Origin of the sequence: Nonomuraea sp. NPDC001636, from assembly GCF_040298265.1 — a bacterium.
Lineage (GTDB): Bacteria > Actinomycetota > Actinomycetes > Streptosporangiales > Streptosporangiaceae > Nonomuraea.
Genome location: NZ_JBEOZT010000041.1, coordinates 1 through 56,508, shown reverse-complemented (window position 1 = coordinate 56,508; position 56,508 = coordinate 1). Strand labels below are relative to the sequence as shown.

53 protein-coding genes (1 of these 53 only partly in view) are annotated in these 56,508 nt (G+C 72.3%); 25 read left to right on the top strand and 28 right to left on the bottom strand.

Annotated features, from left to right (window positions below):
* The 3 genes in view from ABT158_RS46180 to ABT158_RS46170 are tightly spaced (at most 10 nt apart) and all read right to left on the bottom strand, a layout consistent with a single transcriptional unit that may run on beyond the window.
* Positions 1–346 carry the 5' portion of a bifunctional aldolase/short-chain dehydrogenase gene (locus tag ABT158_RS46180; RefSeq protein ID WP_352364958.1) on the bottom strand. It extends 1,694 nt beyond the left edge of the window, so only the first 346 of its 2,040 coding nucleotides appear in the window; the start codon lies at positions 344–346; the stop codon falls past the left edge of the window.
* Between the two features lie 5 nt (positions 347–351).
* Complete coding sequence (gene rhaI / locus ABT158_RS46175; protein ID WP_352364956.1) at positions 352–1,506, bottom strand: L-rhamnose isomerase; 1,155 nt, start codon at positions 1,504–1,506, stop codon at positions 352–354.
* Between the two features lie 10 nt (positions 1,507–1,516).
* Entirely contained in the window at positions 1,517–1,834 is a 318-nt protein-coding gene (locus tag ABT158_RS46170) for an L-rhamnose mutarotase (protein ID WP_352364954.1), read from the bottom strand.
* Positions 1,835–1,966: 132 nt separating this feature from the next.
* On the opposite strand from ABT158_RS46170, the gene ABT158_RS46165 reads away from it, so the two are divergent.
* The 7 genes from ABT158_RS46165 to ABT158_RS46135 all read left to right on the top strand — a co-directional run bounded on the left by ABT158_RS46165 (position 1,967) and on the right by ABT158_RS46135 (position 10,549).
* Complete coding sequence (locus tag ABT158_RS46165) at positions 1,967–2,968, top strand: LacI family DNA-binding transcriptional regulator (protein ID WP_352364952.1); 1,002 nt, start codon at positions 1,967–1,969, stop codon at positions 2,966–2,968.
* Entirely contained in the window at positions 2,965–4,374 is a 1,410-nt protein-coding gene (locus ABT158_RS46160) for a rhamnulokinase (RefSeq protein ID WP_352364950.1), read from the top strand. The genes ABT158_RS46165 and ABT158_RS46160 overlap by 4 nt, the downstream gene beginning before the upstream one ends.
* A gap of 103 nt (positions 4,375–4,477) precedes the next feature.
* A complete protein-coding gene (locus ABT158_RS46155) occupies positions 4,478–4,768 on the top strand; it encodes a hypothetical protein (RefSeq protein WP_352364948.1) in 291 nt (96 codons plus the stop codon).
* A 5-nt stretch (positions 4,769–4,773) separates the two neighbouring features.
* Positions 4,774–8,001, top strand: coding sequence for a formate dehydrogenase (gene fdh / locus ABT158_RS46150; protein ID WP_352364984.1), 3,228 nt, complete (start codon positions 4,774–4,776; stop codon positions 7,999–8,001).
* 63 nt (positions 8,002–8,064) lie between these two features.
* Positions 8,065–8,847: a 4Fe-4S dicluster domain-containing protein gene (locus ABT158_RS46145; RefSeq protein ID WP_352364982.1), complete on the top strand. Its 783-nt coding sequence runs from the start codon at positions 8,065–8,067 to the stop codon at positions 8,845–8,847.
* Positions 8,844–9,848, top strand: coding sequence for an NrfD/PsrC family molybdoenzyme membrane anchor subunit (gene nrfD, locus ABT158_RS46140; protein ID WP_352364946.1), 1,005 nt, complete (start codon positions 8,844–8,846; stop codon positions 9,846–9,848). Before ABT158_RS46145 ends, nrfD begins: the two co-directional genes overlap by 4 nt.
* A 164-nt stretch (positions 9,849–10,012) precedes the next feature.
* Positions 10,013–10,549 (top strand): NUDIX hydrolase family protein, encoded by a 537-nt coding sequence (locus tag ABT158_RS46135; protein ID WP_352364944.1) that lies wholly within the window; start codon positions 10,013–10,015, stop codon positions 10,547–10,549.
* Here the strand turns inward: ABT158_RS46135 and ABT158_RS46130 are convergent.
* The 3 genes from ABT158_RS46130 to ABT158_RS46120 all read right to left on the bottom strand — a co-directional run bounded on the left by ABT158_RS46130 (position 10,546) and on the right by ABT158_RS46120 (position 12,832).
* Positions 10,546–11,103, bottom strand: coding sequence for a dihydrofolate reductase family protein (locus ABT158_RS46130; RefSeq protein WP_352364942.1), 558 nt, complete (start codon positions 11,101–11,103; stop codon positions 10,546–10,548). The two genes, ABT158_RS46135 and ABT158_RS46130, sit on opposite strands and share 4 nt — an antisense overlap.
* Before the next feature lie 200 nt (positions 11,104–11,303).
* Complete coding sequence (locus ABT158_RS46125; RefSeq protein WP_352364940.1) at positions 11,304–11,822, bottom strand: peptidoglycan recognition protein family protein; 519 nt, start codon at positions 11,820–11,822, stop codon at positions 11,304–11,306.
* Between the two features lie 125 nt (positions 11,823–11,947).
* A complete protein-coding gene (locus tag ABT158_RS46120) occupies positions 11,948–12,832 on the bottom strand; it encodes a MurR/RpiR family transcriptional regulator (RefSeq protein WP_352364939.1) in 885 nt (294 codons plus the stop codon).
* Positions 12,833–12,918: 86 nt separating this feature from the next.
* On the opposite strand from ABT158_RS46120, the gene ABT158_RS46115 reads away from it, so the two are divergent.
* The 12 genes from ABT158_RS46115 to ABT158_RS46060 all read left to right on the top strand — a co-directional run bounded on the left by ABT158_RS46115 (position 12,919) and on the right by ABT158_RS46060 (position 27,181).
* Complete coding sequence (locus ABT158_RS46115; protein ID WP_352364937.1) at positions 12,919–14,466, top strand: ABC transporter substrate-binding protein; 1,548 nt, start codon at positions 12,919–12,921, stop codon at positions 14,464–14,466.
* Positions 14,466–15,434 carry an ABC transporter permease gene (locus ABT158_RS46110; RefSeq protein ID WP_352364935.1) on the top strand — a complete coding sequence of 323 codons (969 nt, stop codon included), beginning with the start codon at positions 14,466–14,468 and terminating at the stop codon, positions 15,432–15,434. The genes ABT158_RS46115 and ABT158_RS46110 overlap by 1 nt, the downstream gene beginning before the upstream one ends.
* Entirely contained in the window at positions 15,431–16,258 is an 828-nt protein-coding gene (locus tag ABT158_RS46105; RefSeq protein ID WP_352364933.1) for an ABC transporter permease, read from the top strand. The genes ABT158_RS46110 and ABT158_RS46105 overlap by 4 nt, the downstream gene beginning before the upstream one ends.
* Positions 16,255–17,154, top strand: a complete 900-nt coding sequence (gene murQ / locus ABT158_RS46100; protein WP_352364931.1) for an N-acetylmuramic acid 6-phosphate etherase — start codon at positions 16,255–16,257, stop codon at positions 17,152–17,154. Before ABT158_RS46105 ends, murQ begins: the two co-directional genes overlap by 4 nt.
* Entirely contained in the window at positions 17,151–18,356 is a 1,206-nt protein-coding gene (locus ABT158_RS46095) for an anhydro-N-acetylmuramic acid kinase (RefSeq protein ID WP_352364929.1), read from the top strand. The genes murQ and ABT158_RS46095 overlap by 4 nt, the downstream gene beginning before the upstream one ends.
* Positions 18,353–19,459 (top strand): serine hydrolase domain-containing protein, encoded by a 1,107-nt coding sequence (locus tag ABT158_RS46090; RefSeq protein WP_352364927.1) that lies wholly within the window; start codon positions 18,353–18,355, stop codon positions 19,457–19,459. The genes ABT158_RS46095 and ABT158_RS46090 overlap by 4 nt, the downstream gene beginning before the upstream one ends.
* On the top strand, positions 19,456–21,054 hold the full coding sequence (locus ABT158_RS46085; RefSeq protein ID WP_352364925.1) for an ABC transporter ATP-binding protein: 1,599 nt from the start codon (positions 19,456–19,458) through the stop codon (positions 21,052–21,054). The genes ABT158_RS46090 and ABT158_RS46085 overlap by 4 nt, the downstream gene beginning before the upstream one ends.
* Before the next feature lie 40 nt (positions 21,055–21,094).
* The gene (locus ABT158_RS46080) at positions 21,095–21,529 is read left to right on the top strand and encodes a winged helix-turn-helix transcriptional regulator (protein ID WP_352364923.1); all 435 of its coding nucleotides are present in this window, start codon (positions 21,095–21,097) and stop codon (positions 21,527–21,529) included.
* A gap of 125 nt (positions 21,530–21,654) precedes the next feature.
* Positions 21,655–22,314, top strand: a complete 660-nt coding sequence (locus ABT158_RS46075; RefSeq protein ID WP_352364921.1) for a sensor domain-containing protein — start codon at positions 21,655–21,657, stop codon at positions 22,312–22,314.
* A 56-nt stretch (positions 22,315–22,370) separates the two neighbouring features.
* A complete protein-coding gene (locus ABT158_RS46070; RefSeq protein ID WP_352364919.1) occupies positions 22,371–23,402 on the top strand; it encodes a DUF559 domain-containing protein in 1,032 nt (343 codons plus the stop codon).
* Positions 23,403–23,405: 3 nt separating this feature from the next.
* The gene (locus tag ABT158_RS46065) at positions 23,406–24,041 is read left to right on the top strand and encodes a hypothetical protein (RefSeq protein ID WP_352364917.1); all 636 of its coding nucleotides are present in this window, start codon (positions 23,406–23,408) and stop codon (positions 24,039–24,041) included.
* The gene (locus ABT158_RS46060; protein WP_352364915.1) at positions 24,023–27,181 is read left to right on the top strand and encodes a helicase HerA domain-containing protein; all 3,159 of its coding nucleotides are present in this window, start codon (positions 24,023–24,025) and stop codon (positions 27,179–27,181) included. Before ABT158_RS46065 ends, ABT158_RS46060 begins: the two co-directional genes overlap by 19 nt.
* A gap of 60 nt (positions 27,182–27,241) precedes the next feature.
* On the opposite strand, the gene ABT158_RS46055 is transcribed toward ABT158_RS46060, so the two are convergent.
* From ABT158_RS46055 to ABT158_RS46040, 4 genes are all read right to left on the bottom strand, one after another.
* Entirely contained in the window at positions 27,242–28,330 is a 1,089-nt protein-coding gene (locus ABT158_RS46055; RefSeq protein ID WP_352364913.1) for a hypothetical protein, read from the bottom strand.
* Positions 28,327–29,376 (bottom strand): TOMM precursor leader peptide-binding protein, encoded by a 1,050-nt coding sequence (locus ABT158_RS46050; protein ID WP_352364911.1) that lies wholly within the window; start codon positions 29,374–29,376, stop codon positions 28,327–28,329. Before ABT158_RS46050 ends, ABT158_RS46055 begins: the two co-directional genes overlap by 4 nt.
* 228 nt (positions 29,377–29,604) lie before the next feature.
* Positions 29,605–30,174: a dienelactone hydrolase family protein gene (locus ABT158_RS46045; RefSeq protein ID WP_352364909.1), complete on the bottom strand. Its 570-nt coding sequence runs from the start codon at positions 30,172–30,174 to the stop codon at positions 29,605–29,607.
* A 125-nt stretch (positions 30,175–30,299) separates the two neighbouring features.
* Positions 30,300–31,961: an endo-1,4-beta-xylanase gene (locus tag ABT158_RS46040; protein WP_352364907.1), complete on the bottom strand. Its 1,662-nt coding sequence runs from the start codon at positions 31,959–31,961 to the stop codon at positions 30,300–30,302.
* A gap of 262 nt (positions 31,962–32,223) precedes the next feature.
* On the opposite strand from ABT158_RS46040, the gene ABT158_RS46035 reads away from it, so the two are divergent.
* From ABT158_RS46035 to ABT158_RS46020, 4 genes are all read left to right on the top strand, one after another.
* On the top strand, positions 32,224–33,885 hold the full coding sequence (locus ABT158_RS46035) for a class I adenylate-forming enzyme family protein (RefSeq protein WP_352364905.1): 1,662 nt from the start codon (positions 32,224–32,226) through the stop codon (positions 33,883–33,885).
* A gap of 361 nt (positions 33,886–34,246) precedes the next feature.
* Positions 34,247–34,663, top strand: a complete 417-nt coding sequence (locus tag ABT158_RS46030) for a hypothetical protein (RefSeq protein WP_352364903.1) — start codon at positions 34,247–34,249, stop codon at positions 34,661–34,663.
* Positions 34,664–34,716: 53 nt separating this feature from the next.
* Complete coding sequence (locus ABT158_RS46025; protein WP_352364901.1) at positions 34,717–35,076, top strand: nuclear transport factor 2 family protein; 360 nt, start codon at positions 34,717–34,719, stop codon at positions 35,074–35,076.
* Between the two features lie 96 nt (positions 35,077–35,172).
* Positions 35,173–36,480 (top strand): MFS transporter, encoded by a 1,308-nt coding sequence (locus ABT158_RS46020; protein ID WP_352364899.1) that lies wholly within the window; start codon positions 35,173–35,175, stop codon positions 36,478–36,480.
* A 44-nt stretch (positions 36,481–36,524) separates the two neighbouring features.
* On the opposite strand, the gene ABT158_RS46015 is transcribed toward ABT158_RS46020, so the two are convergent.
* Positions 36,525–36,758: a hypothetical protein gene (locus ABT158_RS46015; protein WP_352364897.1), complete on the bottom strand. Its 234-nt coding sequence runs from the start codon at positions 36,756–36,758 to the stop codon at positions 36,525–36,527.
* Positions 36,759–36,838: 80 nt separating this feature from the next.
* Between ABT158_RS46015 and ABT158_RS46010 the strand changes: the two genes are divergently transcribed.
* Positions 36,839–37,417: a Uma2 family endonuclease gene (locus ABT158_RS46010; protein WP_352364895.1), complete on the top strand. Its 579-nt coding sequence runs from the start codon at positions 36,839–36,841 to the stop codon at positions 37,415–37,417.
* 45 nt (positions 37,418–37,462) lie between these two features.
* Here the strand turns inward: ABT158_RS46010 and ABT158_RS46005 are convergent, their stop codons facing one another.
* The 17 genes from ABT158_RS46005 to ABT158_RS45925 form a co-directional block, all read right to left on the bottom strand.
* Positions 37,463–40,018 carry a phenylalanine--tRNA ligase subunit beta gene (locus tag ABT158_RS46005; protein WP_352364894.1) on the bottom strand — a complete coding sequence of 852 codons (2,556 nt, stop codon included), beginning with the start codon at positions 40,016–40,018 and terminating at the stop codon, positions 37,463–37,465.
* Positions 40,018–41,058, bottom strand: a complete 1,041-nt coding sequence (gene pheS / locus ABT158_RS46000) for a phenylalanine--tRNA ligase subunit alpha (RefSeq protein WP_352364980.1) — start codon at positions 41,056–41,058, stop codon at positions 40,018–40,020. Before pheS ends, ABT158_RS46005 begins: the two co-directional genes overlap by 1 nt.
* 150 nt (positions 41,059–41,208) lie before the next feature.
* A complete protein-coding gene (locus ABT158_RS45995; RefSeq protein WP_352364892.1) occupies positions 41,209–42,300 on the bottom strand; it encodes a sensor histidine kinase in 1,092 nt (363 codons plus the stop codon).
* A gap of 50 nt (positions 42,301–42,350) precedes the next feature.
* On the bottom strand, positions 42,351–43,154 hold the full coding sequence (locus tag ABT158_RS45990; RefSeq protein WP_352364890.1) for a TrmH family RNA methyltransferase: 804 nt from the start codon (positions 43,152–43,154) through the stop codon (positions 42,351–42,353).
* Positions 43,155–43,230: 76 nt separating this feature from the next.
* Positions 43,231–43,617 carry a 50S ribosomal protein L20 gene (rplT, locus tag ABT158_RS45985; RefSeq protein WP_352364888.1) on the bottom strand — a complete coding sequence of 129 codons (387 nt, stop codon included), beginning with the start codon at positions 43,615–43,617 and terminating at the stop codon, positions 43,231–43,233.
* A gap of 24 nt (positions 43,618–43,641) precedes the next feature.
* Entirely contained in the window at positions 43,642–43,836 is a 195-nt protein-coding gene (rpmI, locus tag ABT158_RS45980; RefSeq protein ID WP_125635662.1) for a 50S ribosomal protein L35, read from the bottom strand.
* Between the two features lie 124 nt (positions 43,837–43,960).
* Positions 43,961–44,533, bottom strand: coding sequence for a translation initiation factor IF-3 (gene infC / locus ABT158_RS45975; protein ID WP_502911625.1), 573 nt, complete (start codon positions 44,531–44,533; stop codon positions 43,961–43,963).
* Positions 44,534–44,888: 355 nt separating this feature from the next.
* Positions 44,889–45,779: a shikimate dehydrogenase family protein gene (locus ABT158_RS45970; RefSeq protein WP_352364886.1), complete on the bottom strand. Its 891-nt coding sequence runs from the start codon at positions 45,777–45,779 to the stop codon at positions 44,889–44,891.
* Positions 45,780–45,861: 82 nt separating this feature from the next.
* On the bottom strand, positions 45,862–47,019 hold the full coding sequence (gene mltG / locus ABT158_RS45965) for an endolytic transglycosylase MltG (protein ID WP_352364884.1): 1,158 nt from the start codon (positions 47,017–47,019) through the stop codon (positions 45,862–45,864).
* 211 nt (positions 47,020–47,230) lie between these two features.
* Positions 47,231–48,304: an endolytic transglycosylase MltG gene (gene mltG / locus ABT158_RS45960; RefSeq protein WP_352364882.1), complete on the bottom strand. Its 1,074-nt coding sequence runs from the start codon at positions 48,302–48,304 to the stop codon at positions 47,231–47,233.
* 466 nt (positions 48,305–48,770) lie between these two features.
* Positions 48,771–49,253 (bottom strand): Holliday junction resolvase RuvX, encoded by a 483-nt coding sequence (gene ruvX / locus ABT158_RS45955; RefSeq protein ID WP_352327834.1) that lies wholly within the window; start codon positions 49,251–49,253, stop codon positions 48,771–48,773.
* Between the two features lies 1 nt (position 49,254).
* On the bottom strand, positions 49,255–51,927 hold the full coding sequence (alaS, locus tag ABT158_RS45950) for an alanine--tRNA ligase (protein ID WP_352364879.1): 2,673 nt from the start codon (positions 51,925–51,927) through the stop codon (positions 49,255–49,257).
* A gap of 22 nt (positions 51,928–51,949) precedes the next feature.
* On the bottom strand, positions 51,950–52,180 hold the full coding sequence (locus tag ABT158_RS45945) for a hypothetical protein (RefSeq protein ID WP_352327836.1): 231 nt from the start codon (positions 52,178–52,180) through the stop codon (positions 51,950–51,952).
* Positions 52,177–52,551, bottom strand: coding sequence for a DUF948 domain-containing protein (locus ABT158_RS45940; protein ID WP_352364877.1), 375 nt, complete (start codon positions 52,549–52,551; stop codon positions 52,177–52,179). Before ABT158_RS45940 ends, ABT158_RS45945 begins: the two co-directional genes overlap by 4 nt.
* Positions 52,552–52,735: 184 nt before the next feature.
* A complete protein-coding gene (locus ABT158_RS45935; RefSeq protein WP_352364875.1) occupies positions 52,736–53,485 on the bottom strand; it encodes a cyclase family protein in 750 nt (249 codons plus the stop codon).
* 31 nt (positions 53,486–53,516) lie between these two features.
* Entirely contained in the window at positions 53,517–54,758 is a 1,242-nt protein-coding gene (locus tag ABT158_RS45930; RefSeq protein WP_502911626.1) for a replication-associated recombination protein A, read from the bottom strand.
* 69 nt (positions 54,759–54,827) lie between these two features.
* Positions 54,828–55,328 carry a hypothetical protein gene (locus tag ABT158_RS45925; protein ID WP_352364871.1) on the bottom strand — a complete coding sequence of 167 codons (501 nt, stop codon included), beginning with the start codon at positions 55,326–55,328 and terminating at the stop codon, positions 54,828–54,830.
* 170 nt (positions 55,329–55,498) lie between these two features.
* Between ABT158_RS45925 and ABT158_RS45920 the strand changes: the two genes are divergently transcribed.
* The gene (locus tag ABT158_RS45920; RefSeq protein ID WP_352364869.1) at positions 55,499–56,386 is read left to right on the top strand and encodes a peptidylprolyl isomerase; all 888 of its coding nucleotides are present in this window, start codon (positions 55,499–55,501) and stop codon (positions 56,384–56,386) included.
* Positions 56,387–56,508: the final 122 nt, after the last annotated feature.

Sequence of the window (56,508 nt, the reverse complement as noted above, 5' to 3'; positions counted from 1 at the left end):
CGGCCTCGACCAGGCCGTGCATGGCGGTGTCGATCGAGGGGGCGGCGCCGCCCCTGCCGTGCAGGCAGTAGTCGAAGGCGGCGACCATCTCGTCCTCGCGCTCGACGCCGGGATAGACGGCGGCCAGCGCGCGCAGGCGGTCCAGGCGCAGGACGGCCAGGCCCGCCTCCTTGAGCGTGCCGAGGTCGCCGCCGGAGCCCTTGACCCAGAGCAGGTCGACGTCCTGGCCGGTGACCGGGTCGGCGGCGCGGCCCTTGGCGGAGGTGTTGCCGCCGGCGAAGTTGGTGTTGCGCGGGTCGGCGCCCAGGCGGTGGGAGCGGTCCAGGAGCTCGTTGATGACGTCCATGATGGTCAGGCCCCCCAGCCGGCCTGCGTGCCGCCGACGCGCTCGGCAGCGATTTTCTCGAAATATCCGGACTTGGCGTATGCGGCCATCGGGTCGGGCGCGAGGCCCGTCTCCTCGCGCAGTTCGGCGAGCAGCGGCCGCACGTCGGTGTTGTAGGCGTCCATGAGCACGGCGTTCGCGCCCAGCACGTCTCCCCCGGCCTGGGCGGCGGCCAGCGCGTCCCGGTCCACGAGCAGCGCCTTGGCCGTGGCCTCCTGGACGTTCATGACCGAGCGGATCTGACCGGGGATCTTGGGCTCGATGTTGTGGCACTGGTCGAGCATGAACGCCACGCCCGCCGTCAGCCCGCCGCCGCGCACGACCTCGTACATGATGCGGAAGAGCTGGAACGGGTCGGCCGCGCCCACCATGAGGTCGTCGTCGGCGTAGAAGCGGGAGTTGAAGTCGAAGCCGCCGAGCTTCCCCTCGCGCAGCAGGAACGCCACGATGAACTCGATGTTGACGCCCGGCGCGTGGTGGCCGGTGTCCACGACGACCTGCGCCTTGGGGCCGAGCCTGAGGCAGTGGGCGTAGGCGGTGCCCCAGTCGGGCACGTCGGTGGTGTAGAAGGCGGGCTCGAACAGCTTGTACTCCAGCAGGAAGCGCTGTCCCTCGCCGAGCCGGGCGTACACCGCGGACAGGGCCTCGGCCAGGCGGTCCTGGCGGGCGCGGATGTCGTCCTGGCCGGGGTAGTTGGTGCCGTCGGAGAACCAGAGCTTGAGGGTGTCCGAGCCGGTGGCGTCCATGATGTCCACGCACTCCAGCAGGTGCGCCAGCGCCTTGCGGCGGACCGCCGGGTCGGGGTTGGTGACGCTGCCGAGCATGTAGGCGTCGTCCTGGAAGACGTTGGAGTTGATCGCGCCGATGCCGACGCCGAGCTCGCGGGCGTGGGCGGCCAGGTGACCGTAGTCGGCCACCTTGTCCCAGGGGATGTGCAGGGCGACCGTGGGCGCGACGCCGGTGTGGGCGTGCACCTGGGCGGCGTCGGCCAGTTTCTCGTACGGGTCGCGCGGCACGCCCCGCTGCGCGAACACCTTGAACCGGGTGCCGCTGTTGCCGTACGCCCACGACGGCGTCTCGATGTGCAGCGCGCGCAGGGCGGCCTTGATGTCAGTGGTCATGACTTCCCGATCAGTCCAGGTGGAACACTTCGTCCAGCGGCCGCATGCCCTCGTCGGGCCGGCCGTCGAGGTCTTCGAAGAAGGGCGCCATCTCGGCCTGCCAGCGGGCGTTGACCTCGGTGGCCTCCATCGCCTTCCTGGCGGCCTCGAAGTCGGCGGTCTCCAGGTAGCCGACCAGCAGGCCGTCGTCGCGCAGGAAGAGCGAGTAGTTGTGCCAGCCGGCGCGGCGCAGCGCGTCGAGCATGTCCGGCCAGACGTCCCGGTGGCGTTCGCGGTACTCCGCCAGCCGCTCGGGACGGACCTTGAGCAGGAAGCAGACGCGTCGCACGGTCACCCCTCTTCAAAACGTTTTAATCTGTCGCGGAGGAAACTACGAGCACACGGGGGCGCTGTCAATGCGTCGCCCGGTCAGATCGGCGACACTGGCCAACTTCCCGTTGGTACGTTTTAATGTGACGCCATGGCCATGGTCAGCATCAAGGACGTCGCCGCCCGCGCCGGCGTCTCCCCCGGGACGGTCTCCAACGTCCTGAACAGACCGGCGAAGGTCGCCCAGGCGACCCGCGAACGGGTGGAGGCCGCGATCCGGGAGCTCGGCTTCGTCCGGCACGGCTCGGCCTCGACCCTGCGCGCCGGCCACAGCAGGACGATCGGCCTGAGCGTCATCGACATCGGCAACCCGTTCTTCACCGAGGTCGCCGCCGGGGTCGAGGACGTCGCCAGCGAGCTGGGCTACGCGGTGATCCTCGGCAACTCGGCCGGCTCCCCGGACAAGGAGGAGCGCAACCTCGGCGTGCTGGCCGAGCAGCGGGTGCGCGGCGTGCTGATCACCCCGTCCGGCGAGGACCCGGCCCGGCTGGACCGGCTGCGCGAGCGCGGCATCAGCGTCGTGCTCGTCGACCATCCGGCCCACCGGCCCGACCAGTGCGCGGTCGCGGTGGACGACGTCGCGGGCGGCCGGGCCGCGGTGCGGCATCTGCTGGCCAGGGGCGGGAACGGCGTGGCGTACGTGACCGGGCCGCTGACCATCCGGCAGTGCGCCGAGCGGCGGCGGGGCGCGGCGGAGGCGCTGACCGCGGCCGGGCTCGACCCCGCCTCGCTGCGGCTGGTCGGGGCGGCCGCGATGACCGCCCGCGCGGGTGAGCAGGCCGCCGCCGACCTGATGGCGGACGGCCTGCCCGAGGCCGTGTTCTGCGCCAACGACCTGCTCGCGCTGGGCGTGCTGCGGGCCCTGCTGCGCGCCGGGGTGCGGGTGCCCGACGACGTGGCGCTGATGGGCTACGACGACATCGAGTTCGCCGCCGCCTCGGCCGTGTCGCTCAGCTCGATGCGGCAGCCGACGTACCAGCTCGGCCGCATCGCCACCGAGCTGCTGCTGGACGAGTGCGACAACCCGGCCGAGCACGCCCACCAGCACATCATGTTCCAGCCCGAACTGGTCGCGAGGGAGTCCACCCAATGAGCCGATTCGCCGCCGTTGACCTGGGCGCCTCCAGCGGCCGGGTGCTGGTCGCCGACCTGTCGGACGGGCTCGCCACGTCCGTGGTCCACCGCTTCCCCAACGGCCCGGTCCGCCTGGCCGGCCGCCTCCACTGGGACGTCCTCGGCCTCTACCGCGAGATCCTGGCCGGTCTGCGCGCGGCCGGGCCGGTCGCCTCGATCGGGGTCGACTCCTGGGCCGTCGACTACGGCCTGCTGGACGAGACCGGCGCGCTGCTCGGCAACCCGGTCCACTACCGCGACAACCGCACGCGGGGGGCGGCCGAGCGGGTGGCCGAGCTGATCGGGGCCGAGGCGCTGTACGCGGTGTCCGGGCTGCAGGTGCTCCCGTTCAACACGATCTACCAGCTCCTGGCCGACCGGCTGGACGGGGCCGCGACGATGTTGCTCGTCCCCGACCTCATCGGCTACTGGCTGACCGGCGAGATCGGCGCCGAGGTGACCAACGCCTCGACCACCGGCCTGCTCGACGTGCGCACCCGGTCCTGGGCGGTGCCGCTGATCGACCGGCTGGGCCTGCCGGAGGGGATCTTCCCCCGGTTGCGGCAGCCGGGCGAGCCGATCGGCGGGGTGCGCCGCGACGTCGCGGCCGAGATCGGCTTCTCGGCGCCGGTGCGGGCGGTGGCCTCGCACGACACCGCCTCGGCCGTGGCCGCCGTGCCGGCCGCCGGGCCCGCGTTCGCCTACGTCTCGTGCGGCACCTGGTCGCTGGCCGGTGTGGAGCTGCCTGCCCCCGTACTCACCGAGGCGGGCCGGGCGGCCAACTTCACCAACGAGGCCGGGATCGACGGCACGGTCCGCTACCTGCGCAACGTCATGGGGCTGTGGCTGTTGCAGGAGTGCCTGCGGGCCTGGCCCGGCTCCTCGCTGGAGGACCTGCTGGCGGCGGCGGCGCGCGAGCGTCCGTTCGCCGCCGTGGTGGACCCCGACCTGCCGGTGTTCCTGCCGCCGGGCGACATGCCCGCGCGGATCGCCGCCGAGTGCCGCCGTACCGGGCAGCGGCCCCCCTCGACGCCGGCGGGCATCGTCCGCTGCGTGCTGGAGAGCCTGGCGCTCGGGCACCGCAACGCGATCCGGCAGGCGATGGAGCTGTCCGGCCGCGAGGTGGAGGTCGTGCACCTGGTGGGCGGCGGGTCGCGCAACGAGCTGCTGTGCCGGTTCACCGCCGACGCCTGCGGGCTGCCGGTCGTGGCCGGGCCGGCCGAGGCGACCGCGCTCGGCAACGTCCTGGTGCAGGCGCGCACGGCCGGGCTGGTCGCCGACCTGGCCGGGATGCGCGCGCTGGTGGCCGCCACGCAGGAGTTGCGCCGGTACGAGCCCTCCGGCGACGCCGCCGCCTGGGCGGAGGCCGCCGCCCGCCTGGCCTGACGCCAACTGTCCCCCAATTACGCCTTTGACCTGGGACTTCGGGTTTCCTCCTGCCTGCGAAGGGGAGGACCGGAACCGGGGGGCACGGGCGCCGGGGGGAACGATGCCGAGCAAGGAGCGGGTGCTGCGGCTGCTGTCGCAGGGGCTGGACTACGCCGAGATCGCCAGGTTGCTGGGCGTGCCCGCGGGGCGCGCGTACCTGATCGCCACGGGCGTGCCGGCCGACGGGAGCGACGCGGTGGCACGCCGGCGCGGACGGCCCGGCCTGCTCGCCGGGCGCACCCAGCACCTGGTCAACCCGCGCGAGGTCGGGCCGGTCGAGCGCGGCGACGTGCGCGCCTGGATGCGTGAGCGGGCCTGGAGCGACCGGCGCATGCGCCAGACGGGGGCGTGAGCGGCATGGGGTTCTCCTGGCCGTTGCTGCGGCAGCTCACCGGCAAGGACAAGCTCGGCCGGGCGGCCGCGGTGAAGTCGCCGCGCACGGGCGCGCAGCCGGCCCGGACGGCCGCCGCCGACCGCGTGGTGAAGTCGGTGTGCCCGTACTGCGCGGTGGGCTGCGCCCAGAACGTCTACGTCCGCGATGAGAAGGTCGTGCACATCGAGGGCGACCCCGACTCTCCGATCAGCCGGGGCCGGCTGTGCCCGAAGGGCGCCTCCAGCCTCCAGCTCACCACCGGCTCCGGACGGCTGAGCAAGGTCCTGTACCGCCCGCCGTACGCCGCCGACTGGCAGGAGCTCGACCTGGAGACCGCCATGGACATGGTGGCCGACCGGATCATCGCCACCCGCCGGGCGACCTGGGAGTGGGAGAACAAGGGCCGCCGGGTGGCCCGCACGATGGGCATCGCCAGCCTGGGCGGCGCGACGCTGGACAACGAGGAGAACTACCTCATCAAGAAGCTGCTCACCGCGCTCGGCGTGGTGCAGATCGAGAACCAGGCGCGGGTGTGCCACAGCTCGACCGTGGTGGGGCTCGGCACGTCGTTCGGGCGCGGCGGGGCCACGACGTTCCTGCAGGACCTGCAGCACTCCGACTGCGTGCTGATCCAGGGGTCGAACTTCGCCGAGGCGCATCCGGTCGGGTTCCAGTGGGTGATGGAGGCCAAGGCCCGCGGCGCGGTGGTCATCCACGTGGATCCGCGGTTCACCCGTACCAGCGCGCTGGCCGACCTGCACGTGCCGATCAGGGCGGGCTCGGACGTGGCCTTCCTCGGCGCGATCGTCAACCACGTGCTGGAGAACGAGCTGTTCTTCCGCGACTACGTCCTGCACTACACCAACGCGGCGACCATCCTGCGCGAGGACTACCGCGACGCCGAGGACCTCGACGGCCTGTTCTCCGGCTTCGACGCCGAGAACCGCTGCTACGAGGACGACACCTGGCAGTACGAGGGCATGTACACCGTCGCGGCCTCCGGCGAGCGGGACGAGGACTACGACCGCCCGGCGGGCAGCCTCCCGGCCGGCCGCGCCGAGGTGCAGGGCGGCACCGGCGTCCCGCTGGGCGGCGAGCCGCGGCGGGACGAGACGCTGCGGCACCCGCGCTGCGTGCTGCAGGTGCTGCGCCGCCACTTCGCCCGCTACACGCCGGAGATGGTCCAGCAGGTGTGCGGGGTGCCGCCGGAGCTGTTCGCCGAGGTCTGCCGCCACCTGACGGAGAACTCGGGGCCGGAGCGGACCGCCGAGTTCGTCTACGCGGTGGGCTGGACGCAGCACAGCGACGGCGCCCAGTTCATCCGCACCGCCAGCATCCTGCAGCTGCTGCTGGGCAACATCGGCCGCCCCGGCGGCGGCATCCAGTCGCTGCGCGGGCACGCCAGCATCCAGGGCTCCAGCGACATCCCGACGCTGTTCAACCTGCTGCCCGGCTACATCCCGATGCCGCACGCCCACGAGCACGAGAAGATGCGCGACTTCCTGCGCGCCGACGCCTCCTGCCGCGGCTTCTGGGCGAACATGCCCGCCTACCTGGTGAGCCTGCTCAAGGCGTGGTGGGGGCCGGCGGCCACGCGCGACAACGACTTCCGCTTCGATTACCTGCCGCGCCTGACCGGCTCGCACAGCACGTACGACACGGTGCTCGCGCAGCTCGACGGCACCTGCAAGGGCTACCTGCTGCTCGGCGAGAACCCGGCGGTGGGCTCGGCCAACTCCCGGATGCAGCGCCTGGGCATGGCCGAGCTCGACTGGCTGGTGGTGCGCGACCTCAACCTGATCGAGAGCGCCACCTGGTGGAAGGACGGCCCCGAGATCGAGACGGGCGAGCTGACCACGTCCAGGATCGGCACGGAGGTGTTCTTCTTCCCCGCCGCGGCCCACACCGAGAAGAGCGGCAGCTTCACCAACACCAACCGCTGGCTGCAGTGGCACCACCGGGCCGTCGAGCCGGCCGGCGACGCGCGCAGCGACCTGTGGTTCATGTACCACCTCGGACGCATCATCCGGCAGAAGCTGGCCGGTTCCGCCGACCCGATGGACCGGCCCCTGCTCGACCTCACCTGGGACTACCCCGTCGAGGGCGAGACGGCCGAGCCGGTCGCCGAGGCGGTGCTCGCCGAGATCAACGGCTGGGACGCCGAGGGCCGGCCGCTCGACGGCTACAGCCAGCTCAAGGACGACGGCTCGACGGTGTGCGGCTGCTGGATCTACTGCGGCGTGTACGCCGGCGGCGTCAACCGGGCCGCCCGCCGCAAACCGGCCGCCGAGCAGGACTGGGTGGCCGCCGAGTGGGCGTGGGCGTGGCCGGACAACCGGCGGGTGCTCTACAACCGGGCCTCGGCCGCGCCGGACGGCCGTCCGTGGAGCGAGCGCAAGAAGCTCGTCTGGTGGGACGCGGGCGCCGGCCGCTGGACCGGCCTCGACGTGCCGGACTTCGAGGAGCGCAAACCGCCGTCCTACCGGCCCGAGCCGGGGGCGCAGGGACCGGCGGCGCTGTCCGGCATCGACCCGTTCATCATGCAGGCCGACGGCAAGGGCTGGCTGTTCGCCCCTTCGGGCGTGGTGGACGGCCCGCTGCCCAGCCACTACGAGCCCCAGGACTCGCCGGTCGCCAACCCGCTCTACGGGCGGCAGCGCAACCCGGCCCGCAAGCTCTACCGGCACGAGGACAACCGGTACCAGCCGAGCGGGGCCGAGCCGGGCGCGTCGGTCTACCCGTACGTGGTGACCACGTACCGGCTGACCGAGCACTTCACGGCGGGGGGCATGAGCCGGCACACGCCGTACCTGGCCGAGCTGCAGCCGGAGATGTTCTGCGAGGTCTCGCCCGAGCTGGCCGCCGAGCGAGGGCTCGTGCACGGCGAGTGGGCCACGATCATCACCGCGCGCAGCGCCATCGAGGCCCGCGTGCTGGTCACCGACCGGATGGCGCCGCTGCACCTGGACGGCAAGGTCCTGCACCAGATCGGGCTGCCCTTCCACTTCGGCCCCAACGGCCTGGCCACCGGCGACGCGGCCAACGAGCTGTCGGCCATCTCGCTCGACCCCAACGCCCACATCCAGGAGGTCAAGGCCCTGTCGGCGGACATCCGTCCCGGGCGCAGGCCGCGCGGCCCGGCCCTGCCGGAGCTGGTGCTGGCCTACCGGCGGCGGGCGGGCGTGACCGAGGACACCGGAACGGAGGTGTGAGCCGTGGCCTTCGACCTCGACCGGGCGCCGCTCGACGCCGGCTACGACGACCCGCCCAGGCGCATGGGCTTCTTCACCGACACCAGCGTCTGCATCGGGTGCAAGGCGTGCGAGGTGGCCTGCAAGGAGTGGAACGCGGTGCCGGAGGACGGGCTGCTGTTCACCGGCATGTCCTACGACAACTCCGTCGGGCTCGGCGCCGACACCTGGCGGCACGTGGCGTTCGTCGAGCAGCGCAAGCCGCTGGGCCATCAGGAGACCGGCGCCCGTGACCTGGACTTCCGCTGGCTGATGGCCTCCGACGTGTGCAAGCACTGCACGCACGCGGCCTGCCTCGACGTCTGCCCGACCGGCTCGCTGTTCCGCACCGAGTACGGCACGGTCGTCGTCCAGGAGGACGTCTGCAACGGCTGCGGCTACTGCGTGCCCGCCTGCCCGTTCGGGGTGATCGGCAGGCGCGCGGAGACCGGCACGGCCGCCAAGTGCACGATGTGCTACGACCGGCTGGAGGTCGGCCAGGAGCCGGCCTGCGCCAAGACGTGCCCGACGGACTCCATCCAGTTCGGCGAGCTGGACGAGCTGCGCGAGCGCGCCGACCGCCGTCTGGAGCAGGTGCGCGCGGCGGGCGTGTCCTCGGCCCGCCTGTACGGCCACGACCCGGCCGACGGCGTGGGCGGCACCGGCGCCTTCTTCCTGCTGCTGGACGAGCCCCAGGTGTACGGCCTGCCGCCGGACCCGGTGGTGACCACCGCGGACCTGCCGTCGATGTGGCGGCACGCCGGCGCGGCGGCGCTGGTCCTGCTGGCCGGGATGGCCGCCGCGGCGGCCTGGAGGAGGGGCGGATGAGCAACCAGACCGACGTGCGCCTGGACGACGCGCCCGGCCTGCGCACCGAGCGCGAGGCCACGCCCGGCTCGGCGGGCCGCGGCAGCCGCTCGCTGCGTCCGCCGGAGCCGGAGGCGGATTCCTACTACGGCCTGCCGGTGCTGAACAGCACGCCCTGGAGCGACCACGACATCGCCGGTTACCTGTTCCTCGGCGGCCTGGCCGGCGCCTCCTCCACGCTGGCCGCCGCCGCCGAGCTGACCGGACGCCCGGCGCTGGCCCGCGCCGCCAAGGTGGCCGCTCTGGGCGCGGTGGGCGGCTCGCTGTACTCGCTGGTCCACGACCTGGGCAAGCCGTCGCGCTTCCTGAACATGCTGCGGGTGTTCAAGGTGACCTCGCCGATGAGCGTCGGCACCTGGATCCTGACCGCGTACGGGCCGCAGGCCGGGCTGGCCGCGCTCACCGGGGTGACCGGGCGCTTCCCCCGGCTGGGCCGGGCGGCCACGGTGGGGGCCGGGCTGACCGGGCCGGCGCTGGCCACCTACACCGCCGCGCTGATCTGCGACACCGCCGTCCCGGCCTGGCACGACGGGTTCAGGGAGATGCCGTTCCTGTTCGCGGGCTCGGCCGCCGCGTCGGCGGGCGGGCTCGGCATGCTGGCCGCGCCGGTCGCGCAGGCGGCCCCGGCCCGGCGGGCGGCGGTGCTGGGGGCGGCCCTGGAGTGCGCGGCGGCCGTCCGCATGGAACGCCGGATGGGCCTGACCGCCGAGCCGCTGCGGCGCAGCCGCCTGCTCAGGGCGGGCCAGGCGCTGTCGGTCGCGGGCGCCCTGCTCGGTCAGGGCCTGGGCGCTCGCAGCAGGGCCGCGGCGGTGGCCGCGGGGGCGGCCCTGCTGGCCGGGTCGGTGTGCACCCGGTTCGGGATCTTCCACGCCGGGACGGCCTCGGCGTGTGACCCCCGGTACACCGTCGAGCCGCAACGCCGGCGGCTCGCCAAGTCGAGAGCGGAGCGTGATCTGTCATGAGAAGAGTCGCCGAGTACCTGCCGTTCATGGGCATCGTGCTGGTCGTCTGCACGGCGTCCTGGATCGCGGGCAGGAGCAGGCCGGCCAGGCGGGCCTGAACCCGTCCGGGGATCGGTCGGTGGGGCTTACGCTGTCAGTGGCGGCGTGGGGCATACGATCGGCAGATGACCGAAAAGACCGAAACCGCGCCTGGATGGCTGGCCCCCGAAGAGCTGGAGTCGGTGCGCGGCCAGTTGCCGATCCTCTACATCGACGCCGTGCCGGTGCGCGTCGACGAGACCGGCGTGGTGACCCGCGTGGGCCTGCTGCTGCGGATCGCGGCGGACGGCACGGTCAGCCGGGCGCTGGTCTCGGGGCGGGTGCTGCACCACGAGCGCGTCCGCGACGCGCTGCTGCGCCACCTGGAGAAGGACCTCGGCCCGGTGGCCCTGCCGCGCATCCCGGTCTCGCCGCAGCCCTTCACCGTCGCGGAGTACTTCCCGACGCCGGGCGTCACGCCGTACCACGACCCGCGCCAGCACGCGGTGTCGCTGGCCTACATCGTGCCCGTGGCCGGTGACTGCCGGCCCCGGCAGGACGCCCTGGACCTGGTCTGGTTCACCCCGGAGGAGGCGTCCTCGCCGGCCGTGCAGCAGGAGATGACCGGCGGCCAGGGGGTGCTGCTCAAGCAGGCACTGGCCCACGTGGGCCGGCTGGTCTAGCGCCCCGCCGGCGCGTACACCAGTTCGAGGACTCCCGACGGGAAGGGCGTGCACCGCACCAGGCGCAGGTTCACCACCTGGTCCAGCTCGGGGAACAGCGGCGCGCCCCGGCCGGTGACGGCGGGCAGCACCCACAGCCGGTACTCGTCGACCACGCCGAGCCTGATCAGGGAGTGCAGGAACGCGGTGCCGCCGGCGGCGACGAGGTCCTTGCCGGGCTCGGCCTTGAGCTTGGCGATCTCCTGCGCGGTGTCGCCGGCGGCGATCCGGGTCTCGGGCCAGTCGTCGGCCGACTTCAGCGTGCGGGAGAACACGACCTTGGGGATCTCGTTCATCGGCCGGGCGGAGGGGTGGTCGGAGCCGGGCCAGTAGCCGGCCATGATCTCGTAGGTGTTGCGGCCCATGAGGAAGGCCCCGGCCTCCCACAGCCGGCTGACGAAGTACTCCTCCTGCTCCGGGTCGTCGATGCTCATCATGACGTCCCGGATGCCGTTGTCCCCGTCGGCGCTCTTGCCGTCGAGCGAGACGTAGAAACCCACGATCAACTTCCGCATTCGATGCCTCCGCGTGTTCCCTCCCGCGCCCGGAGGATCCCGGCACGGGTCCAGGCCGATGTGCTCGGCCACTCACGCGGATACAGACCGCCGGCCGCCGCAGAACTCATCGCAGAACTCATCGCGGACGCGGCCGTCGAGGCCGCCATGGACGTCCATGGCGGCCGCCGCTCGCGGGGTGTCCTCGGGACGCATGCGGCTCAGGGGCGTTCGGCGCCCCCTCGCACCCAGTGGTAGAGCGGGTCGCCGGGGCAGTCGGTGTCGTAGCCGTCCCGGTGGCCCTTGACCTCGTCGCCGGCGTCGCCGTGCTCGCGCAGGTACTGGATGGCGTCGACGAGGGCGTTGAGCAGGTCGTCGTTCGGCTCGGTGAACCCGGTGTTGCCGAGCAGGGCGAGCACGGCGTAGTGGCCGGAGTTGAGCCCCGGGCCGTTGGCGGCGGGCAGGACGTGCGGACCCCGGCCCATGAAGGTGCGCCGGTGCGGGCAGCACACCATGTTGTAGCCGAGGTCGATGTAGGTCTCGCCGCGCCCGCCGGACATGTGCATGCGCTGGATGTCCCTGACCAGGTCGACGCACTTGTCGTGGTTGTCGGCGTCCGGCAGGTCGGAGGGCACCTTCCCGCCGGTGTAGTGGATCTTCACGCCTCTGGTGGAGGCCAGCCGGGTGTAACTGGTGGTGGGCTTCTTGGCGTGCCAGTCGGCACGGGTGATCAGCTGCATGTGGTGTCTCTCCTGGTAGACGATGCCTCGCCACCAGAATGTCAACTTAAAGTAGCCGTGTCATCACTTTTTGTCACTAGATTCACGTGCCGCCAAAGAAAGACTTCCATGCTGGTCAGGCCGGTTCACCCCCGCTTGTGCACCGTCCGGTCGTGCACGACCGCGTACGTGTTGCGCAGGGCCGCCATCGACTCGTCGTAACTGGCCGCGGCCACGCCGGTGAACAGGCAGTCGACGACCATGAGCTGGGCGATGCGGCTGCCGAGCGCGCCGGAGCGGAACTGGGTCTCGCGGGCGGCCGTCGTCAGCGTCACGTCGGCGGTGGCGGCCAGCGGCGAGTCGCGGAAGTTCGTGATCGCCACCGTGGCCGCGCCGGACCGGCGGGCGATGGCCAGGAACTCGACCGTGTCCACGGTCGCGCCGGTGTGCGAGACGGCGACGGCCACGCAGCCGGCGTCGAGCGTGGCCGCCGACGTCCAGGCCGAGTGGGCGTCGTGCCAGTTGATCGCGGTACGCCCGATGCGCGCCAGCTTCTGCTGCAGGTCGAGGCCGACCAGCGCGCTCGCGCCCACGCCGAAGGTGTCGATCCGGCGCGCGGCCAGCAGCAGGGCGACCGCCCGGCCGAGAGCGCGCATGTCCAGGGAACGGGCCGTGTCGGCGATGGACAGCGTCTCGTTGGTGGCGACCTTGGAGACGATGCCCTCCAGGCTGTCGTGGCGATCGATGTCGCCCGACACCTCCGGCAGGCTCGACGTGGTCAGCTCCTCCCGGGCGGCGGCCCTGGTCAGGTCGATCCGGAAGTCCTTGAAGTGGGCGTATCCCATGCGCTGGTAGAAGCGCACGACCGAGGTCGTCGAGGTGGCGCAGCGGGCGGCCAGCTCGGCGATGGACAGGTTCGCGGCGGCGGCCGGGTCGCCGGTGAACGTCTCGGCGATGCGCCGCTCCGAGGGCCGTAATGCGGGCATGGCCGCACGGATGCGGATCAGCAGACTGCCGTCGTCCTCGACCATTCGTCATCCATCCCTGTTGAGGAAATTTAGTACACCAGTGGTAGGGTCTGCGTAATTTTATGACCTACTGCCCCTGAGGAGACCACATGCCCCGTGGCGCGCTCTCCGCGATCGGCGCCGCCGCAGTGCTGTCCATCGCCCTGACCTCCTGTTCATCATCTTCCGGGCCCGCGACCAGCACCGGTGCCACGGGCAAGTCCGGCGGCGCCCTGGTCGTCGGCGTGACCTCCGACCCCGACACGCTCTTCCCCTGGAAGGCCACCCAGTTCACGGCCGTGAACGTGTTGCAGAACATCTACGGCACCCTCACCGAGTTCGACAAGGACCTGAACGTCGTGCCGGGCCTGGCCGAGTCGTGGCAGGCGTCCGAGGACGGCAAGAAGCTGACCCTCACCCTGCGCAAGGGCGTGACCTTCGGCGACGGCAGCGCCTTCGACTCCAAGGACGTCAAGGCGTCCCTGGAGAAGATCATGGACGAGAAGACGGCGGCCGTGGCGCGGGCGTCGCTGGCGTCGGTGAAGTCCGTCGAGGCCCCCGACGAGAGCACGGTGGTGCTGCAGCTGACCGGCCCCGACGCCGCGCTCCCGGCGAACCTGGCCACCGTCAACATGGCGATGCTCTCCTCCGACGACACCGAGGAGAAGCTCAACGCCACCCCCAACGGCACCGGCCCGTTCACGCTGGGCAAGCGCGTCCCGAGCCAGTCGCTGACGCTGGCCAGGAACGACAAGTACTGGGGCGCCGAGAAGGCCAAGGTGGGCAGCGTCGAGTTCCGGGTGATCCCGGACGAGTCGTCCATCGTCTCGGCCATGCAGTCGGGCAACGTGCAGCTCGCGGTCTTCAACGACCCGCTGGTCGCCCAGACCGCGCAGGGCGGCGGCACGATCACCGTCACCAAGACGCCGCAGCTCAGCTACCACGCCCTGCAGCTCAACGCCCAGCGCGGCGACCTCAAGGACGTCAACGTGCGCCTGGCGATCCAGTGCGCGATCGACCGCAAGCAGGTGCTCGACACCGCCGCGCTCGGCGAGGGCGAGGTGACCGGGCCGATCACCGCCCCGGCCTTCAAGTCCGACCCGGCCAAGCGTCCCTGCCCGGCCCGCGACCTGGCCAAGGCCGCCGAGTACCTCGGCAAGGCCGGCAAGTCCGGCGGCGTGACGGTCAAGGCCATCGTCTCCCAGGGCGAGTACGCCACCTCCGTGAACGAGGCCCAGAACCTCAAGGCGCAGCTCGCCGAGGCCAAGATCACCCTGGACCTGGAGGTGCTGGAGTCCGGCGCGTTCGTGGACCGCTGGGTGGCGGCCGACTTCGACGCCGCCGTCGCGCTCAACGGCGGCCGTCCGGACCCGGACGGCTCCTACGGCCGCTACTTCACCAGCAAGGGCAACCTGAACAAGGTCGCCGGGTACAGCTCGCCGGAGCTGGACAAGCTGTTCGCCGAGGGCAAGGCCACGACCGACCCGGCCGCCCGCAAGGCGATCTACGAGAAGGTCTCGGCCGAGCTGGAGGCCAACGCGCCCTGGATCTGGCTGTTCACCAGCTACACCTACACCGGCACCACCTCCAACGTGTCCGGGTTCGTACCGATGGTCAGCGGGTCGCTGCAGTACCTGCGCACGACGTCCGTCGCCTGATGCGCCGGATCCTCGCAGGCCGGGCCGTCCGGCGCGTGGCCTCGACGATCGGCACCCTGTTCGGGGTGGCCGTGTTCGTCTTCGTCATGCTCCGGGCGATCCCCGGCGACCAGATCACCGCGGGGCTCGGCACTGAGGCGGCTGCCCTCACCCCGGCGCAGCGGGTGGCCCTGGAGCAGTACTACGGGCTGGACCAGTCGCCGGTCACGCAGTTCTTCTCCTGGCTGGGCAACATGCTCACCGGCAACTTCGGCTACTCGGCCCGCTCGCAGCAGGGCGTGCTGGAGATGACGCTGCACTCGCTGCCGGTGACGTTCGAGCTGGCGGTGTTCTCGATCGTGCTGGCGCTGCTGCTGGGCGTGCCGCTCGGCATGTTGTCGGCGTCCAGGACGAACTCGCCGCGGGACGCCTTCGGCCAGGTCGTGAGCCTGGCCGGGCTGTCGGTCCCGGCGTTCCTGCTGGCCACGACGCTGCTGTCGATCTTCGCGGCGTCGTTCGGCTTCAACCCCAACGGCCAGGGCTTCGCCACGCTCGCCGAGGACCCGCTGCTCAACCTGCAGCAGATGTTCCTGCCCGCGCTCGTGCTCGGCTTCGGCATCGCCGCGCCGATCCTGCGCACCACCCGTACGGCGGTGCTGGAGGTGCGCTCGGAGGACTTCGTGCGCACCGCCCGCGCCAAGGGCGTGCCGCCGCGCCGCCTGCAGGTCCGGCACGTGCTGGGCAACGCGCTGGTGCCGATCGTGACGATGACCGGGCTGCAGTTCGGCTACCTGCTCGGCGGCGCGGTCGTGGTCGAGCAGATCTTCTCCGTGCCCGGCGTGGGCCGGCAGGTGCTGCTCGGCATCCAGCAGAAGGAGTACGCGGTCGTGCAGAGCACGGTCCTGGTCATCGCGCTGGCGTTCGTGCTGGTCAACCTGCTGACCGACGGGCTGTACCGGATCATCGACCCGCGGGTGAGGGCGTCGTGACCGCGCTGCGCAGGAGCCCCGCCATGCTGGCGGGCACGATCGTGCTGCTGGTGCTGGCCGTGGTGGCGGCGCTGTCGTACGCCGGGCTGCTCCCCTACGACCCGATCGCCCAGAACCCGCCCGAGCGGTTCCTGTCGCCGTCCGGGACGCACCTGTTCGGCACCGACCAGTTCGGCCGGGACGTCTTCTCCCGGGTGGCGGCCGGGGTCGGCAACTCGGCGCTCATCGCGGTGGTCGCGGTGGCCTTCGCCACCGTGGTCGGCACGCTGGGCGGCCTGGTGTCCGGCTTCTACCGCGGCTTCGCCGACGGCGCCATCGGCGGCGTGACGAACGTGCTGTTCGCGTTCCCGCCGCTGCTGCTCGCGCTCTCGCTGGCCTCGGTGCTGGACCGCAACTGGTTCACGGTCGCCGTCGCCATCGCGATCGTGTACGTCCCCATCTTCATCCGTGTCACGCGCGGCCCCGTGCTGTCCCTCCGGGAGATCGAGTACGTCAAGGCCGCGGTCTCCACCGGCCAGAGCCGCTGGCAGATCATGCTCAGGCACGTGCTGCCCAACATCACCTCGATCATCGTCATCCAGGTGGCGCTGTCGCTGTCGTGGGCCGTGCTGACCGAGGCGTCGCTGAGCTTCCTCGGCCTGGGCACGCCGCCGCCCGCCCCCTCGCTGGGCTCGATGATCTTCGAGGCGCGCAGCCTGGTGTTCGTCGCCCCCTGGACGCTGATCGCGCCGGGCGCGGTCGTCGTGCTGCTGGTGGTGGGCCTGAACCTGCTCGGCGACGGCCTGCGTGACACTCTCGACCCCAGAACCCGAGGCAAGCGGTGAACCTCTCAGAACTGACCACGGAATCGGCCGACCCGCGCTTCGCGGACATCGACACCATGAGCGTGGCCGAGCTCGCCGCGACCATGAACGCGGCCGACGCCACCGTCCCCGCCGCGGTCGCCGCGGCGCTGCCGCAGATCACCCCGGCCATCGAGGCCGCCGCCGAGCTGGTACGGGCCGGCGGCCGGCTGGTCTACGTGGGCGCGGGCACGCCGGGCCGGCTCGGCGTCCTGGACGCCTCCGAATGCCCGCCCACCTTCAGCACCCCGCCCGAGCAGGTCTTCGCCGTCATCGCCGGCGGCGAGCGGGCGATCGTGCACCCGTGCGAGGGCGCCGAGGACGACGCGGGGGCCGGCGCGGCGGCGATCGACGCGGCCGGCGTCGGGCCGCTGGACACGGTGGTGGGCATCGCCTCCAGCGGGCGCACGCCGTACGTGCTGGGCGCGGTGCGGCGGGCCCGCGAGCGCGGCGCGCTGACCGTCGGCCTGTCCTGCAACCCGGGCACCCCGCTCAGCGGCGCGGCCGAGCACGCGATCGAGGTGCTGGTCGGGCCCGAGGTGGTCAGCGGCTCGACCCGGCTCAAGGCGGGCACGGCGCAGAAGCTCGTGCTCAACATGTTCTCGACCATCGTCATGGTCCGGCTCGGCAAGACGTACGGGAGCCTGATGGTCGACGTCAAGGCCAGCAACGGCAAGCTACGGGAACGGGCGATCAGGATCGTGCGCACGATCGCCGGTGTGGACCGCGAGGAGGCGGAACGGGTGCTCGACCAGCACGGTTTCAACGTCAAGCAGGCGGTGCTCGGCGCCCGGCTCGGGCTCGGGCCGCAGGAGGCGGCGGCGCTGCTGGACCGCAGCGAGGGACGGCTGCGCGTGGCGCTGGGAGAGCCGGCATGAAGATCCTCGGCATGATCTCCGGCACCTCGCACGACGGCATCGACGTGGCCCTGGTCGACTTCGCCCGCGACGGCGACGTGCTGACCGGCCGCGTGCTGCACACCGCGAGCACCCCCTACCCCGGCGAGCTGCGCGCCCGGCTGGTGGCCGCGCTGCCGCCCGCGCCCGTCACGCTGGCCGAGGTGTGCGTGCTCGACACGCTCATCGGCCAGTGCTTCGCCGAGGCCGCCGCGGCCGCGGCCGAGCAGGCCGGCCCGGCCGACCTGATCGTCTCCCACGGCCAGACGGTCTTCCACTGGGTGGAGGGCGCGCACGCGCGCGGCACCCTGCAGATCGGCCAGCCCGCCTGGATCGCCGAGCGCACCGGCGCGCCCGTGCTGTCGGACGTGCGCATCCGCGACATCACCGCGGGCGGCCACGGCGCCCCGCTGGTCTCCGTGCTGGACGACCTGCTGCTCGGCGGCCTGCTGTCGGACGGGCCCACGGGCGGCACGGGCGGCACGGGCAGCATTGGCGGCGCGGCGGCGCTCAACCTGGGCGGCATCGCCAACATGACCGTCGTGCGCGACGGCGGCCTGAGCGCCTACGACATCGGCCCGGCCAACGCCCTCGTGGACGCCGTGGTGGCCGGCCGCGGCCTGAACCCGCGCGGCTACGACGAGGACGGCCGGATCGCCGCCTCCGGCCACGTGGACGAACGCCTGCTCGACGTGCTGCTCGACGAGCCGTACTACCGGCTGGCCGCGCCGAAGAGCACCGGCAAGGAGCTGTTCCACCTGGCCTACGTCGAGGCGGCGATCGCCAGGGCGGGCCGCGAGCCGTCCGGCCCCGACCTGGTGGCGACGCTGACCGAGCTGACGGTCCGCACGGTGGCGGCCGACGTCGCCGCGGCGGGCGTGGACGTGCTGGTCGTCTCCGGCGGCGGCTGCCGCAACCCGGTCATCATGGACGGCCTGCGCGCTGCCCTGCCGGGCGTGCGGGTGTCGCTGTCCGACGAGCTCGGCGCCCCGGCCGACGACAAGGAGGCCATCGCCTTCGCGCTCATCGGCTGGCTGACCGCCCACGGCCTGCCGGGCACCGTCCCCGGCGGCACGGGCGCGAAGGCCGCCCGGGTGCTCGGCACGCTGACGCCGGGCGCGGGCCCGCTCGTCCTGCCCGCCCCGCTGCCCACGCCGCCGCGCTCGCTGGTGCTGCGCCGATGACCCCGGCCCCCGCCGCGCCGCCCGGACCTTCGAACCGGCCAGGGGGGCCGGCGAGCCCCGAGCCCGGCCCGCCCGCGGGCCTGGTCCGGGCGGCCCGCACGCCGTGGTTCGACCTGACCGAGTGCACCGGCCACCGCACCGTGCGCCGGACGGACGGCGGCGCGCTCGCCGGCGAGGCCCCCATGACCCTTGGCACGTACCACGACCTGGCCTCGGTCACCAAGGTCGTCGCCACCACGACGGCCCTCCTCCGCCTGGTCTCCGACCGCCTGGTGGACCTGGACGAGCGGGCGGCCGCGTACCTGCCGGAGGGCTGCCCCGACCAGGTCACCGTGCGGGACCTGCTGCTGCACCGGGCCGGGCTGTGGGAGTGGTGGCCGCTGTACCTCGACGCCCGGATGCCCGCCCCGCGCTACGCGCCCGGCCGCGAACGGCACTACTCCGACCTGGGTTTCATCCTGCTCGGCCGGGTGGTCGAGACCGTCACCGGCACGTCGCTGGAGCGGGCGGTGGCCGAGCTGGTCACCGGCCCGCTCGGGCTGGCCGACACCACGTACGCGCAGCCGGCGGGGCCCGAGGTGGCCATGAGCGCCCTGGACGACCGGGTCGAGATGCGCATGCTCGACACCTCCGAGCCGTACCCGGTGCCCTTCCGCAGCGCGGACTTCGCCGGCTGGCGGCACGAGCCGGTGCTCGGCCAGGTCGCCGACGGCAACGCCTACCACGCCTTCGGCGGCGTGGCCGGCCACGCCGGGCTGTTCGCCACCGTCCCGGACCTGCTGCGGTACGCCGCCGCGCTGTCCCGCTACGAGGAGCACGACCGGCTGTGGCGGCCCGAGGTCGCCCGCGAGTTCTTCACCCCCGGCCCCGACCCCGGCCAGGCGCTCGGCTTCCGCACCTACCGGCTCGACCTGCGGGAGGAGACCGTCACCGTGCTCGGCCACCCCGGCTACGTCGGGTGCGCCGTCGGGTTCGTCCCCGGCCGGGACGTCGCGATCGCGCTGGCGAGCAACCGCCTGCTGACGACGGCCGCGCCGACGCCCACCGACGCCCTCTGGACCGGCCTGCTGCAGGCCATCACCCACCGATCGAGGACCGCATGACCCCGCTCCTGGAGATCCGCGACCTCTCCGTCGCCTTCCGCACCCGCAAGCAGGACGTCACCGTCGTCAAGAACGTCTCGATGGAGATCCTGCCGAGACAGACCGTGGCCGTGGTCGGCGAGTCGGGGTCGGGCAAGTCCACCACGGCCGCCGCGGTCAACCGGCTGCTGCCCGCGGGCGGCCGCATCACGACCGGCCAGGTGCTGTTCGACGGCCGCGACCTGGCCGGGGTGAGCGAGCGCGAGATGACCGCCGTCCGGGGCGCGGGCATCGGCCTGGTGCCCCAGGACCCGATGTCCAACCTCAACCCGCTCATGCGCATCGGCGACCAGATCGCCGAGGCCCTTGAGGTGCACGGCCTGGCCGCGGGCCGGGCGGCGCGCGGGCGGGTGACCGAGCTGCTGGAGATGGTCGGCATCCCCGAGCCGGAGCGGCGGGCCGGGCAGTACCCGCACGAGTTCTCCGGCGGCATGCGGCAGCGGGCGCTCATCGCCATGGGCCTGGCCTGCCGGCCCAAGCTGCTCATCGCCGACGAGCCGACCTCGGCCCTCGACGTGACCGTGCAGCGGCGCATCCTCGACCAGCTCGGGCAGCTCACCGCCGAGATGGGCACCGCCGTCTTCCTCATCACGCACGACCTGGCGCTGGCCGCCGAACGGGCCGACGTGGTGGCCGTCATGTACCGGGGCGAGATCGTGGAGACCGGCCCGGCGGCCGAGCTGCTGGCCGACCCGCGGCACGAGTACACCCGGCGGCTGCTGAAGGCCGTGCCGAGCCTGTCGTCGGTGCGGGTGGCCGAGCCCGGTCCCGAGGAGAGCGCCGAGGACCTGGTCGTGGTGGAGGACCTGCGCAAGGTGTTCCCGCTGCGGGGCGGCGCCGGGGAGTTCACGGCGGTGGACGGGGTCTCCTTCACGATCCCGCGCGGCCGTACCGTCTCGGTCGTGGGCGAGTCGGGCTCGGGCAAGTCGACCACCGCCAACCTGCTGCTCGGCCTGGACGGCATCACCTCCGGCCGGATCCTGTTCGACGGCACCGACCTGACCTCGCTCGGCCGCCGGGAGCTGTTCGCCTTCCGCCGCCGGGTGCAGCCGGTCTTCCAGAACCCGTACGCCTCGCTCGATCCCCGCTACACGGTCGAGAAGTCGATCGCCGAGCCGCTGCGCGTGCACCGCGTGGGCACCCCGGCCGAGCGTGCGCGGACCGTCGCCGAGCTGCTGGAGAAGGTGTCGCTGCCGGCGTCGGTGGCCGAGCGGCTGCCGCACGAGCTGTCCGGCGGCCAGCGGCAGCGGGTGGCGATCGCGCGGGCGCTGGCGCTCTCCCCCGAGCTGGTCGTGCTCGACGAGGCCGTCTCCGCTCTCGACGTGCTGGTCCAGGCCCAGATCCTGGAGCTGCTCGCCGAGCTGCAACGCGACCTCGGGCTCAGTTACCTGTTCATCAGCCACGACCTGGCCGTCGTCCGGATGATCTCGCACCGGGTGCACGTGATGCAGGCGGGCCGGATCGTGGAGAGCGGCACGGCGGCCGAGATCTTCGGCTCGCCGCGGGCCGACTACACCCGCGAGCTGCTCGCCGCCATCCCTGGACGGGCCGCCTGATGGTAAGTTGGAAATCCGGACCTACCTGAGCGGAGGGGTCTTGTCCCGCCCGAGAGAGTGCTCGATCGCCAACGCGCTGGCCGTCGTGGGCGAGCGGTGGAGCCTGCTGGCGATGCGCGAGATCATGCTCGGGGTGCGCCGCTTCGACCAGATCGCCCGCAACACCGGCGCCAGCCGCGACATCCTCACCGCCCGGCTGCGCAAGCTGGTCGAGGTGGGCCTGCTGGAGCGGGTGCCGTACGAGCGGCACCCGCCGCGCCACGAGTACGTCCTCACCGAGTCGGGCCAGGCCCTGCACACGGTCCTGCTCGCCCTCATGGACTGGGGCGACCGGTACGTCACCGAGGGCGAGCCGCCCACCGTGTGGCGCCACTCGTGCGGCGAGCCCCTGGAGCCGCTCACGGTGTGCGCGCACTGCCGGGAGCCGGTGCGCCCGCAGGAGCTGACCGTGATCCGGGTGGACCAGCCGCAGTAGCGGGGACCGTTTTCCCAGGGGTCCGCCGGGGGTCGTGGTAGGGGTCGTGGTAGGGCCTGCCCTACCACGCAATGGCCCGCCGTCAGGATCGATCGCTCCCCCGCCGGGCCCGTAGCGTCGTAGCCATGACAACCCTCCGGCACCGCGTCGCCACCGACACCCGTTACACCCTGCTCGGCCTCCCCATGGCCGCCGCCTCCTTCACCCTCGCCGTCGCCGGAGTCTCGGCCGGTCTCGGCTCGGCGGTCGTGGTCGTCGGGCTGCCCGTCCTGGCCGCCACCGCCGCCATGGCCCGCCACTTCGCCGACCTGGAGCGCGCCGCGCTCCCCGGAGTGCTCGGCCACCCGATCGCCCGCCCCCGCTACGCGCAGACCCCCGCGGGGGCGGGTTCCTTCCGCCGCATGATGAACCCGCTGGCCTCCGGCCAGGCGGCGATGGACCTGCTGCACGCGATCATCACCTTCCCGGTCTCGCTGGCCGCCGCCGTCGTGAGCGCGGTGTGGTGGGCGGGCGCGCTGCTCGGCCTGACCTTCCCGGTCTACGGCTGGGCGATCGCCGCGATCCCCGGCGTGGACGGCGGCCTGCCCGCCCTGCTCGGCCTCGGCACCGGGACCGTGCCGTTCGTGGTGTTCAACACGGCGGTGGGCCTGCTGTTCGCGCTCACGCTCGTCCCGGTGGTGCGGACGGCGGCCCTGGTGAAGGCGAGCGTGTCCCAGGCCCTGCTGACCCGCGCGCACGTCCCGTCCGTGGAGAGTGCGTCCCCGGTCTGGGTGACAGCCCGCTAGGGACGGGGTTACCCTCCCAAGTGCCGAAGTTTCCGATCTTGTGAGGGCAGGAAGCCGTGCCGTCGTGGGCAGAGCTGCCGATCGGCCAGGTGGTACGGCTCGACGCCGACCCCGACGCCGTGGCACTGGCCCTCGATCCCCTGCCGGACGACGCCCCGGCCGTCGTCACCTACTTCGCCGCCGAGGAACGTTCCGTCGCCGACCTGGCCGCCTCCGTCCTGCGTGAGCTGGACAAGGCGGCCATCGCGCTGTTCCCGGCCTGGTTACCGGGGGCCGAGGGCGTCGAGGGCGCGTCCGGGGTGAACGTGGCCGCGGTCCAGGCGCTGGCCCTGCGCAGGGCCTCGGTGACCGGACACTTCGGGCCGTTCCTCGCCGAGCTGGCCCGGCGGGCGCTCACCGGCGGGCCCAGCGCTCTGGCGCCGGAGGTCCGGGCGGCGGGGCTGGTCAGGGTGCTGGCCGACAGCTTCGGCCGGGCCCGGCTGGCGGTCCTGGTGCGGGTGCCGGACGGGCTCGGCGCGGCGTCCCGGGAAGTGCTGGTCGCCGGGTGCGAGTGGCTGGCGCACCGGGGCCGGGCCGGCGTCTGGCTGGCGGGCCCGCCCCTGCACGACGACCGCGTGCGGACGATCGCCACCCCGCTCCCCACGAACCCGCTCCCGGCGGCTGCCGTTGGCGCCCGGGAGGCCGTCCCGCTTCCCGCGACCGCCGATCGGGCGCCCGCCGTCGCGTATCCGCCGGTGGCGGGCAGGCCGCATCCGGGCAGCGCGAGCGAGCGGGCGCTGGAGGCCGCCCTGTCGGCGCGGGCGTGGGCCGGGGGCCGGGCCTGGAACCAGACGTACCGGCCGGGTCCGCTGGACGTGCCGATCCGGGTGGACCTGCTCTGGGAGCGGGAGCGGTGCGTCGTGGAGATCGACGGTCCCGACCACCGGGCGCCGGCGAAGTTCGCCGCGGACCGGCAGCGGGACGTGCTCCTGCAACTCGACGGTTACGCCGTGCTGCGCTTTCCCGATGCTCAGGTGATGACTGACATGGACACCGTCGTCCGTCAGATCGGCCAGTTTCTGCGGAACCGCCGCAGAGCGGAAGGATGAGATATGCCGGACAAAGGGCTGACCCTGCCCGAGTTCACTGCCCTGCTGGTGTTGGCCGTCGAAGCCCGCGAGGTGTCTAGCAGCGAGCTCAAGGAGCACTACAGGCTGACCATCGACCGTCCGAGGCGGCTGAAGCTCAACGAGCTGAAGCTGGTCGAGAGCCGGCAGCCCAGGCGCGGACGCGCCTTCGTGCACGTGCTCACCGACTCCGGGTGGGCCAGGCTGGCCGAGGACCTGCGGGCCGGGGCGATCCCGCCGCAGACCGGCTCGTCGGGGGCCATCGCGCGGGCCCTGCTCGAATGGCTGCCCCGGTTCATGCGGCGCACCGACCAGCGGCTGTCGGAGATCTTCCAGCCCGAACCGGACGTCCTCCCCGCGGGTCTGGAGTCGCGCATCCGTGCCGCGTACGCCGAACTGGCCGCCGCGCCCGGCTCATGGGTGAGCCTGACAGCGCTCCGGCGGCTGCTCCCCGCCGTGCCGAAGCACGAGGTGGACGAGACGCTCGTCCTGATGGAACGTCTCCCGGACGTGAACCTGGTCCCGGAGTCGAACCAGAAGACGCTCACGCCCGAGGACCGCGAAGCGGCGGTGATCATAGGCGGGCAGGACAAGCATCTGCTGTGGATCGGCGAGCTGTGAGCGGCGGCGGCATCGCGGACCTGGCCGCGCTGACGTTCAACTACACCGAGGGCGCCGACGACGTGTGGCGCCGCTCCCCCTTCCACGTCGAGGGCCTGCACGGCGCGTCGACGAAGATCCTCCTCGACGGGCTGGCCGAGGCCGCCCACCGTCCCGAGAGCAGCCCCATCGGCGTTGTCGTGCAGGGCCAGCGCGGCACCGGCAAGACCCACCTGCTCGGCTGGCTGCGCGAACGCGCCCAGCGCGCGGACGGCTACTTCGTCCTGGTCGGCCTGCTGGACGCCAAGGGGTTCTGGGAGAGCATCGTGGTCTCCCTGCTGGACAGCCTCTCCCGGCCCCGCCACGACGGGCAGACGCAGCTCACCGTGCTCCTGGACCGCCTGGCCATCATGGCGGGGCTGTCCCGCATGGCCCGCCGCTCGATCACCGGCAAGCGCGGCCTCACCCGGGACGAGCTGGACGCCTTCGTCACCGCGTTCCGCCGCGTCGGGGGCCAGGTCGGCCGCGACAGCCAGGACGCCGCGCGCGCCCTGGTCCTGCTGGCCGGCGACGATCCAGGGCTGCAGGACCTCGGGGAGTCGTACCTGTCGTCGGCGCCCGAGGGCGAGCCGGGCGAGCGGGCCCGCTGGGGCATCCGGCAGCTCGGGCGCACGCCGCAGGAGATCGTCAGGGACCTCTCGCGGCTGATGGCGCTCACCGGCCCCACGATCGTCGCGGTGGACCAGATCGACCCGCTGGTCGCCCAGTCCCGGGTCACCACCTCCGGCCGCGCCGGGCACGACCCGGCCGAGCAGCTCATGATCGAGCGCATCGCGGGCGGCCTGATGGCGCTGCGCGAGGTCACCCGCCGGACGTTGACGGTGGTGACCTGCATCCCCGCCACGTGGGCGCTCATCGAGCAGGTGGCGGTCGACACCGTGCGCGACCGCTTCCGCCAGGCGGTCCCGCTCATGACCATCCCCGACGCGGCCACCGCCCGCGCCCTGGTCGCCACCCGCTTCGAGGTGCAGTACGGCGAGGCGGGCGTCAAGCCGCCGTACCCGACGTGGCCGGTCCGGCCGGAGGCGTTCGAGCAGGCGCCCGGGTTCACCCCGCGCGAGCTGCTCATCCGGATCGACCGGCACGTCCACGCCTGCCTCACGGACGGCGAGGTCAGGGAGCTGACCGGGTTCGCGGCGGAGACGGCGCCGCGTCCGCAGCCGCCCGCGCGCCCCGCCGACCACGCCGGCCCTGGCGCGCCGGCCGGCGCCGCCGATCTCGCCGCGCTCGACGCCCGCTTCGCCGAGCTGCTGGAGGCCACGCAGGCTCCGATGATCGACCAGGCGAGTGAGGACACCGCGATGCCCGCGCTGCTGGCCGCCGGGCTGTCCGCGTGGATCGCCGAGCAGGGGGCGGCCGGCCGGGCCTTCAGCCTGGACCCGCCGCCGAGCGCCAAGCCCCCGCTGCACGCCCGGCTGCGCCGCACGCTCGACGAGAGCAGGGAGGACGAGGTCCACTGGGCCTTCCGCGCGGTCAGCGCGACGCACGGCAACGCGGCGCTGAACCGCCTCCGCAAGGCGTGCGTGGCGGCCGGACTGGACGCGGAGGTGCCCAAACGGCGGTTGTTCCTGCTGCGCGACACCCCGTGGTCGTCCGGGCCGGCGACGCGGGAGGCGATCGCGGCGTTCGAGCGGGCGGGCGGCCGGACGCTGCGGATGAGCCGCCAGGACCTGCTGGTCCTCGCCGCGCTGCGGGCCCTGGTCGCGGAGGGCCCGCCGGAGCTGGCCGCCTGGCTCGCCGCGCGGCGGCCGACGTCCGGGATCGGCTTCCTCACCGAGGCGCTGGCCGACGCGTGGAGCGTTCCCGCCGTAGAGGCCCCCGAGAGCTCCGTCGCGGCGCGCAGCCAGGACGGCGGCGACCAGGACCACTCCCTGACGATCGGACGGCGGATCGCGGACGGCGAGCCGGTGCGGATCGCGCTGGAGTCGCTGCGCAAGCACACGGCGATCTTCGCCGGTTCCGGCTCGGGCAAGACCGTGCTGATCAGGCGGCTGGTCGAGGAGTGCGCGTTGCGCGGGGTCTCCTCGATCGTGCTGGACCCGAACAACGACCTGGCCCGGCTGGACGAGCCGTGGCCCGAGCCGCCGCGCACGTGGGCGGAGGGCGACGCCCGCCGCGCCGCGGAGTACCTGGCGGCCACCGACGTGACCGTCTGGACGCCGGGACGCACGGGCGGGCGTCCGCTGAGCTTCCAGCCGCTGCCCGACCTGGCGAGCCTGGCCGGCGACCCCGACGAGTTCGCCGAGGCGGTCGAGGCCGCGGTCGCGTTCATCGTGCCGCGGGTCAGGCTGGACGCCAACACCGACAAGGCGCTGCGCGGGCAGGCCGTGCTCAGGCGGGCCCTGGCCGCCTACGGAGGCGGCGGCGCGACCAGTCTGAGAGGGTTCGCGGCGTACCTGGCCGACCTGCCGGACGGGGTGAGCGAGCTGGCCAGCGCCCGGCGCATCGCGGCCGACCTGTCCCAGTCGCTGACCGCGGCGATGGACAACGACCCGCTGTTCGGCGGGGCCGGCGAGCCGGTCGATCCCGGGTTGCTGGTGACGCCGCCGCCGGGCCGGCGGGCCCGCGTCTCGGTGATCAGCCTGGCCGGGCTGCCGGGCCTGGAGCAGCGGCAGAGCTTCGTCAGCCGGCTGCAGATGGAGCTGTTCGTCTGGTTCAAGCGGCACCCCGCCCAGGACCGTCCGCTGGGCGCGCTGTTCGTCATGGACGAGGCGCAGACGTTCGCCCCCGCGGCGGGCGGCGCGTCGGTCTCCACCCGCAGCACGGTGCTGCTCGCCTCCCAGGCCCGCAAGTACGGCCTGGGCCTGGTCTTCGCCACGCAGGCGCCCAAGGGGCTGCACAACCAGATCCCCGGCAACTGCGCCACGCAGTTCTTCGGCCTGCTGAACGCGCCGATCCAGATCAGCGCGGCCAGGGAGATGGCCCAGTTCAAGGGCGGCGGCGACGTGCCGGACATCTCCCGGCTGGGCGCGGGCGAGTTCTACGTGGCCGGTGAGGGCGGCGGGTTCGCCAAGGCGCGCGTGCCCATGTGCCTGACGCACCACCCGAAGGCGCCGCTCACCACGGAGGAGGTCGTCGCCAGGAGCCGCGGGGGCGCCTGATCGGCACGGTCCCGGCCGCGGAGGGGGCGGCCGGGACCGCGCCGACCTGCGTCGGCTGCCTCAGGAGTCCGGGCGGCCCGGGCGGCGGGCCGAGGCCAGCAGGCGGCGGCCCAGGACGGCCAGGTAGAGCGCCCAGCCGGCGCCGACCACGGCCAGGGCGGCCACCGGCTGCCAGCCCGGCAGCTCCTCGACGGCCCGGCGGCACACGGCGACCGTCACCGGGACCGTGTAGAGGGCGAAGAAGGCCAGCCCGAGCACCCGCCCTGCCACGAGGAACCAGGCGTACACCCGGACGCCGCGCGGCGCCGTACGGGTGCGCCGCGCCCGCAGGTAGGCCTGCGCGTCGGCCATGAGGTTCTTGTTGCCGCCGGCGTTGGCGATGGCGTAGTAGACGTCGGTGCGCATGAAGAACAGGAACTGCCAGGCGATCTGCGACAGGCAGATGACCACGACCAGCCGCACCACGGGCAGGTCGGCGGCGTACAGGAGGCAGGTCCCGGCGCAGGCGAGGAACCAGTCCACCCGCATGCCCGCCAGGTGGGCGCGGTAGCGGGCGCGCCTGGGCACGCCCCAGATGCCGGTGATCCTGGTCTGCACGACGAGGAACTGCAGGCGGGTGCCGAGCGACAGCTCGGCCCGCACGCCGAGCGACCGGGCCGCGGCGATGTGGCCGAGCTCGTGCACCAGCACCAGCAGCCAGGAGCCCGCGGCGAAGGCGACGGTGAAGGTGAGGCTGTCCGACCAGACCAGCGAGGAGAACGACGGCAGCACGCCGGGCCTGGCGACCGCCGCGGCCAGGGCGCACACGGTCAGCGCGGCCAGCACGGCGTGCGCCGGGCGGGAGAACAGCCAGGCCACGTGGCCGGGCCTGATCCGGTCCCACACGTTGGGCGGACGCCGGGGCCGGCTGAGCAGCCCGGCCGCGCCGAGCCCGGTCACGAACTCGGCGACGTCCACGTCCAGGCCGCGTTCGGCCAGTACCAGGGCGCGGGCCTCGGCGGCCGTCCTGGTGCCGTCGAGCGCCTCGACCACGGCCGCCGCCACGCCGGGCACGTTGACGAACGTCTCGCCGTTGCCGATGACGTAGTCGTCCGGGCCGTCGGCCACCACGCTGAGGAACGACAGGTCCGTCAGCGGCTCGGCCTTCACCCGCACACCTCGCAGCCGTCGCGGCGGTCGAAGTCGTAGGCCGTGGTGGTCAGCGTGAGCAGGTCGAGCCAGAGGCTGCGGCCCTCGACGGCGGGGTCGCCGGTGCCGGTCAGGAAGCGGATCACCTCGGAGGCGAGCATGCCCGACACGATCCCGCACAACGGCCCGAACGACGGGATGGCCCGTCCGGGGTTGTCGTTGGCCGGCAGGACGGTGGAGCCGTACCGCGCGGCCAGGGCGGCCTCCTGGCAGGTCAGGCAGCCGGTCTTGCCGGGCACGACCAGCGGGCCGAGCAGGCCGACGTGCTGGTTGAAGCCGCCGGTGACGAACGGCGTGCCGGCCCGCACGCAGGCCTCGTTGACCCAGCGGCGGATGTGCGGCTGCGGGGTGTCGACGGTGTTGACCACGAGGTCGGCGTCGGTGACGACGTCGGAGGGCCCGGTGATGCGCCGCTCGACGCGGGTGACGCGGACGTCCGGGCAGTGCTCGCGCAGCCTGCGGGCGGCCGCGGCCGTCTTGGGCTCGCCGAGGTCGCGGACGGTGTAGAGGTGCTGGCGGTGCAGGTTGCCGATCTCGACGCGGTCGTCGTCGAGCAGGGTCAGGCGGCCGACGCCGGAGGTGGCGAGGTGCAGGGCGACCTGGCCGCCGATCGCGCCGGCGCCGAGCACCGCCACGTGCCGGCCGGCGAGGTCGCCGAGCGCGGCCACGGCCCGGTCGGCCGGCTGGAACATGGCCATGAACAGCGCGAACCTGGACAGACGGGCGTCGGCGGCGAGTGTGACCAGCTCGGCGTCGGTGACCAGGAAGCGGGCCGCGCGCAGCTGTTCGACGGCCGAGTCGATCTCGGCGGGGGTGAGGTCGTCGAGGAGGTCGTACAGGTCGGACTGCTCGATGGGGGTCTCGGCGCACAGGCGCAGCAGGCGGCGCAGGGGTGGCGGCGCCGGGTCGAGGATCTGGCCGGTCGGGGGGAAGTCGCCGAGCCGTACGCGCCCGCGGGCGTCGTCGATGAACAGGGGGAAGACCGGATTCACCTGAATCCTGGGCATGAAGGCGGCTCCCGGGCGAGTGAGGGCCTCCCGCGGGGTCGGGCCGCGTCGCGGGAGGCCCGAAGAGGTCAGCAGCTGTTGCTGTTACCGGTGGTCTCGACTTCTTCGACCTTCTTGATCTCGATCGTCATGAGCGATCCTTCCGTCGATCTTGATGGGCCGATGAGATCATAAAGTAAAGATCACCCCTTTTGATAGACCCAAGTACGAAATATTCGTGAAATCGGCTTATATCCGCGCAATAAAGTCGCGGGATCGTTTCCACATAAGCGCCGCCGACTCTTCGGAGTATCCGGGAAGATCGGGATCGGCGAACAAGTGCACATTTCCCGGATAAATGAAGCACTCGAATAACGGCCCGAGCTCCGTCCGCAGACTGCGGACGTCACCGGCGTCCACCCACGGGTCGCCCTCCGCGTAGTGGAGCTGCACCGGCACCGAGACCGGCCACCCCTCCGCGCTCACCTCGGCCACGGCCGCGCAGCCGTGGTAGAGCAGCAGCCCCCGGGCCAGCGGGTGGGCGGCGGCCAGGAGCTGGGCCCCGAACCCGCCCAGCGAGAACCCGGCGAACACGACCGGCCCGCGCACCTGCGCGGCGATCTCCCGCCAGCGGCGCGCGAGCTCGTCGAAGCCGATCGCGTCCCGTTTGCGCAGCCCGGATTCGAGGTCGTCGAAGACCTCGCCGTCGTAGTAGTCGGGCGTGCGCACGACGTGCCCGCCCGCGCGAAGCGCCTCCGCGGCCCCTCTTACCCCCGGTCGCAGGCCCTGTGCGGAGTGCAACAGGATGATCTCTGCCATGTGCACTGTGTACCACCGCGCGCAGGCCCCACCAAGGGCCCCGTTCGGGCACCCTCCCGTGCCCCGCCGCACCCGGCGCGCGGGTCCCCGGGCGGTGGCCATGTCCGCCCGGGGGGTCGCGCGGGTCAGGAGCAGGTGTAGGCGGACGGCGTCGCGGTGTCGCCGCCCGGCCTGCTGACCTGGAACCCGAAACTGGTGCTCGCGCCGGGCGCGAGCGTGCCGTTGTACCCGGCGTTCCTGGCCGTGACACTCTGCCCGCTGACGGTGACGGCGGCGTTCCAGGAGCCGGTCAGGGCGTGCCCGGCGGGAAGGGTGAAGGTGACCGTCCAGCCGTTGATCGTGGACGTGCGGGTGTTGGTGACGGTCACGGGCTGGATGACGTACCCGCCGCTCCACTGGGTCTGCACGGTGCCCGCGGCGGTGCAGCCGCCTCCGCCGCCCCCGGTCAGGGTGGTGAAGGTGACCGGCGGGGAGTCGCCGGACACGTTGCCCGCGCCGTCGCGCGCCCGCACGTAGACCTGGTACTGGGTGCCCGCGGTCAGGCCGGTCAGGTTGATGCTGTTGCCCGTGGACTGGCCGAGCTGGGTGTCGGTGCTGCCCTGCTCGCGGTAGACGTCGTAGCCGGCCAGGCCGCTGCCGCCGGTGTCGGTGGAGGCGGCCCAGGTGAGGGTGGCCGAGCTCGCGGTGACGTTGCCCGCCGTGGGCGTGCCCGGCGTGCTGGGCGGGGTGGTGTCGGTGCCGGCGCCGCCGGCCAGGGCGTCGTGCACGGCGGTGTACGACGGCTTCTGCTGGTAGCTCTCGTTGTAGATCAGCGCGGCGCCCTGGCCGGGGAAGGTGTCGGGCACCCAGGAGTACTTGTCGGTGAAGCCCCAGATCGTCACGCCCTGGCAGGCGGTCACCGCGAGGCAGGCGTTGACGACGTTGCGATAGTAGGTGGCCTGGGTGGCGTCCTTGGTGGCGTCCCTGGGGGTCTGCATGCGCACGTCCAGCTCGGTGATCCGGACCTGGACGCCGAGGGCGGCGAAGCGCTGCAGGTTCTGCTGGAAGTCGCTGGGGAAGCCGTACTGGATGGCCAGGTGGGACTGGAAGCCGACGCAGTCGATCGGCACGCCCTGCTGGCGCAGCGAGGAGACCAGGTTGTAGATCGCCGTGCTCTTGGCGTTGATGCCCTCGGTGTTGTAGTCGTTGATGCACAGCTTGGCGTCGGGGTCGGCGGCGCGGGCGGCGCGGAAGGCGTCGGCGATGTAGCCCGAGCCCAGCGTGTTGTACCAGAACGACGTGCGCAGGTTGCCGTTGTCCTCGAAGACCTCGTTGACCACGTCCCAGGAGACGACGGCCGGGTTGTCGGCGAAGTGGCCGACGACGTTGGCGATGTGGTTCTGCATGGCCGCGCGCATCGCGGTCGCGCTCAGGCCCTGCACCCAGCCCGGCGTCTGGTTGTGCCACACGAGGGTGTGGCCGTGCACCTGCTGGTCGTTCTGGGCGGCGAAGGCGACGATCGCGTCGGCGCCGGAGTAGTTGAACTGGCCCTGGCTGGGCTCGGTGGCGTCCCACTTCATCGCGTTCTCGGCGGTGACCTGGCTGAACTCGGTCGCCGCGATGGTGCGGTAGGAGGTGTCGCCGGACAGCTGGCCGGTGGCGAGCGCCGTGCCGATGAACTTGCCCTTGGCGGACGCGTGCGCGCGCAGGGGCGCCGAGGCGTCGGCCGAGGTGGCGGGGAGGAGGAATGCTGCGAGAATCCCCAGCAGGGCGAGGACTCTGACGGACAGTGATGAGAGCACGGGCATCTACCTCCGGGGGCAGGCACTCGATTCCGAAACATTTCGATCCGCGACGGATCGCATCGCAGACGGTATTGACATGCAGGGAAGCGGTCAATGCCGATCGCGCGTCCCCCTCAAAAGAGCAGTTGGCGAGCGAAAAATATCGGCTTCAACATGAAACTTTCACAAGCACCTGCCTCCAGGGTTTTGGCTGCTCTAGCGCGACGTACCTACCGGTCGGTACTGTGAAAGTCCAGAAGAATCGTCTGATGCGGGAGTTCTGCGCATGTCCCTTTCGCACGCCCAGGTCCAAGCCCAGCTCACCGGCCCCGGCCAGCTTTTCGAGACCGAGGAGATCGGCGACACCGGGGTACGCACGTGGAAGCACGCGCCGGCACACTTCCGCGCCCTGCTGGAGACCAGCAGGTTCCACGGCGAGCAGGTCTTCCTGGCCTACGAGGACGAGCACATCACCTTCGAGGAGCACTTCCGCCGCGCCGCCACCCTCTCCCGCCGCCTGGTCGAGGAGTACGGCGTCACCAAGGGCGACCGCGTCGCCATCGCCATGCGCAACTACCCGGAATGGGTGGTCTCGTTCTCGGCCGCGCTGGCCGCCGGAGCCATCGCCGTACCGCTGAACGCCTGGTGGACGGAGGCCGAGCTGGCCTACGGCGTGCGCGACTCGGGGGCCAAGGTGCTGATCGCCGACGGCGAGCGGGCGGTCCGGCTGGCCGCCACGGGCGTGCCGATGATCGTGACCAGGGGCGAGGCGCCCGAGGGCGCGCGGTCGTTCGGCGACGTGCTGGGCGAGGTCACCGCCGACGTGCGGCTGCCCGACGTCGAGCTGTCCCCCGAGGACCCGGCGACGATCTTCTACACCTCCGGCACCACCGGCCGGCCCAAGGGCGCGCTGGGCAGCCACCGCAACCTCGGCCAGTCCCCCATGACCGTGGCCTACGGCCTCGTCCGCTCGGTCACCATGGCCGGCAAGGACGCGGGCGCGGCGGCGAGCGTGCGCCGGGTGACGCTGCTGACCGTGCCGCTGTTCCACGTCACCGGCTGCTTCTCCGCCATGATCACCTCGATGTTCACCGGCGGCGGCGTGGTGCTCATGTACAAGTGGGACCCCGAGCAGGCGCTGCGGCTGATCGAGCGGGAACGCGTCACCACGATGATCGGCGTGCCGACCAACGCCTGGCAGCTCATGTCGCACCCCGACTTCGGCAAGTACGACCTGTCGTCGCTGACCACCCTCGGCTACGGCGGCGCCCCCGCCCCGCCCAAGCTGCTGGAGCGCATCACCACGAACCTGCCCGACCGCGCCCCCTCCAACGGCTACGGCATGACCGAGACGACCGCCCTGGCCATCGGCAACGGCGGCGCCGAGTACCACGCCAGGCCCGACAGCATCGGCATGCCCTCGGCCGTCGTGGACGTGCGGGTGGTGGACCCCATGGGCGCCGAGCTGCCCGCGGGCGAGGTGGGCGAGCTGTGCGTGCGCGGCCCGAACGTGATCATGGGCTACTGGAACCAGCCCGAGGCCACGGCGCAGACGTTCGTGAACGGCTGGCTGCACACCGGCGACCTGGCCAGGATCGACGAGGAGGGCTTCGTCTACATCGTGGACCGCGCCAAGGACATGGTGATCAGAGGCGGCGAGAACGTCTACTGCGCCGAGGTCGAGGCCGCCCTGTTCGAGCACCCGGCGGTGGACGACGTGGCGGTGATCGGCGTCCCGCACGACGAGCTGGGCGAGGAGGTCGGCGCGGTGATCCGGCCGGCGGCGGGCCGATCGGTCACGGCCGAGGAGCTGCGCTCGTTCCTGGCGGACCGGATCGCCAAGTTCAAGATCCCGGCGCACGTGTGGTTCCGCGAGGGCGAGCTGCCCCGCAACCCCGGCGGCAAGATCCTCAAGACCCACCTGCGCCGCGAGGTCCTCGGCTCCTGACCCCTCGGAAGCCGCCGCACGATCGGAACGCCACTCCCGGCCCCCGCTTCCGGGACGCGGCCCACTCCAGGTCCCCGCTCCCATGACGCGGCCCGACTCCCGACCCCGCTCCCATGACGCGACCCACCTCCCGACCCCCGCTCCTATGACGCGACCCACCTCCCGGACCCGCTTCCGGGACCCCACACCCGCCTGAAACCCCTCCGGGGCGCCTCCGCAAGGGGGCGCCCCGTTCTTTTTCCCCGGAGAACCCGCAGGTCGGCGGCCGGTTCGCGGACTTCATTACCTGGCGCGTAATCGCGGCCCCTACGCCCCGGCTGACATCGTTCAAGTGTCGCAACCAGCACTTGAAGGAGCCAAGATGACCGCCCTCACCGTCACCGCCGACCGGACCAGGTTCCTGCGCCTCGCACTCGCCGCGGACGCCGTCGTCACCGGCGTCAACGGGCTGGTCTACCTGGCCCTGGCCGGCCCGGCGAGCGACCTGCTCGGTCCGGGCGCGGGCCTGCTGCGCGAGATCGGGATCTTCCTGCTCGTGTACGGCGCCGCCGTCGGCCTGCTGGCCTCCCGCCCCGCGATCAGCCCGGCCGCCGTCAAGGCCGTCATCGGCCTGAACATCGCCTGGACGCTGGGCAGCGTGGCCGCCGTCGTGACCGGCGCGCTCGACTTCAGCACCCTCGGCGCCGTCTGGGCCATCGCCCAGGCCCTGGTCGTGGGGCTGTTCGCCGAGCTGCAGATCACCGGTCTGCGCCGGGCCCGCCGCCAGCACCAATCCTGAGAACCATCTCCTGAGAACCGTTGAAAGAACTCCTGACAGAAAGTGAGATCATCATGACCGCCGAACTCGTCGAGCGCTACATCGCCGCCTGGAACGAGACCGACGCCGACGCCCGTGCCAAGGCCGTCGCCGAGCTGTGGACCGAGGACGCGACCTACACCGACCCCATGGCCGACGTGGCCGGGCACGCCGGGATCGCCGCCGTGATCGAGGGCGCGCAGGGCATGTTCCCCGGCCTGGTGTTCTCGCCCGGCGAGGTGTTCGACGCCCACCACCACATCGCCCGCTTCACCTGGCACCTCGGCCCGGCCGGCGAGGAGCCCCTGGCCGTCGGCTTCGACGTGGTCGAGCTGGCCGAGGACGGCCGGATCCGCAGGGTCCTCGGCTTCCTCGACAAGGTGCCCGCCGCCTGAGGTCCCTCCCGCGAAGGCCCCCGGTTCCCCCCGGGGGCCTTCGCCGTCCCTAAATGATTTGCCCTCATCGCGGACGTGGTCCGACAATCAGACTTCGTGCCCGCACCACTCATGCGCCTGCTCCGTCACCTCTCCCCCGACCTGAGCCCGCTGCGCGACTCCCGCGACTACCGCCTGCTGTTCGGCGCCGGCGTCGTCACCATGTTCGGCACGATGATCACCATGGTGGCGCTGCCGTACCAGATGAAGGAGCTGACCGGTTCCTACGTCGCGGTCGGGATGATGAGCCTGGCGGAGTTCGTGCCGATGGTGGTGTGCGGGCTGTGGGGCGGCGCGATCGCCGACGCGCTCGACCGCCGCCGGATCATCGTGCTGAGCGAGCTGGGCCTGCTGGTCACCACCGCCGCCCTCGTGGTCAACGCGATGCTCCCCCACCCGCAGGTCTGGGTTCTGTACGTGATGGGCGCCCTGTCCACCGGCATCGCCTGCCTGCAGCGTCCGAGCCTGGAGGCGGTGATGCAGCAGGTGGTCCGGCACGACCAGCAGGCCGCGGCGGCGGTGCTGAACAGCCTGCGCTGGAACGTCGGCGCGATCGTCGCCCCGGCGCTGGGCGGCCTGCTGCTGGTGCACCTCGGCACGCACGTCGCCTACGCCATCGACACGGCGACCTTCGTGCTCTCCCTGGCGCTGCTGTGGCGCATCAGGTCGCTGCCGCCCGTCGAGGACGCCGCGCCCGCCTCCCTCAGATCTCTGGTCGAGGGCGTGCGGTACGCCACCGGCCGCGGCGACCTCATGGGCACGTACCTGGTGGACATCGCGGCCATGGTGTTCGCCATGTCCAACGCGCTGTTCCCGTTCCTGGCCGACGAGCTGCGCTCGCCCGAGTCGCTCGGCCTGCTGTACTCCGCCGCCGCCGTGGGCGCCCTGGCCGCCTCGGTGACCGGCCGCTGGACGGCCCGCGTCCAGCGGCAGGGCCTCGGCGTGATCGTCGCGGCGGCGCTGTGGGGCGTGGCGATGACGCTGACCGCGCTGGCTCCCAGCGTGTGGCTGGTCTTCCTGTGCATCGCGCTGGCCGGCGCGGCCGACATGATCAGCGGCATCTTCCGTACGACGATGTGGAACCAGACCATCCCGCAGGAGCTGCGCGGGCGGCTGGCGGGCATCGAGCTGCTGTCGTACGCCAGCGGCCCGATGCTGGGCAACGCCCGCGCGAGCCTGATGGCCAACATCGGCGGCACCCGGTTCTCGCTGGGCGCGGGCGGCCTGCTGTGCGTGGGCGCCGTCCTGGGCCTGGCCGCCGCCCTGCCGAAATTCCGCCGCTACGACGCCAGAACCGACGAACACGCGATCGCCGAACACGCCCGCCGCATCCAGCAGTCCTCCGACCAGCCCACCCCGGCCTGACCAACCCACCCTGGGCCTGACCGGCTCCACCGGCCGGGGCGACCCTACTCCGGCTCCCGCCAGCCGTCGTACCGCTCCACCAGCTCATCCACCTGACCGAGGGCCTGCTCGTGGAGCCCCTCCACGACGACGAGCCACTGGGCGTCCTCGGCGTCGTCCTCACCGGCGAGCGTCTCCCGCACCACCCGCGGCACCCCGAGCCCCGGGAACCACTCCCCCAGCGTCTCGGCGACCTCCTCGGCATCCTCACGCTCGCCGAACACCAGCAACTGCCTCATGCCCCACATTCTCCCGCCACTTGCACACGTGTACGTTCGTTCACCCAGCGTGAGCGGAGTGCATTGATTAGCGTTGGACGATGGCTGCCGAAGCGATCCTCCCCGACTGGGCCTTTCCCCCGCCGCAGGGCTACGTCGCCGAAGACCTCGATCACATTCCGGATCTTCCTTCGCACACAGAGCTGATCGACGGAAGCCTGGTCTTCGTGGGACCCCGGCCACGCTTCCACCACGACACGGTCTTCGGTCTGCACCGAGCGCTCGCCGAGGCCGCCCCCGACCACCTCCAGGTCTGCCAGGGGATGGCCGTGAAGCTGGCGCCCGAACAGCGGCCCGAGCCCAACCTGATTGTCCTTGGGCCGCAAGCGCCTGCCGACGAAGCGCTGACCTGCTACCAGGCCAAGGATGTCGTCCTGGTCGTCGAGGTGGTCTCGCCCGTCTCCGTAGTGCGCGACAGGAAGCGCAAGCCCACCCTCTACGCCGAGGCGGGCATCCACCACTTCTGGCGCGTCGAGAGGGCCGGCGCGCTGCCGGTGGTCTACGTCTACGAGCTCAACCCCGCCACCGGCGCCTACGTCTGCACCGGCATCCACCACGACCGGCTCAAGCTGACCGTCCCGTTCGACGTCGACATCGACCTCACCACGTTGAACACATGACAAAGGGGCCGGTACGGCGATCCGTACCGGCCCCCTCGTGTTGCCTCAGGCGCTGCGGAGCTGGGCGCCCACGCGGTCGGCCGCCATCGCCACCGCCGCGTCCCTGGCCGCCGTCGTCTCCTCGACCGTCAACGTACGGCCCGCCGCCCGGAACCGCATCGTGTAGGCGAGCGACTTGTTCCCCTCGCCCACCTGCTCACCCGCGTAGACGTCGAACAGCCGCACCGACTCCAGCAGCTCGCCGGCCCCGTCGCGCAACGCCGCCTCCACGTCGGCCACCGGCGTGAAGTCGGGCACGATCAGCGCCACGTCCTGCGTCGCCACCGGGTACGGGGACACCGACGGCGCCTGCACCGGCCCCGGCATGGCCGACTCCAGCCGCGACAGCTCCAGCTCCATGGCGGCGGTGCGCGGCGGCAGCCCGTACGCCTCGATGACCCGCGGGTGCAGCTCACCGGCGTGCCCCACCAGCGTGTCGCCCACATAGAGGGCGGCGCACCGGCCCGGGTGCCACGGCTCGTGCTGGTCGGCGCTGATGGACAGCTCGACCCGCGACTCGGCGGCGATGAGCCGGGCGGCCTGCACGGCGTCGGCCCAGGAGGCCGGCCGGCCGGAGCCCCACCAGCCGGACCGCTCGAACTCCCCGGCCAGCACGACCGCGACCCGCAGCGGCTGGTCGGGCAGCGCCGCCTCGATCGAGGCCAGCTCCTCCTCGGTGGGACGGCGCGAGACGCCGAGCACCGGAGCGGCGGCGGGGGCGTTCTCCCGGGGCCGGTAGACCGCGCCCGTCTCGAACAGCGCCACGTCGCCGAAGCCGCGCCCGACGTTGCGGACCAGCGTCTTGAGCAGGCCGGGCAGCAGCGTCGTGCGCATCAGCGGCTCGTCCTCCGACAGCGGGTTGGCCAGGCGCATGGCCCGGCGCCGCGCGTCGTCGGCGGGCAGCTGCAGCCGGTCGAAGTCGTCGGCCCCGATGAACGGGTAGCTGAGCACCTCGACGTAGCCGCCCTCGGCCAGCGCCCGGCCGACCCGCCGGCGCAGCCGCTGCCCCTCGGTCAGCCCGGCGCCCGCCGGGGCGCTGGGCAGCACCGACGGCAGCCGGTCGTAGCCTTCGAGCCGGATGACCTCTTCGGCCAGGTCGTTGGGGTCGGTGAGGTCGGGCCGCCACGACGGCGGGGTGACCGTGATCATGTCGGGGCCGGTGACGGCCAGCCTGGCGGCCAGCTCGCCGCCGGTCACGACGCCGGTCGGGTCGACGCCGCCCTGGCGCACGGCCGGGTCGTCGCCGTCGGTCACGAGGCAGCCCACCTGCTCCAGGCGGCCGACGACGACCTCCTTGGAGTACGGGACGCCCGCCACCGCCGACGGATGACCGGCCGGGATCGCGATGCGCGCCGGCGTGACGTCGACCTCGGCGTGCGTCACGCCGGGCTGCACGGTAGCGCCGCCCAGCTCGGCCAGCATGCGCACCGCCCGCCACGAGGCGACCAGCGGCAGCTCGCGGTCGACGCCGCGCTCGAACCGCTTGGACGCCTCCGAGACCAGCCCGTGCCGGCGCGACTCGCGCGAGATGCCGGTGGCCGAGAAGTGGGCGGCCTCGATGACGATGTCGGTCGAGCCGTCGGAGATCTCGGTCTCCAGGCCGCCCATCGTGCCCGCCATGGAGATCGGGCCCGACTGGTCGGTGATGAGGATGTCGTCGGGGTCGAGCTCGCGCACGACGTGGTCGAGCGTTTCCAGCCGCTCGCCCTCCCGGGCCCGCCGGACGACGATCTCGCCGGTCAGCTTCGACCGGTCGAAGGCGTGCAGCGGCTGGCCCAGCTCCAGCATCAGGTAGTTGGTGATGTCGACGGCCAGCGACACCGGGCGCATGCCGGACCGGCTCAGCCGCACCCGCATCCACAGCGGGCTCTGGGCGGCCGGGTCGAAGCCGCGCACCTCGCGCAGCACGAACCGGTCGCAGGCCGTCGGGTCGCCGATGGAGGCCGGCCAGGACGGCTCGGTCTCGGCGGGCACCTCGACGTCGGCCGGGTCGCGGAAGGCCACGCCGAACGCGGTGGCCACCTCGCGGGCCACGCCGCGGACGGACAGCGCGTAGCCGATGTCGGGCGTGATCTCCAGCTCGATCACGTCGTCGCGCAGGCCGAGCAGCTCGACCACGTCGGTGCCGATGGGCGTGCCGGCGGGCAGCACCATGATGCCGTTGTGGTCGTCGCCGAGGCCCAGCTCGCGCTCGGAGCAGATCATGCCCTCGGACATGCGCCCGTACGTCTTGCGCGCGCCCACCTCGAACCCGCCCGGCAGCACGCCGCCAGGCAGCACGACGGGGACGCGGTCGCCGGCGACGAAGTTCGTGGCGCCGCAGACGATCTCGCGCGGCGTCGCCTCGCCCACCTCGACCTTGCAGTGCCTGATCGGCTTCTTGAAGCCGGTGAGCTCCTCGATCTCCAGCACCTCGCCGACGACGACGTTCTTGACGTCGTGGCCGTAGGAGGTGATGGATTCCAGCTTGAGCCCGGCCATGGTGAGCCTGTCGGCCACCTCGTGCGCGGTGGCCGCCGGTAGATCGACGTACTCCCGCAGCCAGGAGAGCGGGACCTTCATCAGATCTCCATTCCGAACGGGAGCGTGAAGCGCACGTCCCCCTCGATCATGTCTCGCATGTCTTCGGCGTTGTGGCGGAACATCAGCGTGCGCTCGATCCCCATGCCGAACGCGAACCCGGAGTAGCGCGAGGGGTCGACGCCGCAGGCGATGAGCACCCGCGGGTTGACCATGCCGCAGCCGCCCCACTCGATCCAGCCCTCGGACTTGCAGGTGCGGCACGGCGGGTTGCCGGGGATCGCCGAGGCGCCGCGGCAGACGAAGCACTTCAGGTCCATCTCGGCGGACGGCTCGGTGAAGGGGAAGTAGTTCGGCCGGAACCGGGTGGTGATGCCCTCGCCGAACATGACCTCGGCGAACCTGTCGAGCGTGCCCTTGAGGTGGGCCATGGTCAGGCCCTCGTCGACGGCCAGCCCCTCGGTCTGGTGGAAGACCGGGGTGTGGGTGGCGTCGAGCTCGTCGGTGCGGAACGTCTTGCCCGGCGAGATGACGTAGACCGGCAGCTCGCGCTGGAGCAGCGCGCGGATCTGCACCGGCGAGGTCTGGGTGCGCAGCACCATGCCCGACTCGGTGGAGTCCACGAAGAACGTGTCGTGCTCGGAGCGGGCGGGGTGGTCGGTGGCGATGTTGAGCGCGTCGAAGTTGAACCACTCGCCTTCGAGCTCGGGGCCCTCGGCGACCTCGTAGCCCATGGCGACGAACGCGTCGGCGACGCGCTCCTGCAGCGTGGTCAGCGGGTGACGGGCACCGCGCGGCCGCCGGTCCCAGGGCAGGGTGACGTCGACGGTCTCCTCGACGAGCACCCGGGCGTCGCGCTCGGCCTCCAGCTCGGCCTGGCGGGCGGCCAGCGCCTCGTTGATCGCTCTGCGGGCGCCGCCGACGCGCTTGCCGGCCTCGGCGCGGGCGGCCGGCGGCAGGGCGCCGATCTCGCGGTTGGCCAGGGCGATGGGCGAGCGGTCGCCCGCGTGCGCCAGCCTGGCCTGCTTGAGTGCGTCGAGGCTGTCGGCCGCCTTGATCGCCGTGAGGGCGTCGGCCTCCATGCGGGACAGCTCGTCGGCATGCAACGGCGTCACCTCGACGGGGTCGTAGTCAGACAAGAGTGAGCTCCGTATCCAGGGCTTGAGCGGAAATGAGTCTAGTGGGGCCCGCCCACCGGACCGACTTCGACGGGGGTCGAGCCGCTCGGGGCTTCAGACCGTGGCGAAGTCGGGTGTGCCGGTGGGCACGGTAAATCGGAACTCCGCGCCGCCCTCGGGCGCACGCTGCACGGTGATCGTGCCACCGTGCGCCTCGACCAGGCCCTTCACGATGAACAGGCCGAGCCCGGTGCCGCCGCGCCTGCGGCTGTTGCCGCCCCGCCAGAACTGCCGGAAGACGCGCGGAGCCAGCTCGGGCTCGATGCCCTCGCCCTCGTCGCGCACCGACACGGCCACTCCCCATCCGACGGACTCGATCTCGATCGTCACGGTGCCACGCCCGTGGCGCACCGCGTTCTCCACCAGATTACCCAGAATCTGGTCGATCTTGTCCTGGTCGAGCCACATCTCCGGCAAACGGTCGCCGACGATCAGGCGGTAGCGGTCTTCGGAGTCGCCCGCCGCGACCCGGCCGGCGACCAGCCGGCGCGCCCTGGCCGGCACGTCGACGACCTGACGGCGCACCTCCAGCCGCCCGGACTCGATGCGCGAGACGTCGAGCAGCTCGGTGATGAGCCGGGTGACGCGGTCGGCGTCGTTGTTGACGGTCTCCAGCATGACGCGCTTCTGCTCGTCGGTGAAGCGCGTCCACTTGGCCAGCAGGGTGGCGGTGAAGCCCTTGACGCTGGTCAGCGGCGAGCGCAGCTCGTGGGCCACGGTGGAGACCAGGTCGGCGCGGCTGCGCTCCAGCCGGGCGCGGGCGCCGCCGTCGCGCAGGGTGATCGTGACCCGCTCGACCTCGCCGCCGCGCTCGGGCTCGCGCACCAGCCGGGCCGCGACGTAGAGCTCCTGGCCGCCCGGCAGGTGCAGCGGCCGCTCGGGGACCCTGGTCCTGGTACGCAGCCCGCCCTCGGGGTCGAGCGCCTTCCACCACTCGCGCCCGTCGTGGTCGCGGAAGGGGAAGACCTCGTTCATCTCCCGGCCCACGGCGCGCTCCATGGCGACCCGGGTGAGCCGGGCGGCGGCCCGGTTGACGGCCAGCACGCACCCATATCGGTCGGTCACGATAAGACCGTCGGGGAGGTCGTCGATGGAGATCGTGCACGCGGCGGCCACGACTCGCCCGTCGGTTTCTGCGCCGTGCACGACCTCGCCTCCTCCGCCTACAACGCCGACAATAGCGGGTTTCCGGCCGCCTAGGGCACTCGCTGAGCCCTGGCGGAGGAGTAAAGGCACACCGCCGCGGCGGTGGCCAGGTTGAGACTTTCAGCCTGTCCGTAGATGGGCACTCTGACCACATCGTCCGCCTCGGCGCGTATCTCCTCCGGCAGTCCCCAGGCCTCGTTCCCGAAGATCCACGCAGTCGGTCCGGAAAGATCCACGTCGTCGAGCGTGTGCTTGCCCGCGCCGTCGGCCGCCAGCACGCGCATGCCCCGCTCCCTCAGTTGACGCACGGCGGCGGCGACCGGTGCACCGATGACGACCGGCAGATGAAACAGGCTGCCCGCGCTGGCGCGTACACACTTGCCGTTGTAGGGGTCGACGGAGGCGTCGGTGAAGATCACCGCGTCCGCCCCGGCGGCGTCGGCCGCCCGCATGACGGTGCCGGCGTTGCCCGGGTCGCGTACGTGCGCCAGCATCGCGACCAGCTTCGGCTCCCCGGCCAGCGCCTCCTCCAGCGGCACGTGCACGAGCCGGCACACCGCCAGCAGCCCCTGCGGGGTCACCGTCTGGGACAGCTCCGACATGACCTCGCCGCTGGCCCGGTGGACGGGCACCCCCTGCAGCGTGGCCTGGGTGACGAGCTCGGCGTGCCGCAGCTCGGCCTCGGCCGTGGTGAACAGCTCCAGCGTCACCCCGTCGAGCTTGAGCGCCTCGCGCACCGCCTGCGGCCCTTCGGCCAGGAACCTGCGGTCCTGCTCCCTGAAGGCGCGCTTGGTGAGCCTGCGTGCGGCCTTCACCCTCGGCGACTTCACGTTGGTCAGCTCGGACCCGGCCATGCTCTCCCCCTGATCGTGCGTGGATACAGCAAAAGGGCCCACCGTGACGGTGGGCCCTCTGTGTCTGAAGGCGACCTCAGCTCGCGGCGGCCGGAGCGTTCACGTTCGCCGGGAGCGCCTTCTTGGCGGCCTCGACGAGCGTGGCGAAGGTCGCGCTGTCGTTGACCGCGAGGTCAGCGAGGATCTTGCGGTCGACCTCGATGTTGGCCAGACGCAGGCCCTGGATCAGGCGGTTGTAGGTGATGCCGTTGGCGCGGGCAGCGGCGTTGATCCGCTGGATCCACAGACGGCGGAACGCACCCTTACGGTCCTTGCGGTCCCGGTAGGCGTACGTCATCGAGTGGAGCATCTGCTCCTTGGCCTTGCGGTACAGCCGCGACCGCTGGCCACGGTAACCGCTCGCCCGGTCGAGGACGACCTTGCGCTTCTTCTTGGCGTTGAGCGCCCGCTTCACGCGTGCCATGTTTCTTCTCCCCGGGGGTTCGCGCTACTTGGCGAGCAGCTTCTTGATCTTCTTGGTGTCTGCCGGCGAAACGACGACTTCACCCTTGAGACGACGCGTCAGCGTGGACGACTTCCACTCGTTGTAGTGCGCGCGGCTGGCGCGGCGGCGCTTGAGCTTGCCGGTGCCGGTGAGCCGGAACCGCTTCTTCGCACCGCTGTGCGTCTTCATCTTCGGCATGTCGCCGTCTCTCCTCAATTCGGTCGTGCCGGTGGCCGGGCCGGTGCTGGCCGGCCCGGTCGCGGCTTGTTCGTCTGCCGGTGGCTGCCGGGGCGCGTGCTGCAAGGCTGACCCCAGCCGCAGGTCACGCTTCCTGTACGGAAGGTTCCGCTTCCTGCACGGAAGACTCCTCTTCCGACGCGGAAGGCTCCTCGCCACGCTGCGCCTTGGCGGCAGCCTTTTCGGCCTTCGCCTCGGCCTTCTTCTTGTGCGGACCGATCACCATGATCATGTTACGGCCGTCCTGCTTGGGCTGGGACTCCACGAACCCGAGCTCCTGGACGTCCTCCGCCAGCCGCTGCAGCAGCCGGAAGCCGAGCTCCGGCCGGGACTGCTCACGTCCACGGAACATGATCGTGACTTTGACCTTGTCCCCCGCCTTGAGGAACCGCACCACGTGACCCTTCTTGGTCTCGTAGTCGTGCGGGTCGATCTTCGGCCGGAGCTTGATCTCCTTGATGATCGTGTGCGCCTGATTCTTGCGCGCCTCGCGCGCCTTCATCGCGGACTCGTACTTGAACTTGCCGTAGTCCATGAGCTTGCACACGGGCGGTCGAGCCGTGGCCGCGACCTCGACGAGGTCGAGGTCGGCCTCCTGGGCGAGCTTCAGCGCGTCGTGAATGCTGACGATGCCGACCTGCTCGCCGTTCGGGCCCACGAGGCGAACCTCGGGAACTCGGATACGCTCGTTGATGCGGGGCTCAGTGCTGATGGGGCCTCCTAGGTTTGCGATCCCTACGTGCTCGTCGTGGCGGGGGCCTTCCGCGCCGAAGACGCGAAAAGCCCCGCACGTCGCGCATGCGGGGCCACTGAGCTCTGTGGCTTCGTGGCCTCGAGCTCCCCGGAGAGTCCGGCGTGATCCTGGACCCGGCCACCTTTCGGCGACTCGGGTGGGAGGGAGACCTCCGCTTGCGCGTCCAGCAAGGCATGCCGGACCGATCAGAGAGCTACATTACCACAACCACGCAGGCGCCTCGAATCATCCCGCCCGGCGCGGGTAATCGCCGGGAAGATCACTGCGGACGGGCCGCGGCCCGCCGGGCGATCTCGGCCTCGCCCGCCGCGCGCATGGCCTCGACCGGCACGTCCGGGCGGCCGGTCATCAGCTCCACCTGGCGCGCCGCCTGGTGCAGGAGCATCGCGAAGCCGCCGACCACCGTGCCGCCCGCGTCGCGGACGGCCGTGGCCGCCCTGGTGGGCCAGGGGGCGTAGACCACGTCGAACAGCGCCGGCACGCGGGCCAGCCGCCCGGCGAAGGCGTCGGCGGCCCCCGCGGGCAGCGTGGAGACCACCAGGTCCACCCCGGTGTACGCGTCGAGCTTGTCGAACGTCTCCACCGCCAGCGCCACGCCCAGCCGTTCGGCCACCTCGGCGGTCTCCCCCGCCCTGGCCGGGTCGCGGACCAGCAGCGTGGCCGCGAACAGCCCCAGGTTGCGCAGGGCCGCCAGCGCCGAGGCGGCCGTGGCGCCGCCGCCCAGCACGGTCGCCGACCGCGGCGCGGGCACCCCCGCCTCGGCCAGCGCCTGCTCGATGCCGTGAACGTCGGTGTTGTGCCCGTGGCGCAGGCCGTCGGCGAAGACCACGGTGTTGGCCCCGCCCACCTCGACGGCCAGGTCGGAGACGGTGTCGAGGAGCGGCAGCACGGCACGCTTGAGCGGCATCGTCAGCGACAGCCCCGCCCAGACGCGCTCACCGCCCGGCTCACCGTCGCGCTCACCGCCCGGCTCACCGTCGTGCTGCCCGCGCACGGGGGTCAGCCCGGCGAGCAGGCCGGGCAGCCGCGCCTCGTCGCACTCGATCGCCTCGTAGCTCCACCCGTCGAGCCCCATCGCCGCGTAGGCGGCCCTGTGCAGGTGGGGCGAGAGCGAATGCCCGATCGGCGAGCCCATGACCGCAGCCCGCATCGACACTCCTTCCGGAAACACGGTCCCTACTCCTACCACGCCGCGGGGGCCGCCGGTCGGCGGGCGGCTCCCGCGGCGGAGGTCAGCCGCCGTTCCGCTTGTACTCGGCCAGCAGCGCCTGGCGTTCGGCCTCGGTGGTGGCGAACTTGGTGACGCGGCTGTTGGGGTCGGTGGCGACGAAGTAGAGCCAGTCGCCCTTGGCCGGGTTGAGCGCCGCCTCGATGGCGTGCTGGCCCGGGTTCGAGATCGGGCCCGGCGGCAGGCCGAGGTACATGTACGTGTTGTACCGGCTCTTGGTCTTCGTCTCGGCGATGGTGGCGGCGGTGCGGTACTTGTTGAGCGCGTACATGACCGTGCTGTCCATCTCCAGCTTCATCTCCGGGTCGCGGTCGAGCCGGTTGTAGATGACGCGGGCGATCTTGGGCATGTCCTCGAACCGGCCGGCCTCGGCCTGGATGATGCTGGCGATGACCACGATGTCCTGGGGCTTGCGGCCCAGGGCCTTGGCGCCGCCTTCGAGGTCGACCTCGTCGGCCGTCTGGTTGAACCGCTTGACCATCGCGCCCAGGATCTGGGCCGGGGTGGCGTTGGGCGGGAACTCGTAGGTGGCCGGGAAGGCGTAGCCCTCCAGCTTGCCCTTGGCGTACGACGGCAGGTCGAGGTCGGCGGTGTCCTTGGCCGCGGCCGCGAAGCCCTTGGCCGGCTTGCCCGTCGCCTTGGCCAGCGTGGTCAGCGTGTCGGACAGCCGCAGGCCCTCCTTGACGCCCACCTTGGCCAGCAGCTTGTTCTCGGGGCTCAGCATCGCCACCGCGCCGGCCGCCGACATCTTCTTGCGCATCTTGTACTGGCCGGGCTGCAGCGACCCGCTCTTGCCGGCGTTGCCGATGGCGGTGCTGAACGCCCTGGCGCTGGCCACGACGCCGAGGCGCACCAGCTCCTCGGCCACCTCCGACGCGCTCTGGCCGTCCTTGATCTCGACGATCACCTCGCCGGTGCCCTGGCCGGTGTAGTCGTCGGGCACGAGGGCGTCGCTGACCCACAGGTAGCCGTAGTAGCCGCCGCCGCCGATGATGCCCGCCAGCACGACGAAGGCCAGCAACGGCGCGATGAAGCCGCCCCGGTTACGACGTCTGCGCCGCCGGCGGTTGCCGCCGCGCTTGCCGGAGCCGCGGGCACGGCGCCGGGACCGGCCCTCGTCGTCCTCGGTGCCGAGCAGGGAGTTCAGGTCGAGATCGCTCATAGATGCGCTGGCCAATCTCCCGGTACGGCCCGTTCGGCGTCAAGCGGTTGTGCCGAACCGGCGGAGCTCACCGGGCGAAACGGGGGGATCCGCCGGGCATGCTCCCACGACCAGCGGAGATCACTCTGGGTAGCCATGCTAGGGGATGGGAAGAGGGCGCATGACCCGGTATGGGGCTTTTGCGCGGGCACAGGGGGGGTCCCGCCGAACATCAGTCCGTCCCGAGGTTCTTGTTCAACTCTTCCCGGTATCTCACGAACTCGCTCTCTTTGTTGGTGAATTTGGTGATTCTATGCGCCGGATCCGTCGTCACAAACCAGTGCCAATCACCCGCGGCCGGGTTCAGGGCCGCCAGCAGCGCCTTCTCCCCCGGATTGGCGATGGGCCCCGGCGGCAGCCCGCGGCGGTGGTAGGTGTTGTAGGGCGAGTTCACCTTGGTGTCGCTCTCCGTGACCTTCAGTGACCGGCGGTTCTGCGCGTACAGGACCGTGGTGTCGAGCTCCAGCGGCGTGTTGCTCTTGAGTCTGTTGTAGATCACTCTGGCGATCTTGGGGTAATCGGCGTCGGTGCCGCCCTCCGCCTGCACGAGACTGGCGACCGTGAGCGCCTCCAGCGGGGTCAGGCCGAGCCGCCGGGCCCCCTCCGCCAGGTGGATCTGCCGGGCGGCCACGCCCCACCGCTCCACCATGGCGGCCAGCACGTCCACCGCCTTGTCGCCGGGCTCGACGTCGTACGTGGCGGGGAACAGGAAACCCTCGATCCCGGGCGCGTACGAGGGCAGCCCGAGCAGGCTCTTGTCCACGCTCTGCAGCTCCTTCAGCGGCAGCGCGGCCAGCTGGGCGACGCGCTGCAGCACCTCGCCCGCGCGCAGCCCCTCCGGTACCGCCACCCGCCTGACCAGCCGGGAGGCGGGCGCGAGCAGCAGGTCGAGCGCCGCGCCCGCGGCCATGCCCTTGCGCAGCCGGTAGTGGCCGGGACGCAGCCGGTTGGCCACGGCCCGCTCCTGGGCCGCGTTCACGAACGAACGCGAGCTGGCCACCACGCCGGCGTCGGCCAGCGCCGTGCCGATCTCCTCGGCGTTCGCCCCGGGCGGGATGCGGACGGTGACCGTCCCGCTGCCCATGCCCTCGAAGTCCTCGGGGCTCAGGTACGGCCTGACCACCGTGAGCACGCCCGCGCCCGCCGCGACCAGGGCGGCGACCAGCGCGGCGGAGACCAGCCCCGCCTTGCCCAGGGCCCGGCCACGACGCGACGACCGACCGCCCCCGGCAGCCTTCTCAGCCACCGCGTGCGGGCCACTACCGGCAGACTCCTCACCTGCCGACTGCGACATGCTCCCGGCCGACCCCTCGCCCACCGGGTGCGGCGTGCTCCCGGCAGACCCCTCGTCCACCGGGTGCGGGCCACTGCCGGCAGAGTTCTCGCCCACCAGGTGCGACATGCTCGCGGCAGACCCCTCGCCCACTGGGTGCGGCATGCTCCTGGCAGGATCCCCATCCGCCGGCCGTGGGCCGCTCCCGGCAGGGTTCTCGCCCGCCGGTCGCGGGCTGTCTCCAGGGTGCTTCTCGGCCGCCGGGGGCGTCTCCTGGTCGGAGTCCGCCCGCAGGAACGGGATGACCTCGCCGTCGTCGTCGGGGGTGGTGTTCACGCGGCCACCTCGCCGGTCGGACGCCCGGCGGGCGGCATCGGGGCCTGCGCAGAGACCATGCCCTCACAACAAGCCTCGTGACGGGCCTCGGGGTGCCGCCCGGTCATGAGGCAGGTCCGTCGGCCGCCGCGGGGGGCGGTTCGACGGGCCTGCCTGGTGGTCTGTCGGTGGCGCGTTCGGAGTCGAGGGCGTCCTGGAGCAGCACGACGGCCGCCGCCTGGTCGACGACCCCGCGCTGCTTCTTGGCGCGTACGCCGCTGGCCCGCAGTCCGTGCTGGGCCGCGACCGTGGTGAGCCGCTCGTCGAACAGCCGCACGGGCGTGGGCGCCAGCCGGCCGGCCAGCTCGGCGGCGAACGCGCGGGCCAGCCCGGCCGCCTGCCCCTCACGCCCGGACAGCGACGTGGGCAACCCCACGATCACCTCGATCGCCTCGTGCTCGGCGACGATCTCGGCGAGGCGGTCGAGGTCGCCCTTGCCGCGGCGGACGGTCTCGACCGGCGTGGCCAGCGTCCCGCTGGGATCGCTGCGCGCCACGCCGATGCGAACGGAACCGACGTCGACGCCGATCCGCGAACCGAACCTCATGTCATCCGATCTGCTCGCCGATGGCCTGTTCGACCAGGCCGAGCGCGTCGCCGATCGCCTCGGGCCGCGTACCGCCGCCCTGCGCGACATCGTCCTTGCCGCCACCGCCACCCCCAAGAGCCTTGGCGGCGACGCCGACCAGCCTTCCGGCCTTGAGCCCCCGCTCGCGCCCCGCCTCGTTGACCGCGGCGACCACCACGGGCCGGTCGGAGGGGACGCCGGCGATCACCACGACCGCCGGCCGGTCGGCCGGGAATCTGCCACGCACATCAAGCGCGAGCTTACGCAGGTCGTCGGCGCCGGTGCCATCAGGCGCGCGGTGTGTCACCACGGAGACTCCGTGCAGGTCACGGGCCTGGGACGCCAGTTCGCCGGCCACCTGGAGCACCTGCGCCGAGCGCACCTTCTCCAGCTCCTTCTCGGCGGTGCGCAGGCGGGTGACGATGCCCTCGATGCGCTCGGGCAGCTCCTCGCGGCGCGCCTTGAGCTGCTCGGACAGCTGGGCCACCAGCACGCTCTCGCGGGCCAGGAAGCGGAAGGCGTCGATGCCGACCAGCGCCTCGACCCGGCGCACGCCCGCGCCCACCGACTGCTCGCCCAGCACCTTGACCAGGCCGAGCTGCCCGGAGCTGTGGACGTGGGTGCCGCCGCACAGCTCGCGCGAGTAGTCGCCGATCTCGACCACGCGGACCTCGTCGCCGTACTTCTCGCCGAACATCGCCAGCGCGCCCATCGCCCTGGCCTCGGCCTGGGAGGTGTAGAACGCGTTGACCTTGAGGTCGTTGATCAGCACCGCGTTGACCTCGTCCTCGACGTCGCGCAGCACGCTGGCCGGGACGGCGCCCGCAGCGGTGAAGTCGAAGCGGAAGCGCCCCGGGGAGTTCTCCGAGCCCGCCTGCGCGGCCGTCTCGCCCAGCGCGTTCTTGAAGCCGCGGTGGACCAGGTGGGTGGCGCTGTGGCTGCGCGAGATGGCCCGGCGGCGCTCGACGTCGATCTCGGCCTGCGCCTCGTCGCCCGCCTTCAGTTCACCGCTGCGGATCTTGCCGCGGTGCACGATCAGGCCCTTGAGCGGCGACTGCACGTCGAGGATCTCGACCTCGGCGCCCGCCGTGCGGATGACGCCCTGGTCGGCGAGCTGGCCGCCGCCCTCGGCGTAGAACGGGGTGCGGCCGAGCACGATCTCGACGGTCGTGCCCGCGCCGGCCGCCGGCACGCTGACGCCGTCGACCAGGATGCCGACGACGGTGGTCTCGGCCTCGGTCTCGTCGTAGCCCAGGAAGTCGATCTTGCCGGCCTTCTCCAGCAGGTGGCCGAAGACGGAGATGTCGGCGTTGCCCGTCTTCTTCGCCGCCGCGTCGGCCTTGGCGTTCTGCCGCTGCTCCTTCATGAGGCGGCGGAAGCCCTCTTCGTCGACCTTCAGCCCCTGCTCGGCCGCCATCTCCAGGGTCAGGTCGATCGGGAAGCCGTAGGTGTCGTGCAGCTTGAACGCCTGGTCCCCCGAGAGCGTCGAGCCCGACTTGCGCTTGGTCTCCTCGACGGCCACGTCGAAGATCGCGGTGCCGGTGCGGAGCGTGCCCAGGAAGGACGCCTCCTCCGCGTCGATGATCCCGTGGATCTGCGGCGCGTCGGCCTTGAGCTCGGGGTACTGCTCGCCCATCACGTTGATCGCGACGTCGGTCAGCTCGTGCATGTAGCGCTCGTCACCGGAGCCGAGCAGGCGCAGGTTGCGCACCGAGCGGCGCAGGATGCGGCGCAGCACGTAGCCGCGGCCCTCGTTGCCGGGCATGACGCCGTCGGCGACCAGCATGGTGCCGGTGCGCACGTGGTCGGCGATCACGCGCAGGCTCACGTCGGCGCGGTGGTCGCGGCCGTAGCGGGTCTTGGTGAGCTCGGCCGCCTTGTCGAGGATCTTGTAGGTGGTGTCGATCTCGTAGAGGTTGTCGACGCCCTGCAGGATCGTCGCCATGCGCTCCAGGCCCATGCCGGTGTCGATGTTCTTGGCCGGCAGCTCGCCGGAGATGTCGAAGTCGACCTTGGTGCGGACCTGGCTGAGCTGGTACTGCATGAAGACGAGGTTCCAGACCTCGAGGTAGCGGTCCTCGTCGGCGACGGGGCCGCCCTCCTTGCCGTACTCGGGGCCGCGGTCGTAGTAGATCTCCGAGCAGGGGCCGCCGGGGCCGGGCACGCCCATGTGCCAGTAGTTGTCCTCCAGGCCGCGGCGCTGGATGCGGCTCTCGGGCACGCCGACCTTGTTGCGCCAGATGTCGTAGGCCTCGTCGTCCTCGAGGTAGACGGTGGCCCACAGGCGCTCCTCGGGGAAGCCGAAGCCGCCGTCGGACTCGGACCTGGTGAGCAGCTCCCACGCGAACGGGATCACTTCGGCCTTGAAGTAGTCGCCGAAGGAGAAGTTGCCGAGCATCTGGAAGAAGGTGGCGTGCCGGGTGGTCTTGCCGACCTCTTCGATGTCGGGCGTGCGCACACACTTCTGCGCGGTGGCCAGCCGTGACGCCGGAGGCTTGCGCTGCCCCAGGAAGTACGGCTTGAACGGCACCATACCGGCAGGAACCAGGAGTAGCGTGGGGTCCTCAGCGATCAGGCTGGCCGAGGGCACGACCTTGTGCCCACGCTCCTCGAAGAAGCGCAGGAAGCGGCGGGCTATCTCTGCCGACTCCATTGTGGCCATCCTTTGCTGGTAGTCAGTTGTCGATTTCAGCGTTGTCGAGCCCGAAGCGCGCCCGCAACTGGGTTTCGCGCTCGGCGGCCTCGCCGAGCGCGTCAGAGGTAAAGTCTCTCACCCGCGCGAGCATCCCCGCCGCGCCGTCGGCGGTGCGCCGTACGACGTGGGTCGGGTGCAGCGCCTGCAGCCTGCGCATCACCCAGAAGGCGAGGAACGCGCCGAGCGAGAGGTAGAACAGCCGTCTGATCACTGGGACCGCCTCACCCGGGCGGGCCTGCGGGCCTCGATGGCGCGCCGCACGCCGTAGCCGAGCGACGACACCTTGATCAACGGGCCGGTGAAGATGGTCTGCGTCACCGCGCTGAGCTTGGCGGCGTGCGCGCTGACCTGCTTGACGTCCTGGGCGATGGCCTCGACGGCGACGAGTTGCCTGTTGGTCTCGTTGACCGTGACGCTCACGTCGTCGAGCAGCGGCACCAGGCGGTTGTTCAGGTCGGAGACCGCCTTGGTGGTCTCGGTGAGCAGCCTGGCGAGCTTGACGAGCACCATGGCGAGAACGCAGACCAGGACAATCCAGCCCGTTGCCGCGATCAGCCCGGCGACCTCTCCAGCGGTAAGCATCCGCTCATCTCCCTCGTACGCTGGGCCGGAACGGCATGAACCCTATCGCGTCCCGGCGACAAGGTTGGTGAGGAAAACGGGCCGGACCCGGCGGCGAGGCCACCTGTGGACACTTCCGTGACCGATCACATGCCGCTCCGACCAGGCGTTCCGCCGCCCGGCCCACTTCCTGTCACGCCTCCTGTCACGCCTCGGGGACGCGGGCGAAGGCGCGTACGGGAACCCGCCCGACGCCCTCCAGGAGCGGCGCCGCGGCCGTGAACAGGGCGCCGGTGGGCGGCAGCCGGTCGAGCCCGGCCAGCCGCTCCACGACCGGCACGCCCGCCGCCAGCAGCACGTCGAGAGCCGCCGACCCCCCGACGCCGTCGAGACCGTCGAGACCGTCGGCGTCGGTGCCGACCAGGGACGCGCCGCGCCCGGCCAGCCACGCGGCGGCCTCCGGGGTGAGCCGCCTCCCGCCGGGCGCGCCGGTGTGCAGCAGCACCGCCCTGCCGCGCACGTCGAAGGCGGCCAGCGCGCCCACGCCGATCTCCCGCGCCTCGGCCCCCGCCACGCGCACCACGACGGCGGGCAGTTCGGCGGTGCGGGCCAGGGGCAGGCCGGTCAGGTCGCCGCCGGGCGCCACCAGGCACGTGCCGCCGTCGGCTGGCGGGCGGGCCAGCTCGACCAGCGCTCCCCCGGCCGCCGGCGCGGCCTGCGCGGCGCGGTCGGAGGGCCCTCCCCTGGTGCCCTTGTGCGGCTCGGCGAAGATCTCGACGTTGTCCAGCTCGACGCCGTCGGTCATCAGCAGGCCGAGCGAGGCCACGAACAGCGCGGCGATCTCGTCCTCGGCGGCGTCGGGGCCGGGCAGGTCGACGCGGAAGCCGTGGACGGCGAGGTCGCCGCCGTTGGCGAAGGTGATGCGGGCGTCGAAGCTGGCGCGGTGGTCGGTCATGATGGCGCTCAATCTAGCGCGCGGGCAGGGCTCAGGAGCCGCGCAGGAAGTCGCGGATCCGGGCCCAGCGGTCGGCCACCGGGGCCTCGGCGCCGTGCCTGGTGGGCTCGTAGTAGCGGCGGTCGCGCACCTGCTCGGGCGCGTAGTCCTGGCGCACCAGGCCGTGGTCGAAGTCGTGGGGGTACTTGTAGCCGCCGCCGTGGCCGAGCTTGGCCGCGCCCGGGTAGTGGGCGTCGCGCAGGTGGCCGGGGACCTGGCCGATCAGGCCCTTGCGGACGTCGCCGACCGCCGCGCCGATGGCCTTGACGACCGCGTTGGACTTGGGCGCCGTCGCGCAGTGGATGACGGCGTGGGCCAGGTTGATCTGCCCCTCGGGCAGCCCGATGAGCTGCACGGCCTGGGCCGCCGCGACGGCCGTCTGCAGGCAGGTGGGGTCGGCCATGCCGACGTCCTCGGAGGCGAAGATGACGATGCGGCGGGCGATGAAGCGCGGGTCCTCGCCGGCCTCGATCATGCGGGCGAGGTAGTGGAGGGCCGCGTCGGCGTCGGAGCCGCGCATCGACTTGATGAACGCGCTGATCACGTCGTAGTGCTGGTCGCCCTGGCGGTCGTAGCGCACGGCCGCCTTGTCGGCGGCCTTCTCCACCACCTCGACGGTGATGTCGTCGGCCAGCAGGGCGGCGGCCTCCAGGTAGGTCAGCGACCTGCGCGCGTCGCCGCCGGCCAGGCGCACCAGATGGTCGAGGGCCTCGGGCGCGAGCCGGGCCCGCCCGCCCAGGCCGCGCGGCTCGGCCACCGCGCGCTCCAGGACCGCGCGCACGTCGTCGTCGGACAGCGACTCCAGCGTGAGCAGCAGCGAGCGCGACAACAGCGGCGAGATGACCGAGAAGTACGGGTTTTCGGTGGTGGCGCCGATGAAGGTGACCCAGCGGTTCTCCACCGCCGGCAGCAGCGCGTCCTGCTGTGCCTTGTTGAAGCGGTGGACCTCGTCGACGAACAGCACGGTCTGCCGGCCGCTCATGCCCAGCTCGCGGCGGGCGTTGTCGATGGCGGCGCGGACGTCCTTGACGCCGGCCGAGACGGCGGAGATCTCGACGAAGCGGCGCTTGGTGACGTTGGAGACGACGTAGGCCAGGGTCGTCTTGCCGGTGCCGGGCGGGCCCCACAGGAACAGCGACATGGGGGCCTCGCTCTCGACCAGCCGCCGCAGCGGGGTGCCGGAGCCCAGCAGATGCCGCTGGCCGATCACCTCGTCGAGGGTGCGCGGGCGCATCCGCACCGCGAGGGGTTGCGGGGTGGCCTCCTCAGCCGCCGAATCGAACAGGCTATCCACAACGCGAGATTACACGCCGGTCAGACCCGCCGCGGCCCACACGGCCCTGGCCCCGGAGTCGCCCGCCCGGAAGCAGAAGTAGCCCGCCACGGCGGCCAGGACGACCGTCAGCCCCGACAGCGCCAGCGTGACGGGCCTGCCGAACCGGTCGGAGGTGAGCGAGCCGCGTGCGGGGGTGGTGGCGTACACCAGGGCCAGGCAGGCGGCGGCGAGCCCGGCCGCCGACAGCAGCAGCGGGGTCGCGAAGCCTTCGTGGACGGCGACGCGCGCGCCGAGCGGGCCGTCCACGCCGGTGAAGCGGGCCCGCTTGAGGCTCTCCCCGCTCTCCTTGGCCGCCAGGACCGCCACGGGGGTGGCCACGGCCAGCAGCACCACCGCCCACGCCGTCACGGCCCGCACGCGAGGCGCCAGCGCGTACGCCCCGCCCACGAGGACGAGCAGCGGCGTCAGCACCACGGCGAGGTGCACGATCAGCGGATGGGCCGGCAGGCCGAGGATCTGGTCGAACACGGTCACTCCTTGGAGGGGCTCACCTGGACTACGTATCTGCCCGAATAATGGTCCTCTCCTCACTTGCCCCACTCTGCGGCTTCCGCCACTTACGCCCGGCACATATCGGAGGCCGGTAGCATTCGCGGAGTTGTTTGGTCATGTGTCGGCAAAGATGAAGGAGACAACCGGTGAGCGGCGACGACCGCCAGAGCGAGCTGGCCCGGGAGCACAAGGAGCGGCAGGCGAGGCGCGCGGCCGAGCAGACCGCCAAAGCCAGGCGGAACACCTTCATCGGCGCGGGCGTGGCCGTCGTCGTGGTGGCGGGCGGCATCTTCGCCGCGACCACCCTGATGGGCGACGACAAGAAGACGGCCGCGGCGGCGAGCACGCCCTCCCCCTCCGCCAGCACCAGCTCCCCCGCGCCGACGGCGCTGCCGAGCACCACGCCGCCGAAGCAGGCGGGCAAGGTGTCGTGCACCTACAAGCGGGACGACTCCGCGCCCAACAAGTTCGTCGGCCTGCCGGGCAAGCGGCCCAACCTCAAGCTCAAGACGATGACCGTGAGCACCAACCACGGCGACATCGTGATCGACGTCGACGCGAACGCGACCCCGTGCTCGGTCAACTCGATGGCGTTCCTGGCCAGGAAGGGCTTCTACAACAACACCAAGTGCCACCGGCTGGTGACGCCGGAGACGGCCGGCCTGTTCCTGCTGCAGTGCGGCGACCCGCAGGCCAAGGCCGACGGCAGGAACCCGACCGACGGGCAGGGCACGGCCGGCTACGTGTACGGCGACGAGGCCGTCGGCATGCCCTACACCAAGGGCGTGGTGTTCCTGACCCAGCCCGACGGCGCGGCGGGGCAGAACAGCAGCCAGTTCGCCATCTCGCTGTCGGACGAGAACGGCCAGCTGGAGCCGCAGTACTCGGTGCTCGGCATGGTCCGCTCGGGCCTGGAGATCATCGAGAAGGTCGCCAAGGACGGCGTCATCGTCAACGGCGACGACATCGTGGGCGACGGCGGCTCGACCGCGCCGAAGAACCCGATCATCATCAAGCGCGTCACCGTGCGGTAGCACGCGCAACACGACGGCGGGCGCCCCCCTTCGAAGGGGGGCGCCCCCCCGCGGCGGGTGAGGGCGCGGTCATGGGGGGGGCGGGGAAGCCCCCCACCGTGCGCGGGGCGGCCCGGATAGGC

Excerpts from the sequence above, each read along its gene's own strand:
- ABT158_RS46120 (WP_352364939.1), bottom strand. The coding sequence starts at position 12,832 with ATGGTCGAGGACGACGGCAGTCTGCTGATCCGCATCCGTGCGGCCATG.
- ABT158_RS46010 (WP_352364895.1), top strand. The coding sequence starts at position 36,839 with ATGGCTGCCGAAGCGATCCTCCCCGACTGGGCCTTTCCCCCGCCGCAG.
- ABT158_RS46095 (WP_352364929.1), top strand. The coding sequence starts at position 17,151 with ATGAAGATCCTCGGCATGATCTCCGGCACCTCGCACGACGGCATCGAC.
- rplT (WP_352364888.1), bottom strand. The coding sequence starts at position 43,617 with ATGGCACGCGTGAAGCGGGCGCTCAACGCCAAGAAGAAGCGCAAGGTC.
- ABT158_RS46045 (WP_352364909.1), bottom strand. The coding sequence starts at position 30,174 with ATGGCAGAGATCATCCTGTTGCACTCCGCACAGGGCCTGCGACCGGGG.
- ABT158_RS46025 (WP_352364901.1), top strand. The coding sequence starts at position 34,717 with ATGACCGCCGAACTCGTCGAGCGCTACATCGCCGCCTGGAACGAGACC.
- ABT158_RS46030 (WP_352364903.1), top strand. The coding sequence starts at position 34,247 with ATGACCGCCCTCACCGTCACCGCCGACCGGACCAGGTTCCTGCGCCTC.
- ABT158_RS46090 (WP_352364927.1), top strand. The coding sequence starts at position 18,353 with ATGACCCCGGCCCCCGCCGCGCCGCCCGGACCTTCGAACCGGCCAGGG.
- ABT158_RS46065 (WP_352364917.1), top strand. The coding sequence starts at position 23,406 with ATGCCGGACAAAGGGCTGACCCTGCCCGAGTTCACTGCCCTGCTGGTG.
- alaS (WP_352364879.1), bottom strand. The coding sequence starts at position 51,927 with ATGGAGTCGGCAGAGATAGCCCGCCGCTTCCTGCGCTTCTTCGAGGAG.
- rhaI (WP_352364956.1), bottom strand. The coding sequence starts at position 1,506 with ATGACCACTGACATCAAGGCCGCCCTGCGCGCGCTGCACATCGAGACG.
- ABT158_RS46015 (WP_352364897.1), bottom strand. The coding sequence starts at position 36,758 with ATGAGGCAGTTGCTGGTGTTCGGCGAGCGTGAGGATGCCGAGGAGGTC.
- ABT158_RS46160 (WP_352364950.1), top strand. The coding sequence starts at position 2,965 with ATGAGCCGATTCGCCGCCGTTGACCTGGGCGCCTCCAGCGGCCGGGTG.
- ABT158_RS46135 (WP_352364944.1), top strand. The coding sequence starts at position 10,013 with ATGACCGAAAAGACCGAAACCGCGCCTGGATGGCTGGCCCCCGAAGAG.
- pheS (WP_352364980.1), bottom strand. The coding sequence starts at position 41,058 with ATGGAGGCCGACGCCCTCACGGCGATCAAGGCGGCCGACAGCCTCGAC.
- fdh (WP_352364984.1), top strand. The coding sequence starts at position 4,774 with ATGGGGTTCTCCTGGCCGTTGCTGCGGCAGCTCACCGGCAAGGACAAG.
- ABT158_RS46125 (WP_352364940.1), bottom strand. The coding sequence starts at position 11,822 with ATGCAGCTGATCACCCGTGCCGACTGGCACGCCAAGAAGCCCACCACC.
- ruvX (WP_352327834.1), bottom strand. The coding sequence starts at position 49,253 with ATGAGGTTCGGTTCGCGGATCGGCGTCGACGTCGGTTCCGTTCGCATC.
- nrfD (WP_352364946.1), top strand. The coding sequence starts at position 8,844 with ATGAGCAACCAGACCGACGTGCGCCTGGACGACGCGCCCGGCCTGCGC.
- ABT158_RS46035 (WP_352364905.1), top strand. The coding sequence starts at position 32,224 with ATGTCCCTTTCGCACGCCCAGGTCCAAGCCCAGCTCACCGGCCCCGGC.
- ABT158_RS45930 (WP_502911626.1), bottom strand. The coding sequence starts at position 54,758 with ATGCGCCCGCGCACCCTCGACGAGGTGATCGGCCAGCGGCATCTGCTG.
- ABT158_RS45940 (WP_352364877.1), bottom strand. The coding sequence starts at position 52,551 with ATGCTTACCGCTGGAGAGGTCGCCGGGCTGATCGCGGCAACGGGCTGG.
- ABT158_RS46145 (WP_352364982.1), top strand. The coding sequence starts at position 8,065 with ATGGGCTTCTTCACCGACACCAGCGTCTGCATCGGGTGCAAGGCGTGC.
- ABT158_RS46165 (WP_352364952.1), top strand. The coding sequence starts at position 1,967 with ATGGCCATGGTCAGCATCAAGGACGTCGCCGCCCGCGCCGGCGTCTCC.
- ABT158_RS45990 (WP_352364890.1), bottom strand. The coding sequence starts at position 43,154 with ATGGCCGGGTCCGAGCTGACCAACGTGAAGTCGCCGAGGGTGAAGGCC.
- ABT158_RS46075 (WP_352364921.1), top strand. The coding sequence starts at position 21,655 with ATGACAACCCTCCGGCACCGCGTCGCCACCGACACCCGTTACACCCTG.
- ABT158_RS46050 (WP_352364911.1), bottom strand. The coding sequence starts at position 29,376 with ATGCCCAGGATTCAGGTGAATCCGGTCTTCCCCCTGTTCATCGACGAC.
- ABT158_RS46085 (WP_352364925.1), top strand. The coding sequence starts at position 19,456 with ATGACCCCGCTCCTGGAGATCCGCGACCTCTCCGTCGCCTTCCGCACC.
- ABT158_RS46130 (WP_352364942.1), bottom strand. The coding sequence starts at position 11,103 with ATGCGGAAGTTGATCGTGGGTTTCTACGTCTCGCTCGACGGCAAGAGC.
- ABT158_RS46155 (WP_352364948.1), top strand. The coding sequence starts at position 4,478 with ATGCCGAGCAAGGAGCGGGTGCTGCGGCTGCTGTCGCAGGGGCTGGAC.
- ABT158_RS46005 (WP_352364894.1), bottom strand. The coding sequence starts at position 40,018 with ATGAAGGTCCCGCTCTCCTGGCTGCGGGAGTACGTCGATCTACCGGCG.
- ABT158_RS45935 (WP_352364875.1), bottom strand. The coding sequence starts at position 53,485 with ATGACCGACCACCGCGCCAGCTTCGACGCCCGCATCACCTTCGCCAAC.
- rpmI (WP_125635662.1), bottom strand. The coding sequence starts at position 43,836 with ATGCCGAAGATGAAGACGCACAGCGGTGCGAAGAAGCGGTTCCGGCTC.
- mltG (WP_352364884.1), bottom strand. The coding sequence starts at position 47,019 with ATGAGCGATCTCGACCTGAACTCCCTGCTCGGCACCGAGGACGACGAG.
- ABT158_RS46110 (WP_352364935.1), top strand. The coding sequence starts at position 14,466 with ATGCGCCGGATCCTCGCAGGCCGGGCCGTCCGGCGCGTGGCCTCGACG.
- ABT158_RS46040 (WP_352364907.1), bottom strand. The coding sequence starts at position 31,961 with ATGCCCGTGCTCTCATCACTGTCCGTCAGAGTCCTCGCCCTGCTGGGG.
- ABT158_RS45970 (WP_352364886.1), bottom strand. The coding sequence starts at position 45,779 with ATGCGGGCTGCGGTCATGGGCTCGCCGATCGGGCATTCGCTCTCGCCC.
- ABT158_RS46115 (WP_352364937.1), top strand. The coding sequence starts at position 12,919 with ATGCCCCGTGGCGCGCTCTCCGCGATCGGCGCCGCCGCAGTGCTGTCC.